At 44.7% G+C, this 57,671-nt stretch carries 51 protein-coding genes; 29 read left to right on the plus strand and 22 right to left on the minus strand.

Translation table 11 applies throughout. The features are described from left to right. Positions 1–177 precede the first annotated feature (177 nt). From R2Q26_RS06195 to R2Q26_RS06210, 4 genes are all read right to left on the minus strand, one after another. A complete protein-coding gene (locus R2Q26_RS06195) occupies positions 178–432 on the minus strand; it encodes a hypothetical protein (RefSeq protein ID WP_317535482.1) in 255 nt (84 codons plus the stop codon). A gap of 171 nt (positions 433–603) precedes the next feature. Beyond that, positions 604–1,026, minus strand: coding sequence for a hypothetical protein (locus R2Q26_RS06200; RefSeq protein ID WP_317535483.1), 423 nt, complete (start codon positions 1,024–1,026; stop codon positions 604–606). Positions 1,027–1,123: 97 nt separating this feature from the next. Beyond that, complete coding sequence (locus R2Q26_RS06205; protein WP_317535484.1) at positions 1,124–1,762, minus strand: phosphoadenosine phosphosulfate reductase family protein; 639 nt, start codon at positions 1,760–1,762, stop codon at positions 1,124–1,126. Positions 1,763–2,117: 355 nt separating this feature from the next. Further along, positions 2,118–2,309 carry a hypothetical protein gene (locus tag R2Q26_RS06210; RefSeq protein WP_317535485.1) on the minus strand — a complete coding sequence of 64 codons (192 nt, stop codon included), beginning with the start codon at positions 2,307–2,309 and terminating at the stop codon, positions 2,118–2,120. Positions 2,310–2,606: 297 nt separating this feature from the next. Between R2Q26_RS06210 and R2Q26_RS06215 the strand changes: the two genes are divergently transcribed. After that, the gene (locus tag R2Q26_RS06215; protein WP_317535486.1) at positions 2,607–3,458 is read left to right on the plus strand and encodes a carotenoid biosynthesis protein; all 852 of its coding nucleotides are present in this window, start codon (positions 2,607–2,609) and stop codon (positions 3,456–3,458) included. A gap of 203 nt (positions 3,459–3,661) precedes the next feature. Here R2Q26_RS06215 and R2Q26_RS06220 read toward each other — a convergent pair whose 3' ends face one another. Next, positions 3,662–3,907 carry a transposase gene (locus R2Q26_RS06220; protein WP_317535487.1) on the minus strand — a complete coding sequence of 82 codons (246 nt, stop codon included), beginning with the start codon at positions 3,905–3,907 and terminating at the stop codon, positions 3,662–3,664. A gap of 213 nt (positions 3,908–4,120) precedes the next feature. On the opposite strand from R2Q26_RS06220, the gene R2Q26_RS06225 reads away from it, so the two are divergent. Then, on the plus strand, positions 4,121–4,795 hold the full coding sequence (locus R2Q26_RS06225) for a hypothetical protein (RefSeq protein WP_317535488.1): 675 nt from the start codon (positions 4,121–4,123) through the stop codon (positions 4,793–4,795). Between the two features lie 218 nt (positions 4,796–5,013). Here the strand turns inward: R2Q26_RS06225 and R2Q26_RS06230 are convergent, their stop codons facing one another. The 3 genes from R2Q26_RS06230 to R2Q26_RS06240 form a co-directional block, all read right to left on the minus strand. Continuing rightward, positions 5,014–6,528, minus strand: a complete 1,515-nt coding sequence (locus tag R2Q26_RS06230; RefSeq protein ID WP_317535489.1) for a hypothetical protein — start codon at positions 6,526–6,528, stop codon at positions 5,014–5,016. A 621-nt stretch (positions 6,529–7,149) separates the two neighbouring features. Then, complete coding sequence (gene trbK, locus R2Q26_RS06235) at positions 7,150–7,341, minus strand: entry exclusion lipoprotein TrbK (protein WP_317535490.1); 192 nt, start codon at positions 7,339–7,341, stop codon at positions 7,150–7,152. 442 nt (positions 7,342–7,783) lie between these two features. Then, entirely contained in the window at positions 7,784–8,083 is a 300-nt protein-coding gene (locus R2Q26_RS06240) for a hypothetical protein (RefSeq protein ID WP_317535491.1), read from the minus strand. 460 nt (positions 8,084–8,543) lie between these two features. Here R2Q26_RS06240 and R2Q26_RS06245 point away from each other — a divergent pair, with 460 nt between their 5' ends. Next, the gene (locus R2Q26_RS06245; RefSeq protein ID WP_317535492.1) at positions 8,544–8,678 is read left to right on the plus strand and encodes a hypothetical protein; all 135 of its coding nucleotides are present in this window, start codon (positions 8,544–8,546) and stop codon (positions 8,676–8,678) included. On the opposite strand, the gene R2Q26_RS06250 is transcribed toward R2Q26_RS06245, so the two are convergent. Continuing rightward, entirely contained in the window at positions 8,656–9,495 is an 840-nt protein-coding gene (locus R2Q26_RS06250) for a thermonuclease family protein (RefSeq protein ID WP_317535493.1), read from the minus strand. The two genes, R2Q26_RS06245 and R2Q26_RS06250, sit on opposite strands and share 23 nt — an antisense overlap. A 431-nt stretch (positions 9,496–9,926) precedes the next feature. Here R2Q26_RS06250 and R2Q26_RS06255 point away from each other — a divergent pair, with 431 nt between their 5' ends. The 8 genes from R2Q26_RS06255 to R2Q26_RS06290 all read left to right on the plus strand — a co-directional run bounded on the left by R2Q26_RS06255 (position 9,927) and on the right by R2Q26_RS06290 (position 15,199). Continuing rightward, positions 9,927–10,739 carry an ABC transporter ATP-binding protein gene (locus R2Q26_RS06255; RefSeq protein WP_317535494.1) on the plus strand — a complete coding sequence of 271 codons (813 nt, stop codon included), beginning with the start codon at positions 9,927–9,929 and terminating at the stop codon, positions 10,737–10,739. Beyond that, positions 10,732–11,529, plus strand: a complete 798-nt coding sequence (mlaE, locus tag R2Q26_RS06260; protein WP_317535495.1) for a lipid asymmetry maintenance ABC transporter permease subunit MlaE — start codon at positions 10,732–10,734, stop codon at positions 11,527–11,529. The genes R2Q26_RS06255 and mlaE overlap by 8 nt, the downstream gene beginning before the upstream one ends. Then, on the plus strand, positions 11,529–11,987 hold the full coding sequence (gene mlaD / locus R2Q26_RS06265) for an outer membrane lipid asymmetry maintenance protein MlaD (RefSeq protein ID WP_317535496.1): 459 nt from the start codon (positions 11,529–11,531) through the stop codon (positions 11,985–11,987). Before mlaE ends, mlaD begins: the two co-directional genes overlap by 1 nt. A gap of 37 nt (positions 11,988–12,024) precedes the next feature. After that, on the plus strand, positions 12,025–12,642 hold the full coding sequence (locus tag R2Q26_RS06270) for an ABC transporter substrate-binding protein (protein ID WP_317535497.1): 618 nt from the start codon (positions 12,025–12,027) through the stop codon (positions 12,640–12,642). Positions 12,643–12,678: 36 nt separating this feature from the next. Then, entirely contained in the window at positions 12,679–12,978 is a 300-nt protein-coding gene (locus R2Q26_RS06275; RefSeq protein WP_317535498.1) for an STAS domain-containing protein, read from the plus strand. Positions 12,979–13,033: 55 nt separating this feature from the next. Further along, complete coding sequence (locus R2Q26_RS06280) at positions 13,034–13,948, plus strand: ABC transporter ATP-binding protein (RefSeq protein ID WP_317535499.1); 915 nt, start codon at positions 13,034–13,036, stop codon at positions 13,946–13,948. Further along, positions 13,945–14,700 (plus strand): ABC transporter permease, encoded by a 756-nt coding sequence (locus tag R2Q26_RS06285; RefSeq protein ID WP_090571139.1) that lies wholly within the window; start codon positions 13,945–13,947, stop codon positions 14,698–14,700. Before R2Q26_RS06280 ends, R2Q26_RS06285 begins: the two co-directional genes overlap by 4 nt. Positions 14,701–14,938: 238 nt before the next feature. Next, positions 14,939–15,199 carry a BolA family protein gene (locus R2Q26_RS06290; RefSeq protein ID WP_090571141.1) on the plus strand — a complete coding sequence of 87 codons (261 nt, stop codon included), beginning with the start codon at positions 14,939–14,941 and terminating at the stop codon, positions 15,197–15,199. A 98-nt stretch (positions 15,200–15,297) separates the two neighbouring features. Here R2Q26_RS06290 and R2Q26_RS06295 read toward each other — a convergent pair whose 3' ends face one another. Both R2Q26_RS06295 and R2Q26_RS06300 read right to left on the minus strand, forming a co-directional pair. After that, the gene (locus R2Q26_RS06295) at positions 15,298–16,812 is read right to left on the minus strand and encodes an EAL domain-containing protein (RefSeq protein WP_317535500.1); all 1,515 of its coding nucleotides are present in this window, start codon (positions 16,810–16,812) and stop codon (positions 15,298–15,300) included. Between the two features lie 66 nt (positions 16,813–16,878). Continuing rightward, positions 16,879–17,916, minus strand: coding sequence for a hypothetical protein (locus tag R2Q26_RS06300; protein ID WP_317535501.1), 1,038 nt, complete (start codon positions 17,914–17,916; stop codon positions 16,879–16,881). Positions 17,917–18,450: 534 nt separating this feature from the next. On the opposite strand from R2Q26_RS06300, the gene R2Q26_RS06305 reads away from it, so the two are divergent. The 4 genes from R2Q26_RS06305 to R2Q26_RS06320 are packed head-to-tail and all read left to right on the plus strand — an operon-like array spanning position 18,451 to position 24,334. After that, on the plus strand, positions 18,451–19,698 hold the full coding sequence (locus tag R2Q26_RS06305; protein ID WP_317535502.1) for a TolC family protein: 1,248 nt from the start codon (positions 18,451–18,453) through the stop codon (positions 19,696–19,698). 8 nt (positions 19,699–19,706) lie between these two features. Further along, positions 19,707–20,870 (plus strand): efflux RND transporter periplasmic adaptor subunit, encoded by a 1,164-nt coding sequence (locus R2Q26_RS06310; RefSeq protein ID WP_317535503.1) that lies wholly within the window; start codon positions 19,707–19,709, stop codon positions 20,868–20,870. 3 nt (positions 20,871–20,873) lie between these two features. Then, a complete protein-coding gene (locus R2Q26_RS06315) occupies positions 20,874–23,999 on the plus strand; it encodes a CusA/CzcA family heavy metal efflux RND transporter (RefSeq protein ID WP_317535504.1) in 3,126 nt (1,041 codons plus the stop codon). An 11-nt stretch (positions 24,000–24,010) separates the two neighbouring features. Beyond that, entirely contained in the window at positions 24,011–24,334 is a 324-nt protein-coding gene (locus R2Q26_RS06320; RefSeq protein WP_317535505.1) for a P-II family nitrogen regulator, read from the plus strand. Positions 24,335–24,531: 197 nt separating this feature from the next. On the opposite strand, the gene R2Q26_RS06325 is transcribed toward R2Q26_RS06320, so the two are convergent. The 3 genes from R2Q26_RS06325 to R2Q26_RS06335 form a co-directional block, all read right to left on the minus strand. After that, positions 24,532–25,791, minus strand: a complete 1,260-nt coding sequence (locus R2Q26_RS06325) for a putative Na+/H+ antiporter (protein ID WP_317535506.1) — start codon at positions 25,789–25,791, stop codon at positions 24,532–24,534. 270 nt (positions 25,792–26,061) lie between these two features. Next, positions 26,062–26,232 (minus strand): deoxyribodipyrimidine photo-lyase, encoded by a 171-nt coding sequence (locus tag R2Q26_RS06330; RefSeq protein WP_317535507.1) that lies wholly within the window; start codon positions 26,230–26,232, stop codon positions 26,062–26,064. Between the two features lie 31 nt (positions 26,233–26,263). Further along, the gene (locus R2Q26_RS06335) at positions 26,264–27,172 is read right to left on the minus strand and encodes a TIGR01777 family oxidoreductase (RefSeq protein WP_317535508.1); all 909 of its coding nucleotides are present in this window, start codon (positions 27,170–27,172) and stop codon (positions 26,264–26,266) included. A 196-nt stretch (positions 27,173–27,368) separates the two neighbouring features. Here R2Q26_RS06335 and R2Q26_RS06340 point away from each other — a divergent pair, with 196 nt between their 5' ends. Beyond that, entirely contained in the window at positions 27,369–28,103 is a 735-nt protein-coding gene (locus R2Q26_RS06340; RefSeq protein WP_317535509.1) for a DUF2459 domain-containing protein, read from the plus strand. A 74-nt stretch (positions 28,104–28,177) separates the two neighbouring features. Here R2Q26_RS06340 and R2Q26_RS06345 read toward each other — a convergent pair whose 3' ends face one another. Then, positions 28,178–31,030, minus strand: coding sequence for an aconitate hydratase (locus tag R2Q26_RS06345; RefSeq protein WP_317535510.1), 2,853 nt, complete (start codon positions 31,028–31,030; stop codon positions 28,178–28,180). A 105-nt stretch (positions 31,031–31,135) separates the two neighbouring features. On the opposite strand from R2Q26_RS06345, the gene R2Q26_RS06350 reads away from it, so the two are divergent. From R2Q26_RS06350 to rnk, 3 genes are all read left to right on the plus strand, one after another. Further along, complete coding sequence (locus R2Q26_RS06350; RefSeq protein ID WP_317535511.1) at positions 31,136–32,041, plus strand: D-hexose-6-phosphate mutarotase; 906 nt, start codon at positions 31,136–31,138, stop codon at positions 32,039–32,041. A 276-nt stretch (positions 32,042–32,317) separates the two neighbouring features. Further along, positions 32,318–32,434, plus strand: a complete 117-nt coding sequence (locus tag R2Q26_RS06355) for a hypothetical protein (protein ID WP_090572238.1) — start codon at positions 32,318–32,320, stop codon at positions 32,432–32,434. A 194-nt stretch (positions 32,435–32,628) separates the two neighbouring features. Beyond that, positions 32,629–33,042, plus strand: coding sequence for a nucleoside diphosphate kinase regulator (gene rnk, locus R2Q26_RS06360; RefSeq protein WP_090572237.1), 414 nt, complete (start codon positions 32,629–32,631; stop codon positions 33,040–33,042). Here the strand turns inward: rnk and ampD are convergent. Next, a complete protein-coding gene (gene ampD / locus R2Q26_RS06365; protein WP_317535512.1) occupies positions 33,002–33,574 on the minus strand; it encodes a 1,6-anhydro-N-acetylmuramyl-L-alanine amidase AmpD in 573 nt (190 codons plus the stop codon). The genes rnk and ampD overlap by 41 nt on opposite strands. 107 nt (positions 33,575–33,681) lie before the next feature. Between ampD and tmk the strand changes: the two genes are divergently transcribed. Both tmk and holB read left to right on the plus strand, forming a co-directional pair. Then, on the plus strand, positions 33,682–34,305 hold the full coding sequence (gene tmk, locus R2Q26_RS06370; protein ID WP_317535513.1) for a dTMP kinase: 624 nt from the start codon (positions 33,682–33,684) through the stop codon (positions 34,303–34,305). A gap of 15 nt (positions 34,306–34,320) precedes the next feature. Continuing rightward, positions 34,321–35,379, plus strand: coding sequence for a DNA polymerase III subunit delta' (holB, locus tag R2Q26_RS06375; protein WP_317535514.1), 1,059 nt, complete (start codon positions 34,321–34,323; stop codon positions 35,377–35,379). 13 nt (positions 35,380–35,392) lie between these two features. Here holB and R2Q26_RS06380 read toward each other — a convergent pair whose 3' ends face one another. The 4 genes from R2Q26_RS06380 to R2Q26_RS06395 form a co-directional block, all read right to left on the minus strand. Further along, positions 35,393–35,620 (minus strand): GDCCVxC domain-containing (seleno)protein, encoded by a 228-nt coding sequence (locus tag R2Q26_RS06380; RefSeq protein ID WP_317535515.1) that lies wholly within the window; start codon positions 35,618–35,620, stop codon positions 35,393–35,395. Between the two features lie 59 nt (positions 35,621–35,679). Further along, on the minus strand, positions 35,680–37,707 hold the full coding sequence (locus tag R2Q26_RS06385) for a CHAT domain-containing protein (RefSeq protein ID WP_317535516.1): 2,028 nt from the start codon (positions 37,705–37,707) through the stop codon (positions 35,680–35,682). Positions 37,708–37,711: 4 nt separating this feature from the next. Further along, positions 37,712–39,208 (minus strand): metallophosphoesterase, encoded by a 1,497-nt coding sequence (locus R2Q26_RS06390; RefSeq protein WP_317535517.1) that lies wholly within the window; start codon positions 39,206–39,208, stop codon positions 37,712–37,714. A gap of 104 nt (positions 39,209–39,312) precedes the next feature. After that, a complete protein-coding gene (locus R2Q26_RS06395) occupies positions 39,313–41,919 on the minus strand; it encodes an Rne/Rng family ribonuclease (protein ID WP_317535518.1) in 2,607 nt (868 codons plus the stop codon). Positions 41,920–42,539: 620 nt separating this feature from the next. On the opposite strand from R2Q26_RS06395, the gene R2Q26_RS06400 reads away from it, so the two are divergent. Next, positions 42,540–43,562, plus strand: a complete 1,023-nt coding sequence (locus R2Q26_RS06400; protein WP_090571840.1) for an RluA family pseudouridine synthase — start codon at positions 42,540–42,542, stop codon at positions 43,560–43,562. Positions 43,563–43,739: 177 nt separating this feature from the next. Here the strand turns inward: R2Q26_RS06400 and R2Q26_RS06405 are convergent, their stop codons facing one another. Further along, positions 43,740–44,414, minus strand: coding sequence for an arylesterase (locus R2Q26_RS06405; protein ID WP_317535519.1), 675 nt, complete (start codon positions 44,412–44,414; stop codon positions 43,740–43,742). On the opposite strand from R2Q26_RS06405, the gene R2Q26_RS06410 reads away from it, so the two are divergent. The 6 genes from R2Q26_RS06410 (at position 44,413) to R2Q26_RS06435 (ending at position 55,269) form a co-directional block, all read left to right on the plus strand. Further along, a complete protein-coding gene (locus R2Q26_RS06410; RefSeq protein WP_317535520.1) occupies positions 44,413–45,108 on the plus strand; it encodes an ABC transporter ATP-binding protein in 696 nt (231 codons plus the stop codon). The genes R2Q26_RS06405 and R2Q26_RS06410 overlap by 2 nt on opposite strands. Positions 45,109–45,170: 62 nt before the next feature. Beyond that, the gene (locus tag R2Q26_RS06415; protein ID WP_317535521.1) at positions 45,171–46,388 is read left to right on the plus strand and encodes an efflux RND transporter periplasmic adaptor subunit; all 1,218 of its coding nucleotides are present in this window, start codon (positions 45,171–45,173) and stop codon (positions 46,386–46,388) included. A gap of 7 nt (positions 46,389–46,395) precedes the next feature. Next, a complete protein-coding gene (locus tag R2Q26_RS06420) occupies positions 46,396–49,491 on the plus strand; it encodes an efflux RND transporter permease subunit (protein ID WP_317535522.1) in 3,096 nt (1,031 codons plus the stop codon). Between the two features lie 60 nt (positions 49,492–49,551). After that, positions 49,552–52,059: an ABC transporter permease gene (locus R2Q26_RS06425; protein ID WP_317535523.1), complete on the plus strand. Its 2,508-nt coding sequence runs from the start codon at positions 49,552–49,554 to the stop codon at positions 52,057–52,059. Between the two features lie 697 nt (positions 52,060–52,756). Next, the gene (locus tag R2Q26_RS06430) at positions 52,757–54,328 is read left to right on the plus strand and encodes a hypothetical protein (protein ID WP_317535524.1); all 1,572 of its coding nucleotides are present in this window, start codon (positions 52,757–52,759) and stop codon (positions 54,326–54,328) included. A gap of 482 nt (positions 54,329–54,810) precedes the next feature. Continuing rightward, a complete protein-coding gene (locus R2Q26_RS06435; protein WP_317535569.1) occupies positions 54,811–55,269 on the plus strand; it encodes a Hint domain-containing protein in 459 nt (152 codons plus the stop codon). A 74-nt stretch (positions 55,270–55,343) separates the two neighbouring features. On the opposite strand, the gene R2Q26_RS06440 is transcribed toward R2Q26_RS06435, so the two are convergent. Beyond that, positions 55,344–55,505 (minus strand): hypothetical protein, encoded by a 162-nt coding sequence (locus R2Q26_RS06440; protein ID WP_317535525.1) that lies wholly within the window; start codon positions 55,503–55,505, stop codon positions 55,344–55,346. Positions 55,506–56,434: 929 nt separating this feature from the next. Between R2Q26_RS06440 and R2Q26_RS06445 the strand changes: the two genes are divergently transcribed. Continuing rightward, entirely contained in the window at positions 56,435–57,430 is a 996-nt protein-coding gene (locus R2Q26_RS06445) for a Hint domain-containing protein (protein ID WP_317535526.1), read from the plus strand. Positions 57,431–57,671: the final 241 nt, after the last annotated feature.

Below are 57,671 nucleotides of genomic sequence, written 5' to 3' on the forward strand. Positions count from 1 at the left end.
GTTTAAATGGCGTAGGCCTGAAGTTAAAGGTAGTCAAATAAAAAATACAATAGCTAATTTACGCAATTAGACACTAGTTTAAAGTTCTAAACGCGAATAGCGATTAGACGCGATTTAACGCGGATCAAATTCTTAAGTAAGGGGCATAGGTAACCAATAATTGAGAAAATCGCTTGCTTAAATCCCCGATTTTTTGATTTGCTCATTTGCGACAGCTTTTAAATCATCTGGCAGGCGATTGATTTTGTCAGCTAGCATCTTTTGCAGATTTGCTAAATGTCCCCCTGGCGGATAGTTGAAACTAGGATCAACACCCTTCGGTATTCGTTTCACCTTCCCGGTGCGCTTGTTGATATAGATGTAAGTTTCTTCCTGCGGAGGTTCGGAAAGTTTCATTCCCAGCTCATCCAGCGTGTTTTCATCCAATTGCATAACGCCGCATTTGCAACCCTATGCCTTGACTGGATAGTGTGCTTGCCAGAAGGGGTCATCGACAGGCAACACCAATCCATCCTAGGCTGAGTGCTCCAGGCGTGGGTGTTCGGAGTTGTTGGCGTCATATTTGAGATAGGGAAATGTGTCCTTGTTGCGCTGGATACATTGCTATTGGCCTTCGCTGTGTGAGGTGCGCAAATTGGTATCGTAAATAATCTTTAGGCGGCGCGTGCTGCCAAGTTGCACATTTTTCACTTCTCCAGTGATCGGGTCGGTCATGTTAGCACGTCCCCACCAGCCTTTTTGCACTAGCAGGGGAGCTAGCTCTTTGCGGAATTGCTCGAAGGAAGTGCCCTCTGCCAGAGCATTATCGACCGCCTCACGAATATCGCGCAGGATGTCAAACAGCATGGCCTTGGCTACGGTAAACGCTGCCCGGTGTTCTTCCTGCCAGACATCCTCCCAGCTAAAGCTATGAGGTAGCTTTTCTGGCGAAAATATTCTATTGCATCCGCTGGCGGTAATAATTTGAATTGAAATGCTGGCATGGTTTATTGGGGGGCGAACCTCGTGTTCATTCCTACGATTCATTTTGTTTCTGGTTACGCCTGCGTCCATAGATAGTCATCCCTGAAGAAGGGTTTTTTCAGGGATGACTATTATCATTAGAACCGAATCCGGCAGCATGTCATTCCTCATTAATGTGTAGGCCGCATTCGCGTTTTTCGTCAGCTTTCGCTGGATCGAAATAATCCCATTCATTTGGTAAATTATGCTGCTTGAGATAGGTTTCCATATCGGCATCCGTCCAGTAGAAAACGGGGCTGACTTTGATGGTGTGATAAGTCTTATCCTCGGAGAGAATATCTAGTCTGGCACGATTCGGATTTTGTACTTTGCGTAATGCAGTCAACCAAACTGTGGGCGCAAGCTCCTTCATGCCACGTTGAAAGGGCTCTAATTTCATCATCGCACTGAATTTCTTCAGCTCGGCTTCATCGTCAATACTTGGAACTGGGCCATAAATTGCATCACGATGGGCAGCGGTTAGCTTGGGAAGATAGGTCTTAAGATTAAGATTGAGGCTATCTCGGAGCTGCTCAGCAAATCTGTAAGTCGCTGGTCGATTGTAACCATGATCTACCCAAAGTACTGGAATATCCGGTTGTACTTGAATGCAAAGATGAAGAATAACCGCTTCATAAGGGCGGAAGTTGGTTGACACAACAGCACGACCGTTTGCCCGTGCAATGGCCCAACGCATAATCTCTAATGCGGGTTTATTTCGTAACGCTGCATTGTACTCTGCAATTTGATTATTCCTCATTTAAGGCTAATTCAGCTTGGCTAAAATAAAAAATAAATCGATTTTAGAATGCAAATTACTAAATAGCTCGTTATGTTGTCAAACTTGGCAGGTAAGCGATCAAAAATGGATTATTTCTGACTCAAGTGTTGGACCTTGGCAATGCCAGCCAGAAGTTAAATCAAATCAGTTCCGTTTAGTTTTCTTAATTAGTGACAAGCTATCATTTAACAAATAACGTGACAGAGCTGACAGTTAACGACGAGCATTAGCGAGCGCTAGCGAGTGTAATATTAATAAAAATAGTTAGTTATAACACCTGTTAATCCGCAGGTCCCAGGTTCGAGCCCTGGTCGAAAAGTTAAAAAAAATCATCCTAAAAATTACAGTTGGACGGGGTAGAGCGTGTGGTGATCCAGGTGCGAGGCAAGGCGCGATGAGGCCGCAGGGCCGTCTCCAGCAACGAAGAGCAACGCCGTATTCGCGCCTGGAGCGTCATACGATGCACCCCGTAGCGGCCTCCCATTCTGGTGAATGGTAAAATCTCGAAAATGCCTCTATATGTCATGGGTTTAGCTCTCCAACCAAGCGATCAACTGTGGTTTTTAGGATCATATAGTTATATTAATAAGTTGTCTCTTAATGGCATCTAAGTTGCCATTATAGGTGTATCGCAATAAGGCATACTATTTCACTGTTAATTTAAATCAAAAAGTCTGCTATAGCTTTCTGTGTGTTCTCAGCGAATACTAGTTGTATTACGTAATGATCCTAGGCAGATTTTTTACTCCCTGCATAATAGATAGCTTCCACATTTGACAATACACCTCATTGTGACACCTTTCTAGTCTCCAAGGAGTTGTTCATGTTTGATATCATTTTCGACACCATTGTTATGCGTCCCTATGTGTTCACCTTTTTCGTGGCATTTCTTCTGGCCTGTGTACCTCATGTGGGTTGGCGCAAGACCCTGACTTTCATCGTCGCAGCATACCTGATAGCTTTCATATCGGAGAAGCTCTCCATTACCACCGGGTTTCCTTACGGCTGGTACTATTACCTGGACACCACAAGTCATAAGGAATTGTGGGTCTCTGGAGTACCTTTCTTCGATTCGCTCTCCTATGTTTTTCTGACCTACTGCAGCTACACCACGGCACTATTTATCCTATCGCCCTTAGCTACACGCGGTCTCGATCTAATTACACTGGAGACTCGTGCTATCCGGCATTCATGGGCTGCTCTAATACTAGGAGCTTTCTTGCAGACCTTTTTAGACATCATAATAGATCCGGTGGCACTGCAGGGCAATCGCTGGTTTCTCGGGCAGATATATGGCTATCACGAGTTAGGATTGCATTTTGGAGTGCCGATCTCAAACTACGTGGGTTGGCTGCTAACCAGTTTCGTGCTGGTAGCTGCCTTCCAGCAGATAGATCGCAGGGTTGAAGAAAAGGCACCATACGGAATATTTGCTATACCGTTTCGCTCGCTGTTGGGGCCGATTCTCTATATGTCAGTGCTTATCTTCAACTGGGTGATATCGCTCTCGATTGGTGAGAATCTGATTGCACTGACCGGTATTTTTATATTTACGCTACCAATTCTTATGGTGACAATTCTGACTGTTTTACGAGTTAACCGTTACCGTGAGGAGGAGTTGCAGGAACATTTGAAAGATTATCCTTGGTCGCTTCTCAACAAGTTTAAAGAATGAGTGACATGTGCTGTCATATATGGAATTCATCAAGTTAAGCAGCAACTAGATTTACTTAACTTTTTTTGAATATAAAACAGAATCATGGCAAACCCGTGCCCAAGTTTATTAGGATTGGTGAGCCATCTATGTGTAGCTAGCTGTTCTATATCAAGATTAACGAGCTGCCTTGGTGAACGTGCTGCCGGCTGATGATCGCCAGATTAACCCAGCATTGTCCTGCATCGTCTTGCTGTCATGCTGGTGATGAATCTGACTGCCTGGTACTTTTTAGACGAACGCAGCATCAGCATATCATCAATAGCCAAATATATGACCTCTTGCCTCATATTTGCTAATATCAACCGTGCAAATTGCCGTGCCAGCGCCAGCCAAGACCATTTGCTCTGTTGCAACCATTTGTAGTAACTCAGTTCGCTAGGGATACCAGCGTATCCTTTTGCGTTCATCGCGGCCTTCAGAAGTGAAATAAAATTTCTTCCCAGAAGCCATCTTTCTAAATATCTTTTAAGAACAAAGATATTTAGAAGAGCGGCAACAATTTTCTTGCTATCCTGTCAATTTTTTTGTCATTTTTTATTGCCTTGATTGATTATTTTGAGGTAATTTCCTCCTATGGAGCTGAAACTCTAAAGTCTAATTTTTAGGTGGGAGTCTAAAAAATGAATACCACTATGAAAATTTATGGTTTAAGTTTGTTGTTGATTTTTAATATAGTAAGTGCCGAAAATATACGCATACCAATTGAATCTGGGCCGAATGGAACTGTAACAGTTGATACCAATATTTCGAATCACGAAACAGAGCATCGAATGAATTCAGTCGGTGGTGGTTTTTCAAGTACAAGCGGATCTCGTGCAAATGCAACAGTTAATATAAAAAGAGGTGATGGAACAATAAATTACACACACAAAAATTCGAATGGAGCTGTAACATTTGATACCAATATTTCGAGTGACGGAATACGGCCTCAGATGAACTCGCTTGGTGGTGGTTTTTCAAGTACAAGTGGACATCGTGCAAATGCAACAGTTAATATAAAAAAAGGTGATGGGACAATAAATTACACAAACAAAATTTCGGATGGAGCTGTAACATTTGATACCAATATTTCGAGTGACGGAACAAGGCCTCAGATAAACTCAGTCAGTGGTGGTTTTTCAGGTTCAAATGGACATGGTGTTAGCGCAACAGTTAATACAGCAGGAAGTGGCGGAACAATAAATTACACCCACACAAATAATAGAACGAAATTCAAATTCAACAGCGGAGTGAGTGTTAACAATGGTAATCATGGTGCAAATATCGGAGTTCAGATTCCCTTTGGTATTAAATAATTAGCCTAACCGGTTAAGGTAATTGACAAAAGACAACCGATATCAATCTATATTGCCGTCGGGCCTCAACCTATGCATCTACTTGACGTCCAATTTTCCCTCTTCAAGTGTATTTTCTTCAAAAGTAATTCCAAGTTTACTTTGCTGTATCGTTGAGAGTGGCATATGTTGCTGTCGCTTGAATTTTCAATTTCAAAAGGCTAGTAGAATTTCATCAACTAATCACTAGAGCTTCTTCGCGTATATCGATGTTTTACACCGATGGGAAAATAGCCTGGATCGCCAAAAGGGAGTAATTTAATTTGCGGTAATTGTTTCGCAGCGGGGACATAGTTTGCAAATTCGCTGTTTAATCTTAACAACTGAGCTCTAATCGAAGAGGCGATGGTCGTTTCTTTGCCGGCTTCGGCGGTAATGCCTGGAAGCAATTCTATCGTTATATGTAGAAATTCTTCACCCTCTTTATCGTTTCTGACTTCCATAACGAATTTGCCTGTGATCCAGCTTGCAAACCCCTCTTGTTCGAGACCAATTGCCACATTTTCTGGATAGATATTCGCACCATAGAAAGATACCGTAAAATCGGCACGACCGAAAACCCATACGAAGGGAAGGGTGCAGATCTCGCTGTCAACGCCATAATCTTCAAACGTGGATAGTCCATGTGCTTTCAAAAAAGCCATTAACTCAGCATGGCTGATCAGCCCACCGCGGTCGGCGATGTGATAGCGGATCAATGGAACTCCGTTGTCGCCAGTAATGGCCAGCGTCACACCATCTATCAATTCGAAGAACCGGCTTATCGGATCATATTGAACGAGCGTAGGTAATCTCGATTCACCGAACAGTTCTCGAGCGACATTGGGATGCTCGGCCAGGAAACGGCGAATCGCGATACTGAGCGGCGTCTCGTTGCCCAATACCCCACCGTCCGCGGTACCATAGAGGGAAGCAGAATCGTAGCAGGGAGCTTGTGAGCCGACCCGTTGTAGCATCAAGCTGCGCCATTCTTCGCTGAATACTTCACCCGCAAAAACAAATTTTATGTTGTGCAAATGCCAATCTATTCCTTGTGCCAACCCGGTATCGATCACGTCTTTTACAAAGGGCGGATAGCCCAGCAGTACGGTCTGCTTAAAATACGGTCCCAACTCGCGCACTACGCGTAAAATTTCCTCAGGTTTATTGCCGGGTGTTGCAACAGTCAAAGGATAGCCTTTTTGCGCCAGATACCAGCAGCATGATGTAGTAAAAATACCTCCTACCCAATTGCCAAGCGGAAAGCAGACGACTGCCAGGGTGGTGTGTTCGTGAGCTTGAAAGCTATGGCGGAATACTTGTTCAAAGCGCAAGGCGATATCCAACTCGTCGATCATTGCACGTGGCCAGAATGTTGATATGCCGGTAGAGCCTGAAGACACTGCCAATCGATCGCAAGCATAAATCTGCCCTCCCTTACAGCGTTCGGGCAGAGGATATCTTTGCATATAGTTGCTTTTATTAAGCAGCGGCAGCGTTTCAAAATCTTTAAAGGATGCGATCTTTTCGGGATCTACTTTCTGGTCTTTAAGAAATTGCCGGTAAGCAGGCACACTAGCGACTGTGGCTTTGAATAATTGCAGGACATGCTGGCAGGGATCGGCTATTAGCCGTTTTTTCAAAATTATATCAAGGGAGGTATGCAGAAAGGTCGAAAGTCTTTCGATCACTTTGATGGGGTAGTCTGTTTTCATTGAACTTGCTTGATATATCAAAAAAGAAAAAAGCTTATTCGAGAATGTAGCGCGGTTTACAAGGTATATCAACCGTTAGAAAAGAAAGCTGTTGATATATTATTCTTGTTTAGCTGTTGTTTTTAGCTATTGATCGTGTGGAATATAAGCTATGACGGACGCCAATTGTGGAGCAGTTTCTCCCGAGGAATTGATGCTCACGCCATTTCTGCATTGAATTCAATGGAATATTGAGTTCATTTCTGATGCGTGATTATTGCTTTTTTATTTAAATTGCCAGAACTTAACAATTTGTTATGTTTTTCAGCAACAGCATTATTCAATAAACTTATCTGAAGAGTATGGAGCTATAAATAAATCAATGAGATACTGACCTGAGGTTCGCGAATGAGTTATTAGCATGACCTTGGAGTACCAGGCTGATTTTCAATTCCAGTGAGCGGCCTTCGAATTCATTGCCAGCAAGATCGACTGTACTCCGAGTCCTCCGCAAATGGGTACTCTGGAATTCCTAATAGTATGTCTTCGAGTTCAATTCCCCGCTTCCTTGAAGCGTTAGGGTCGTCCCGAACGGAGAAAACGGCATAAACCCCGCTGCTTGCAACGGGGATAGTTGTAATCTTATTTGTTCAAAGCATTGCATTTATCAAGAAATGCTTGCCGTTCAGTTTCATTATTTCTAAAAGATGAAAGTGCTTTCTCCATTCCTTTCCCCGAACAATTCACTGCATTGGCTTCGGGAGGCCCTCCGTCGCAACCGATCAGAGCAATACTAAGACCAATAATACAAATAACGCTATATTTAAAATTCATCTAAAATTTTCCTCTATAAAATATTTTCTATGACTTGATGTATATACTAAATTTCTCAATTACTTGGTGTTGGTGTCTGTCACACGAACCAAACCATGTAATTTTACCTGAATCCTCACGGTCTGAGATTTTTGTAAAACTCTTCATCTTTTAAGGAAGCATTGTATTGCTAATGTAAGCGCTAGCAATGGATCATTAGGATCAAGCTGCAATAAAAGATCGATTCTAAACAAACCACAGTTAGTGGGAAGCTCTGCTGGATGTGAGTATTTTTTATTACCAGTTCGATTAGAAATAAGCGTCAAATTTGAATTCCTCACCTTAAATGCCCAGCATCACCTTAATGTACTTAATATCATGATTGATGACACAATATTACTAGCAATATCCATCAGAGAGATATAAGCAATTATGTACCTTACCGACTTACTTGATCTAGGCGTTATAGCGTAATTTTGTGCAAACTTCCCTTGACATGTCGTAAGAAATAAGCTAACGCTTCAGGATCTGTCTTGCATTTATCGATCACCAAGTGATGATCTTCTTCTGGCTCGCCAATATGAAATAACCACGCGCGGATTGTTTTAAGATCGTTCGCTAAATCGTCCTTTGATGGCGTTGATCGAATTAAATCTTGGCTATCTGGTACGATTCCAGCACGAGCAAATTCCTGAGCCGGCCTATCCGCAATAGAGATTTCATTTGACTTGACTTTAAGTATTTGCCGTTTGGGTGTGCCCATGGTTTTATTTAAATATTATGTTGATATTGACGCTAAGTTATTAATAAAAATAGTAAAACCTTAATGCTATGAGCGAAATTTATGAAAGCGTTTCGATTATTTTTAGTCATTTCAAACAGAAATAATAATCTTAATAAATACAATAATATAAAACTTGCACAAATTATTAGCAAGCTTTATGGTACTGATTATATTGATTATTGTCATGCTCCATTCTAGGGTTTAATAGGCATATTATATGTATTTGATTTATCATAATTATTTTAGCGGCATCATATTCGATGCAGTTAGAAATATCTGAATTATTTGAACAATCATTAAGTAAGTGGAATTTTATTTATTTTAAAGAGATTGATTTTCAGGATTATCTTTAACCTAAAAGTTGCTATAAGGACTTCTCTGTAATTGCAAGATGAATTTAATTGTTTTTTGAGTATGCTTATGCTTCACTTATCCCATTATGAGCAAGTTGGGCATCTTTACTGAACTGCTGGCGGGGATGAGCATGAATGTGATCGAGGCAGCCGAGGTGAAGCGATCAAATGAAATCCCTCGATCGTTGACTGTTGCAGTCAGCGCAAAACAAGTGCGCTAGGGTGATGAATCAATATTGAATACTGATCATTTCTCCGGGATACCCATCCACGAATTTCCAGCGGTTTATGAAGGTAAGTTTCCAGTGCTGGAAATAGGGCAAGATTGTTATTATCGATTTGAATATCGATTTTATTATTGAAAATCAGTTGACTATACCGCTTGTTTCTTTTCAATGACGTGGGTGTTCCCAGGAAACGTTGCCAGCCACGTGATTTTTGCGATATCTGCGTAAGCGGCCGCGTACGATAATCAGGTAGCGACCAAATTCCTAATTTTTGTCTCTCAGCTCGCTGCTGTGCACTGATCATTGCATCAGCGTGTCGGAGATTTGGGGGTAATAAATTGACTACAGCCAACCCTTTTTCCACCAGCATAAGGTTAAGGTGTTCCCCATTTGGCAGATAGAGATGAGCAAGCAAACGTTTGTAATGATCCTGTTTTTGTTGATCATATTCTAGGTATACCTTCCGACCTTGAAGTTTTTCCTGTAACCATTCTTTAGCAACTATGCCGCCCGTTTCTCCATCGCGATGACGGCTTTCGATTTCGGGTGCATTGATGCCAAGCAATCTCACGCGCGCTCCTCCTTTTAACACAACGGTATCGCCATCCAATACTTTGGCAACTTGATGCAGGGATCGTTGTGGAACTGTTGATAGGTTGATTGGTTTAGCATCAGGGGAGGGGATATCTGAATAGGTGATACTACCGTGTGCATCTTTCGTACGATAGATTGTGTCAGCAGCACAACCGGGTAGATACAGCCAAATGAAAACAGTCAACAACCAGAACGATATTTTTATGATCGGTTTCATGGATTGCATTATTTTACAATGAGATTGGGACAATGCCTTTTATTTGGGTGACTGTAATTCTACTATTTAGCACCTGGAGCCTTTCTCAAAGTGAAGTATTTACTGTGGTAATTAATAAAACGATTGATGCAGCTTCTAAATTGATATCAAGTACAGCTGCATTGATTATTTTTTTAACAATATAACGATAATAGACTTAGATATGTCATGGAATCTAGTCTGGCTAACTTTATTTTTTATAATCTTTACTAGGACTTTATTAATTCTTCACATTTTGGATATGTCATTGATCTTTCACGTGAAAATAATAAAAAAAATAGCGTCGAGTCACTGATTTTTTATAAATAATCAAAAGATAAAGTCGTATCCATGAGGAATATGGATTAAAATCCAGCATTCTGCTAAATATATCAATCCATAGTTAGTTGTAAGTGATGTCCGAACCACTGATCGAAATCAAAGATCTTGCCTTTTCCTATAGTACTCGTCCCATTCTGAGAAGTGTCAATATGACCATGTCTCGAGGCAAGGTCATCGCTATCATGGGAGGAAGCGGTTCTGGTAAGACTACCTTGTTGCGTTTGATTGGTGGAGAAATCAAACCTACTGCAGGCTATGTCAAAGTCGCTGGTCAGGTAGTACATAAACTCAGCAGAAATGATCTTTTTAAATTACGCAGAAAAATGGGTATGTTGTTCCAGTTTGGCGCTTTGTTTACCGATTTATCTGTGTTCGACAATGTTGCTTTTCAGATACGTGAGCATACCAATCTCCCAGAATCCATGATTCGTGATTTGGTATTGATGAAGCTCCATGCAGTCGGCTTACGCGGGGCCTGCCATCTGATGCCGGCAGAACTATCGGGTGGCATGGCACGCCGTGTTGCCTTAGCTCGCTCGATTGCGCTTGATCCCATGCTGATCATGTATGACGAACCTTTTACCGGGCTGGATCCAATTTCGTTAAGTGTCATTGGTAGTCTCATTCGCCGATTGACAGATGCACTGGGGATGACTTCAATCGTAGTTACACATGATGTGCAAGAATCCTTAAAGATTGTAGATTATGTTTATTTCCTGGCAGACGGGGTCATCGCAGCGCATGGAACTCCGGAAGAAGTAAAGGAATCAGTTGCTCCGTTTGTACATCAGTTTGTTCACGGCGAGGAAGATGGGCCTGTCCCTTTTCATTATCCTGCAGAAGCTTATCAAAAGGACTTGAAGCTGGAGACCCATTTTGCCTAAACGCATTATTACCAGTATCCAGGCTATCGGGCATCGGACTATTGACAGCATTTGGCGTCTAGGTTGCGCGGCGCGCTTTTTTGTCCTGGTGTTCCTAAAATCGACGACGAGTTTCTTACGCTTTGGCCTCGTCATACGTGAAATTTATTTTGTTGGTGTATTATCGCTCATCATTATCCTGGTGTCTGGCTTGTTTGTTGGAATGGTATTAGGGCTGCAAGGATACGAGACACTACAAAAATATGGTTCTGAATCAGCAGTCGGGACGCTCGTGGCGTTGTCACTGGTGCGGGAATTGGGGCCAGTGATGGCAGCGCTGCTGTTTGCAAGTCGCGCGGGTTCTGCAATCACTGCGGAAATCGGTTTGATGAAAGCGACTGAACAGTTATCTGCCATGGCGATGATGGCGGTGGATCCGATTGCACGCGTGGTTGCACCACGCTTCTGGGCAGGGGTTATTTCCATGCCATTACTGGCAGCCCTCTTTTCTGTCTTAGGAGTATTTGGAGGGTATTTGGTGGCAGTCGTTTTCATTGGGGTTGACGAAGGTTCATTTTGGTCGTCCATGCAGAATGCGGTCGATTTTCGCTATGACATTGTAAATGGCGTGATTAAAAGCTGTTTCTTCGGTGTGGCAGTGACAGCGATAGCAGTTTTTGAAGGGTTTGATGCGCCTCCTACAGCTGAGGGGGTATCAGGTGCTACGACCCGAACGGTAGTGACTTCTGCACTGGCAGTTTTGGGATTAGATTTTGTTTTAACCTCTTTTATGTTCAGAGGAGTGGATTGATGCAGCGAACAATAATCGATTTTTGGGTTGGATTGTTCGTGATGGCCGGTATTGGAGCATTACTGATACTCGGATTAAAAGTTGGGAATCTAACGAGTTATAATACTGGTGAAAGCTATACTCTTATAGGAAATTTTGAAAATATTGGTGGCCTTAAAATTAGAGCGCCTGTCAAAAGCGCTGGAGTGGTGGTAGGGCGTGTCACAGATATCCAGTTTAGCCTGGAAACCTACGATGCTATTGTGACAATGGCTATCAATACTCATTATCGATTTCCTAAAGATACTTTTGCGAGCATATTGACATCTGGGTTACTCGGGGAGCAATACATTGGTTTATCACCGGGAGGAGATGAAGAGATGTTAGCGGAAGGAGATAAGATAATGAAAACCAATTCAGCCATGGTTCTGGAGGAGATGATTGGACGTTTTCTGTTCGATAAGGCTGCGGAGGATTAACGATTCTTAATGATTGATAAATTCTGATTAGGTAAACATGAAAACACTTTTTCAAAAAATTATTGTTCTGCTAACTTATTTTTTGTTGATTGTTCCGGTATCAGCCAAAGAGATGCCTCCCGATCAGCTAGTTAGAAATACGGTTGATGAAGTCATCACTATTCTTAAACAGGATGGTACTAAAAAGGGTCAGAAAGATCGTATTCTGGATTTAATTGAAACTAAAATACTTCCTCATTTCAATTTCACCCGTATGACTCAACTGGCAATGGGAAAAAACTGGTCTAAGGTTGAGTCTCAGCAACGGAAAGAGCTGGTGGGTGAATTTCAGACTTTACTCGTAAGAACTTACTCCAATGCACTTACGAATTACCGTGATGAAGTGATTGAAGTTACGCCATTGACAACTCAACCTAATGCCAAAACTACAACTGTCAAAACACGTGTCATTCAAGGCCGTGGCAAAGAACCCGTTCCGATTGATTACAGCATGGAAAAAACTGACCAAGGTTGGAAGGTTTTTGATGTGACTGTTGCTGGAGTCAGTCTGGTAACAAATTATCGAAGCACTTTTAATAGTGAAATTAAAAAAGCAGGTGTAGATGGTTTGATTGCTTCACTTGTGAAGAAGAATAAATCATTAGAAGGTCAATAAACGATTGCATTCTTTTAGATACTTACTTTCAAAGTAATGGCAATTCAGCGTGAAGGTAGAAGAATTTACGTGCGTGGCGCTGTAACTTTCGATAACGTAGTTGAAATTACCCGACAGGGAATGGCTCTTCTTGATGAAGATGATCTAGTAGTTGATCTGGCAGAAGTTATTGAACTTGATTCATCCGCTATCAGCATGTTATTCGAATGGTTGCGTGTAGCTCATGCCAGGAATCAGCAACTCTATTATGTCAATTTGCCAGAGAATCTAAGCAGTCTTATGCAGCTATATGGCGTGACTGACTTTATTCCGTTTGATACAAATATCACGAAATAAATTGCCCTTCTTCTATTTTATCTGATTGTCGTTATTCTTCAAAGCTCGTTCCTCTATGGTTGCAGCAATTGAAATCCATCAGCTTAATAAGCGTTATGGTGCTTTATCTGCTTTGGAAGATATTGATCTTTCAATCAATCCTGGTGAATTCTTTGCTTTGCTAGGTCCTAATGGTGCGGGAAAAACGACACTTATCAGTATCCTTGCGGGATTGACACTGGCAACGAGTGGTCACGCTAAAATTATGGGGCATGACGTTGTGACTGATTACGTTAATTCACGCAAAAATCTTGGTGTTGTGCCTCAAGAACTGGTGTTTGATCCATTTTTTACTGTCAGAGAAGCACTTATCATTCAATCTGGCTATTACGGCATAAGAAAGAATGATGTCTGGATAGATGAGATTTTGCATCGCTTGGATCTTACCGATAAAGCTGATACCAATATGCGTGCACTGTCGGGTGGAATGAAACGGCGTGTATTGGTAGCCCAGGCGTTAGTGCACAAACCTCCTGTGATCATTCTGGATGAACCCACTGCGGGTGTCGATGTAGAACTAAGGCAGGCACTATGGGTTTTTATTAACCAACTAAACCGCGAGGGGCATACAATTGTCTTGACTACTCATTATCTTGAAGAAGCAGAAGCATTATGTAATCGTGTTGCTATGCTCAAGCAGGGTAAAATTGTTGCATTAGATAGTATTCGGAACCTTATTAATAGTATTCAGGGATTCTCAATCCAACTTCGGCTTTCTTCTGAGACATTACCGACCGTTTTGCAAGAATGGCCTAGAAGCAGTCATGAGGGTTTACATATTTTCAAAATAAAAGATTATTTCCAGGTTGAAACGTTGCTTGCAGTACTGCGTTCCGAGCATATACAAGTACTGGAAATGCAATTACAACAGCCTGATCTGGAAGAAGTTTTTGTAAGAATCATGGGTGTTGAATCTTCGGATGTATCATGATTGGTTTTTACACATTATTTTATAAAGAGTTACTGAGATTCTGGAAAGTAAGTTTCCAGACGATACTGGCTCCGATTTTATCTAGTTTGCTTTATCTGCTGATTTTTTCCCATGTCCTGGAAACGCGTGTACAGGTATATCAAGGAATTTCTTATACCTCATTCTTAATTCCAGGTTTAGTGATAATGGCCATTTTGCAAAACGCTTTTGCCAATTCATCTTCTAGTCTGATTCAATCCAGAATATCCGGTAACATTGTATTTATCTTATTGTCGCCTTTATCTTATTTGGAGATTTTCCTGGCATATATTGGAGCTGCGGTAGTGCGTGGCTTATTAGTAGGCTTGGGTGTTTATGGTGCGACGATGATATTATATGAAGTGCCACTACAGCTGCCTTTATGGGTTTTATTGTTTGCGATTACAGGCAGTATGCTCCTGGGTGCATTGGGTATCATTGCTGGTATTTGGTCAGAAAAATTTGATCAACTTGCTGCGTTCCAGAATTTTGTTATTTTGCCGCTGACATTTTTATCAGGTGTATTTTATTCAATTTATTCTCTTCCTTCCGGTTGGCAATATTTATCACACTTGAATCCTTTTTTTTATATCGTTGACGGACTTCGCTACGGTTTCCTGGGAACATCGGATATTTCACCCTATTTTAGTTTAGTAGTTGTGATATCGTGTTTAGCAGTGGTTTCCTGGCTGACAGTATGGATGTTAAAGAGCGGTTATAAAATTCGCCATTAGGCGACCTGTATCTTGTCGGATTTTTTAAGGAAACTCTGAATAAGTCCCTGTACAAGCAATTACTGCGTTTGCTGGTACTCGAAAACTCATTTATCTATTGATATGGCTTGTTTTCTGGACACTACTTGGCTTGCTCTTTAATCTTGCTCAGTAACTTATTAAGAGTTTCTCTGATTTATTGTTAGTAGTTCAGCAACATGAAATCCAATGATGTATTTATTTCTTTAAAGGATCGAAAATGATTACCTCAGGTTATATCAAGGAATGTATTGAAACATCTTTGCCTTGTGAATGGATTCAGGTAGAAGGAGAAGATGGGCGTCATTTTAGTGCCATTATTGTCAGTGACCAATTCAGAGGAAAAAGTATGGTTCAGCAACATCAGCTGGTTTACCGGGTCTTACGGGATAAAATGAAGCAAGAGATCCATGCGTTATCTATGAAAACACTTACCCCTGAACAATGGGAAGAATATAAACAAGCTGGGCAGAAGGCTTAGAGCTGGTTGATGTGATGAAAGCTATTCTCTAGTATGTGATGGGAAAAGGATTGCCGCTATGGTTGCTACCATAGCGGCACTGTTTTTTAATATTGCACTTATTCAAGCTCTTTAAGTGATTGTGGTTGAGCAATACCAAATCCCTGAGCAAAATCAACGCCCATTTCATGTAACTTCTCAGCAATCTCAAGCGATTCAACAGATTCTGCAATGGTTTGGATTTTCATAAGGTGGGCTATACGGTTAATTTCTCTTACTTTGACTAGATCTGTCGGATCATTCAATATATTACAGATCAAACTGCCTTCTATTTTCAGGAAGTCGATTTTGATGGTTTTTAATAAATCAAATGAAGCCCGGTCATGATTAAAGCTTGATAAGGATGCTTTGCAACCTATCTGCCTAATCTTTTGAGCAAAGATTGTGGTAGCCTCGAGGTTTGATTTGGCATCTGACTCTTCAATCTCAAAGCATAAAGTTTGTGGGGGAACATTTGATTCCTGTAGCTGTTTTTCTACAAAATCAGTGAATTGAAGATCACTTAACGTGTCTCTGGCAAGGTTTATGCAAAACATTATGTTTGAATTTATTTTGTTTGTGCATAACCACTTTATTATATTACTGACAACCCAGCGATCCAGCCGTGGCATCAGATTATATTTCTCGACAAAAGATAAAAATGCTCCCGGTGGTATAAGATTATTTTCCTCTTCAACCATCCTGATCAGAATCTCATAGTGTGCACATGGATTTGAATCTGATTTTGTCGAAATAATATTTTGATAATATAAGTGGAATTTATCCTGCTCAATAGCTTGAATAAGCCGCGTAGCGGAATTTATTGACGCAGATGAAGAATACTTGCTTTCACTTTCTTTAGTTGTTCCCTTATCATTGCTGCCATCTTGAGTCAGAATATTTTCTGACTTTGTATATTCTTGTGTTTCTACATCATGAAATTGTTGGTTTTCTCGCAAAATACGAGGTGTATACAGAGTATAAAATCCGATGACTTTCCCTTTTGGATCAAAATGAGGCACGAATTGCTCAATAATGAGGCATGTTGAACCATTAGTTAATTTTTGTATTCGTTTATTTTGTATTATCTCGCCAGCTAAAATATGATTGATGCAATTTTTAATTCCATGATAAAAATGTTCATTTAAAAATTCTCGCATATATCGATTATCGATTTGTTCTGCATTTAATCCAAACCATAAGCGATAAGCTCGATTATGGTAACAACATAACTGTTCAGTATTAAAATATGCGAGCATAACTGGAAAGTTTTCATCAATGATCTGTAATCTAGTTTTATGTTCTGAAGAAGTTTTCTCGGCCCTTAGCCGATACTTGATTTCGTTAGTAAGCCTTTCTTTATGGGTTCTAAATATTATTTGATGTTTTGCTAAAGATTTTTCTGCGCGTGTGATCTGGATGATCATAGCAAATATAGTTATGATCAGAATAATCCATAAAATATTGATGATCTGTGGCTCTAATTCGATTATGAAATAATTGATAGCAGTCAGTGATCCTGTTGTAGCAATGGCAATGCTTGCAACAAGATAGAATTTGACCACATTAAATTTAGAAAACACTTGGGTTTTCATTCTTATTACTATTAATAAAAATTAAAAATTGTGTATGAGAAATTAAACTTGCTCATTTTATCTTGATCAATTTAGTCCATAACTTGATAAGGATTTAGCTCTTGCCCAGAACTTCCATAAACTGTTATGCGACATTATAAAATTTCTTGTGCTATCCTCATTTAAAACAGTAATTGTCAATTGAGAAATTACTCGTTTTTTCATTGCTTCGAGCAAGGGTATAAACCAGCGTTGTTCGAATGAACTTAAACATTCACGCCATTCATATATATTCCTGTATTGAGTTTTTCCCCACAGAGTATCAAGTACTACTAAATGGTTACCTGGCTTGGCTTGTCGCTGCCACATTGTTGCATCATGAGGAAGTGGATTGCTGGCTATGCCACTTGCAACTGCGAGGGCATGGGTGAAAGCATGGTCACACCATATTTGGTTAAAAGTAGAGCATATATTCTGTGGCATCATTCCTCCCCCCCAGAACCAGATACTATTGATCGCCAATTCGCCACGCTCTTCTCTTTCTTGATTAAGTGGATGGGTATGCAGCAGCATTTGTATCTCATTAAAAATGCTGTGCCATGCTGAACTATCTTCTCCAATTGGGAGCAGATTATTGATATTTTTACCAATCATTTCACTGAGTAGTCGGGTTTGCAAGCAAGGTATTTTGGCAATACGGACATACCAGCGATCAGGGTGGAGTGGTAAAAATACGATTCCACTTTTGCTGAAATACTGATTGAGAGTATCGGCAAATTGTATCGATTCCTTTAAGGAAATTGAGAAAACTTGACTGTCAGCTAACAGCATATGATTGTTCTGAATGCGGAGATGAACTGGATCAGCGCGCAGCCAATACTCATTCTGGTCAGGTTTTTCGTCTGTCCCGTCCAGTTGTAACATGATTGGTGCAATTGGCCAGTCTTGCTGCTTCGACACACCGAAAGTCTGACAGAGCCATTCTTCTATTCCTTGAGACTGGCTCTCGGCACAATGGCTTTTGGCTAGAATGACTTCTAAAGCAGATAAAGACAAGCCGCCATAAACTTCAGACCTTCCAGCTTCAGGCCAAAATAAGCCTGGGATGAGGAGATGTAGATTCATAAATCATACGTAATAAGTTAATGAATAATAGATGGGAGATGGGTAAAAGTTTCTGTTCATCAAGTTTTGGGTAAAAGTTAGGAAGTAAATAAATAGATAAAACAAAAATTATAAGATATGTAAAAAAAGTTTGACCCATACTCTTTTCAAGAATTTCTTTAACCAACATATTGTTTAGATCAGTACCTTAGCACCAAAAATCACAATACCAAAATCATTTATATCAATTCAATGGCGAATTCAAGAATTGAGAAAAACAGAAATTTATTAAATAACAAATTTATATTCCGCTTTTTTCAACTTGTTCAGCTTGTATTCATTTTCTGTCATGTATAGTTGACGGCGGTTAATTTAATTAAATTCTGATCAGCAAAAAAACAAGTAAATACTTGTTACATGACAATAATGTCAATATCCTTTAAAGCATGGACAAATATCCACTTAATGACCTATAGTGCACGAGCCCATTTCGAGGTGCGCTAATGTAACTTCATTAAAAATTAAAAATTTATTAAATACTTAGAGTTTGTTCATATGCAGAAAATTTATATCTTGCTCTGCTTATTTTTTTCTTTTAATTCTTTTGCTTTGGCTAAAGAATCAGCCACTAAATACTCAATTAAAGAGATACAGCGTCTGGGATTGGAAGTTAATGGCTTGGTCCTTGCCGCTCGTTCACAAGTTAATATTGCTGAGGCGGGTGTGGTAAGCGCATCAGCTTATCCAAATCCCGAAGTGACTGTTATGGCCGGTCCGGACACACGTCGACTTCCATTTGAACTTACCGGTCCGGCAACAATGCAGCGTACGGTGACTGTCAGCCAACCCATAGAGAATCCTTTTTTTCGACAAGCCCGAATTGGATCAGCAGAGGCAAATGTAGAAGCAAATCGCGCCAGCCTTGATCAGGTACGCGCTGATCTTGCAGCACAATTACGTATCCGCGCTTATGAGCTATTGCTTCGCCGAGAGCAAGCGGCTGTGGAAACGGCTATTTTCGATGTGATGCAAGAGATACAGCGACGTATCAAGCTAAGTGTTGAGGTCGGTGAGTCAGCGCGCTTTGAATTGATCCGGGCTGATACTGAGGTCATGACTGCGGCAAGTAGAAAAGAAGCAGCCTTATTAAGTGCAGAACGAGCAAGAGTGGCGCTCTTCCAGCTTACTGCAGGTGCATTGCCGCCTGATTTTGCGATTCAAAATTCCCTCAATGAACCGGTTGAATTACCCGTTCTTGAAGAGCTGTATCAACAAGTTCTGGCTGCTAATCCCGAAATTCTCCGTTTGGAGGCAGAGCAGAATCGTGCTCAACTGCGGATCGAACAGGAGCGCGCTTCCGTTCTACCTTCAATGAATATTCTATATAGCAATTTTCAGGATAGACAATTTACTTCGAATACGGCTGGGTTAAGTGTCAGAGTTCCTCTGTTTTATCGTCGCCGCGGTGAAATTGATGGTGCCATATTCGATTCTGCTCGAGTGCGTGAGACCTTGGAATACCGTCGTTACGAGATCAATCGCTTACTTGAATCCGCCTGGCAGGCCATGCAGATTGCGAAACGGAGAGTAGAAATGTATGAGGGCGGGATTATCCAGGAAGCTGAGAATGCATTGCGTGTAGCAGAAGCTGCTTTTCGTTTGGGTGAACGTGGTTTTATTGAAGTACTCGATACGCAGCGTATATTGCGCACTGCGCGCTCGGAATTATTGCAAGCCTATTTTGAATTACAATCAGCCGCTGCTGAAATCGATCGTCTACGCGCTCATTATCCCAAGGAGTGACTCTTCGTATGAATGTTCAAGTTTTAATTACTGGAGTTGTATTACTTATCACTTTGTTTTTAACAGCTTGTGGTAAGAACGATTCTTCAGCACCTGAAGGTGAAAAGGTTGCACAAGCAAAGGAAGCTGACCCCAATAGCGTTACCCTCAAGCCAGAAATAATGCAACGGATCAAAATTGGCATACCAAAGGTAATGAATATAGCCGACAGAATAAGAGTGCCTAGTCAAATTGAGATAGATGAACACAAGCTTGTTCGAGTGGGTGCAAACGTTACTGGGCGTATCGTTGAGGTTCTCGCTAAGCTCGGAGATGAAGTGAAAGTGGGTACGATATTAGCTCGAATAGCCGGCCCGGAGCTTACGCAAGCACAGTTAGCATATCTACGTGCAAATTCTGTGATGCAGCTTGCAGACAGGGCAGCGTCTCGTGCACAGCAGCTCTTTGCAGCCGATGTAATAGGCGCAGCTGAATTGCAGCGGCGTGAATCAGAGCTGCAAGTGGCTCGTGCTGATTTTAGCGCAGCAAAAGATCAATTACGTTTATTGGGAGTGGACAATAAAGCATTAACCGATTTACTGAAACGTGGGCAGATACTCCCTTCTGCACCCATTACCGTTTCTATGCCAGGTGTCGTTGTTGAACGAAATGTTGCGATTGGACAGGTTGTGCAGCCTTCAGATAAATTATTCACAGTGGCTGATTTATCAACAGTGTGGGCTACAGGAGATGTACCTGAGCATATTGCACGGCATGTGATGCAAGGTCAACATGTGGAGATTCAAGTGCCGGCATTAGGTGATATTAGCTTCGATGGTGTAATCATTTTTGTTTCTGATACGGTTAATCCATTGACCAGAACAGTGATGGTGCGCACGGAAGTAGTGAATCCGCAGCGTAAACTCAAGCCAGCGATGCTAGCAAAAATGCTTATTACGGAGAATCCCCATCGAAGCCTGGTAGTACCTGAAAGTGCAGTGGTACGTGATTCCAATATCGACTATGTGTTTGTCGATCAAGGCAATAATCGTTTCTTGCGTGTACCAGTCGAACTAGGTCATGAGATTGATAAAATGCGCCCCGTGCTCAAGGGATTAACTGATGAGCAAAATATCATCTTAGAAGGCGCTTTTCATGTTGATAATGTGCGCAAACTCGCTGAACTGGAATAAATCATGCTAGCCTCAATTGTACGTGCAATGCTCAAGCAGCGCCTTGTCGTGGCGGTTATTTCGCTTATTTTGGTTGGCGCTGGCTTTCAAGCATCTCAGAAACTCTCAGTTGATGCTTTTCCTGATGTTACCAATATTCAAGTTCAAGTTGCGACCGAGGCGATCGGCCGGAGTCCAGAAGAAATCGAACGATTAGTTACTGTTCCAATAGAGATTGCCATGACAGGTCTACCTGGTCTGGTGGAGATGCGTTCTTTAAATAAAAGTGGATTGTCTCTCATTACATTGGTATTTACCGACGAAACAGACGTTTATTTTGCCCGTCAGCTTGTTATGGAACGCATGATCGGGGTAGCGAACAGAATGCCTCCTGGAGTGGCGCCGGTACTCGGGCCGGTTTCAACCGGGTTGGGAGAGGTATATCAATATACCCTAGAGCATCCAAGCGATGGGCAACGTCAATTGACTGTAGAAGAGTTGACTGAGCGGCGTACCATACAAGACTGGGTGGTACGACCCATGTTACGCTCAATTCCTGGAGTAGCAGAAATCAACTCGCAGGGTGGCTATGTCAAGCAATATCATGTGCTGGTTAACCCAGACCAGCTGCGTCATTATGATTTAACACTCGCACAAGTTGACGAAGCTATTGCCAAAAATAACGCGAATGCGAGCGGTAACATATTGTCGTTGCAATCTGAGCAATATCTGATACGTGGTGTGGGTTTGATTCGCACTTTGCAGGATATCAGCGATATCGTGCTGAAAGAAACCGGCGGTGTGCCAGTATTTGTCCGAGATGTCGCCGAAGTTAAATTTGGTTCAGAAGTGCGTGCGGGGGCCAATATTAAAGGTGGTTACACTGAAGCAGTCTCAGGTATTGTCATGATGATCAGGGGGGGGAATGCCAAGGAGATCGTCGAACGGGTAAAGTTGAAAGTCGCTGATATCAATGAGCGGGGTTTATTACCTGATCGACTTCAAATAGTTCCCTTTTATGATCGGACTGATTTGGTCGATTCAGCAATGTGGACAGTAGTCAAGGTACTCATTGAAGGTATTCTGTTAGTCGTTATCATCTTGTTCATATTTTTGGGTGATGTTCGTTCCAGTTTGATTGTGGTCGCAACAATCATTATCACGCCATTGGTTACTTTTATGGCAATGAATCAACTGGGTATTTCAGCTAACTTGATGTCATTAGGAGGATTGGCAATTGCCATTGGCCTAATGGTTGATTCGACTGTGGTGGTTGTGGAAAACGTGTTTCATCGTTTGGGTCACGCTAGCGGGACGCGCGAATCACATTTACGCACCATAGTTGATGCAGTTGCTGAAGTGGGCACACCGGTGATTTTTGGGATTTCTATTATTATCCTGGTATTCTTGCCCTTAATGACCCTCCAAGGGATGGAAGGAAAAACATTCAGTCCGCTTGCTTATACTATCGCAATTGCGTTAGCCATATCATTGGTTGTTTCGCTTACGTTATCACCGGTATTATGTTCTTATATCCTCAAGGGAGGAGCTGATCACGATACCAAGATTATCGCTTTACTTAAGTCGGGTTATCGGCGATTACTCAATTCAGCATTAACGAGTGAAAAAACAACGATTATGGTTGCGATAGGCTTATTAGGGCTATCATTTATGCTGTTCCCGTTTCTGGGTAAATCGTTTATTCCTATCATGAAGGAGGGAGCAATCACCCCCGTCATTGTTCGGGTACCTTCGATTTCACTCGATGAATCCATCAAAATAGAAACGGAGGGGATGAAACTGATTGCTGCAATCCCGGGAGTAAAAACTGTAGTGGCGAAGGTCGGGCGCGGTGAATCACCTGCTGATCCAGCAGGACCCAATGAATCCGATCCGATTGTGGTGATCGATCCTGAATCAGGGCGCACCCAAGAAGAAATAGAAGAAGATATCCGAAAGGCCTTGGCGGTTTTGCCTGGTGTTCAGATAGTACTATCCCAACCGATTGCGCAAAGAGTGGACGAAATGGTAACCGGTGTGCGATCACAAGTCGCAGTCAAGATTTTTGGCGATGATTTGAATGAATTGCGCCGATTGTCTGAGCAGGTCGCACGCATTATCACGACTGTCCGGGGAGCTCGAGATCTTCGTATTGAGCGGTTATCTGGGCAACAATCACTTACGATTGATATTGATCGACGCGCAATTGCACGTCACGGCTTGAATGTTTCTGATGTACACGAGCTGATTGAAACAGCGATAGGAGGCAAGGAAGTTACCCATGTGTTCGAGGGAGAGCGGCGTTTTTCTTTAGTATTGCGTTATCCAGAACAGTTTCGTAATAATGTGGATGCTATCCACGATCTATTATTACGTACTCCCAGTACGACAGCAGGTCCAAATGGCATGATGGCAGGGGGAGGGGCGTTAATCCCCCTTCATGCTGTCGCAGAGGTTCAGGTTGTTGATGGACCAGCACAAATATCCCGCGAATTTGCCAAGCGACGGGTAGTGGTTGGTGCTAATGTGCATGAGCGTGATTTGGGAGGATTTGTTGCTGAATTACAGCAACGTGTTGCTAAGGAAATTAAATTACCACCAGGTTATTACTTTGAATGGGGAGGACAGTTTCAAAATATGGAACGTGCCATGGATACACTTTCGGTAATCGTTCCTCTAACCATAACAGCAATCTTTTTCTTGTTATTTTTGCTGTTTAATTCGATCAAGCTGGCAAGTCTGATTATTATGGTTCTACCGTTTGCTTCGATAGGAGGGGTAATTGGGTTATTCATCACCGGTGAATACTTGTCGGTACCCGCTTCGGTGGGCTTTATTGCCTTATGGGGGATTGCCGTATTGAATGGAGTGGTATTGATTTCCTATATCCGCAAGTTGCGTGAAGAGGGTGTCAGTGTAGCTGAAGCCGTTGTTCGCGGCTGTGAGCAACGTTTCCGTCCAGTACTGATGACGGCGACAGTGGCGATGCTTGGCTTAGTACCATTCTTATTTGCGACTGGCCCTGGTTCGGAAGTACAACGACCCCTGGCCATAGTGGTGATCGGCGGTTTGATTACTTCCACTCTATTAACATTAGTGGTACTTCCTACACTGTATCGTTGGTTTGATGAAAAACCTGTGGAGACTTGAGGAGAGTCATCATGAAAGAAATTCGCGCCATCATTCGCCCTTCGCGCCTGAACCAATTACGCAATGCGCTGCATGATATTCATGATTTCTTTAGCTTGGGAGTATGTAGGGGAGAGGGTTTTTCAGCTCCTATCAGTCGGCATCAAACACTCCGTGAAGAACTGACTGATTTTACGGACAAGATCCTGGTAACGGCACTTGTTGCCGACGATATGGTAGATACTATTGTTGATGTGATCGTACGTGAATGCCAAACAGGGATGCCGCATGATGGCGTAGTTTGGGTAGTGTCAGTTGAAGCGGCTTATCGTATCCATGATAAAGGTACGCTTTGAGATAAAGAGCTGCTTATGCCCTTTAACTACATTCAGCCTACCGTCTGTCGGTAAATTTTCAGGCAGTGCTCGTGGGCGAAGGTATAATCAACGATCAGTTTGGGATAAGAGGGGGTATGCCAATCGTTGATCCAGAACTCTAGTGTCGATTCATTATGTGATTTTATCTTCTACCAGGTTTTACGAGGCGCTACTGATTACAGAACACGAAACGCTAGTATAGCTACCAATGTAGGAGGCAGCGCTGCAATGAAGAGTCCCAGCGGGTGGATGGCTTCTTCCTCAAATTTTCCACGTAAAATAGCGAAGCCAGCGGGATTTGGGGCATTAGCGATGACTGTTAAGCCGCCGCCTGTTACTGCACCTGCAACCAATGCTACTTTGAATTCCTGACTTAAACCTTCGACCAATGATCCCAAATACGTGAGTGCGGCATTATCGGTAATTGCGGTCAATGCTGTTGCTCCAAAGTATACGGTTGTCTCGTCCATATCCATCAGAATTGGCTGTAACCACCATTGCTGCTGACCTCCGAGTACTACTAATCCAGCCAGGAAGAATGCTACCAGCAACGCTTCGCGCAAGATAAGCGGGTTCTGGTGTCGTTGATAGGCAGTTGCAAATCCCAGGAAAAAGAGAAAAATTCCTATAAATACAGCAGGGTAATGTGCAAACACAACGACTGCTGTCAGAAACATCAAATGGACTAATATCATGGATATCGGAACTCTGGGGACATTGCTGCTATCTTGTTGAGCCATATGTTTGAGTTCATGCCGAAACAACAGCATGGCTGAGCCTGCATTGATAGCCACTGCCAGCGCTGCCTTCCAGCCAAAAGTGGAGATCATGAACCAAATATCCCAGTTCCATTTTCCAGCCACCATCAACACGGGTGGTGCCGCAAAAGGTGTAAGTGTTCCGCCAATAGAAACATTTACGAATAATACACCGACCGTGACGTATTTTAGCTTAGTGGAGACTTCTTTACTGAATAGTGTATCACGCAGCATCAGCGCCGCCAGCGTCATTGCGGCAGGCTCAGTGATAAATGAACCCATCAGCGGTACGAAAGTTAATATCAGAAAATACATGGCCATACCCTGGTCCAATGGCAAATAGCGTGCAGTCCACCGTACGACAGAAGCAGTGAAATCAAGAATGGGACGCGTACCTGCAATCACCATGATGACGAATACAAACAACGGTTCAGCAAAGTCGCGTGAGTTGAGATAGCTGGTGGTTTCCTGCTTACCGCTTATGGCAAACATAAACAGCATCAGAATCATGGCCCAGAAACCGAATACTACTTCGACCTCTCCTAGCAGATGCCAAATACCCGCATGACGCGGCTGGATGTGGGCTAAATGCTCAAAATATTTTGTAGAAAAGGTATGAATCACTGCCAGGGCAAACAAGACAGTAGCGATTAATTGAATAGAAGTCGGATCACTCATGTGATTTATTATATATATCTAAGATATTGTATTGTGGGGAGATTTAAGAAATTTTGTTTGCTGTAAATTTGCTGTACTTGGAAAATGATCAAAATGATCTGAATTCTATAGGAAAATGTGCTTTGACAGCATTCTTAAATTATATGCAATATGCACAAATTTAAATTGAATTGCTTAAACGGAATCAAAAGCTCTGGTTAATTTCTATTCATTGCCTGCCGATAAATTTTCAGGCAGCGCTCATGGGCGTGTCGTTTGTTTGTAAGGCATCTAGACGGACGCGGCGAGTGCATTGTCACGGAGTAGGCCATCCAAAATGTTTGGATCAAAAATGAAAATGGGCAGAACCGGTCGACCAGCTGCTAAGGCTTGCGAGAGACCCACATTGTCATCCAGACGCAGATCCCACCTAAACCAGAAAACAGATAGCAGTGTTGTCATTTCAAGCGCACCTATTTATCACAGCCCAGCGTCAGCCTTTGCCAAATAAATCCTCTAGCGCTGTCGGTAAATCAGTAAATTTGAATTTAAAATCATATTCTTGCAATAATCTAGTAGGTACGATGTGATAGCTGTTCAGCGCAAGAGCTGCCGCTTCACCTAGTGCCAGTTTTAGGATAAAAGCCGGTGTAGGAAAGAACGCTGGTCGATGCAGCGCCTTACCGAGGGCAGTTGCAAATTCGCGATATCGTACCGGATTGGGCGAAACAGCATTTATCGGTCCATGATAGCGAGTATCCAGTGCAGCAGTCATGTATACCGAAACTAGATCATCAATATGAATCCACGGAAGCCACTGGCGACCATGACCGACAGGCCCACCCAATCCTATCTTGAACACCGGTAGGAGTTTATCCAGCATACCGCCATCGCCCAATACTATACCAGTCCGGATGCTAACCCGACGCACACCCTTGTTTTCGATTTTTGCGGCTTCCGCCTCCCAGTCACGGCAAATGGTCTGCATAAAACCTACTTGGACAGGTACTGCATAGGATTCATTATAAACATCATCTCCTTCGCCTGGGTAGATGCCGATCGCTGAGGCACAGACAAAGCATTCCAGACTGGCAGGGGCTGCAGCTACCAGCTTGCGGGCACTGACTATGCGCGAATCATAAATTTCGCGCTTGCGTTCTTTAGTCCAGCGGCCGCTACCTATATTCTCACCCATCAGATGAATGATAATCTGGATATTTTCTAATGCTTCAGCAGGCGCATCCTCTTTTGCATAGTTCCAGCTAAAGGCTGGTACACCCAGTTTCCGGCTCGCGCGTGCGCCATTCCGGCTGAGTACCTTAATAGTATGATGGTCTTGTTTGAGGCGCTGTACCAGGTGCCGACCTACGAATCCTGTTGCGCCAGTAATGAGTATGTTCATTATATTTGACAATTCCCAAGTTGATTGATGGCCAATTCAAGATACACGTTTTTCGAATCGAACGGCAAAATGCAAATCTTCCCTGTAGAGAGCAAATGCAATGAAATTATTTAGAGTAGGTACAATGATAGCTAATGATAATCTTATTTTTAATCATTTTTTTGCCGTATTGAAATTTGACTAAGTTCATACGACAATGAAAAATTTTACTCGTGCTGCAGCAATGACTCTTTTAGTAAGTTCGCTGCTCACGGCCTGCGCCTTACCTGTTGAAAATTTGTGGCCACCACCTCCCGATTCTGCTGCACGAACTATCTATGTATCGCTTGATACATGGCATGCGATGATTGCTTTTCCGCAAAGTGAGGAAATGGCAGTAAATAGTGCAAATAGTGCATATCAAGAAGGGCATCAGTTTCCTCAGTTGTCTTCTTCCCTAAGCCATTCATTGCCATTCACACACAATCAGCGTTTCGAGGAGTGGGGTTATGCCGAGCGTGCGTGGTATCTAGAAGGCAGAAGAGGGCTGACCGGAGCTATACGAGCGCTTTTTTGGCCAACTGAAGGAGTAGTTGAAGTTGGCTGGTACGATCAGGTGTGGGCTAATCGTACGCCTCAGCCTCCTTCCGATCTCTTCATATTTCGCTTGAGTGAAGAAGGTTACCAGCGACTACGCCGCCACCTTGAGGCTACGATAGCAGACCATAGCGCTGTAACTGCTTCTGGAGCTTCTCTGTTTTATCCTGCAAAACGTTCATACCATGCTTTCCATACCTGTCATCAATATACAGCTCATGCCTTGAGAGAGGCGGGTTTACCTCTCTCACCATTCTGGGCTTTCAGCAGAACTTCCTTTGCCTGGCAGTTGCACCGTGCTGTGCAGATCGCTAAGAAGCATCCGACAGCTTTGCTTTCTGGTGAATTGCAATGAGGTATTGGCAGGAACAACAAACAGCGTCACTTCCAAACGTGCGGAGGATATCCTCCAGCACGCATTAAAGTTTTCTAATTAGCCAGTAATTGCCTGAGTACATAAGGTAAGATGCCGCCATGTCGATAATAATCGACTTCGATTGCGGTATCGATGCGGGAGAGCAGCGGGATGTTGCGCTGGCTGCCATCCTTGTGATGGATAACAAGAGTAACTTCTTGCTGGGGTTGAATGGTGTCGATGCCAAGAATATCGAATTGTTCGTCACCTTTGATACCAAGGGAGGAGGCATTATCATTGTCCATGAATTGTAAAGGTAGGACCCCCATCCCAACCAGATTGCTGCGGTGGATACGCTCATAGCTTTCCGCGATGACGACTTTGACACCGAGCAGTTGCGTGCCTTTGGCTGCCCAATCCCGGCTTGAGCCCGTGCCGTACTCCTTGCCGGCAAATACTACGGTAGGCACATTTTGTGCGATATAGCGCATGGCCGCATCGTAAATCGGCATTTGTTCACCATCAGCAGTATTGCTGCTACGGAACAACGTTATCCCACCTTCACTGCCAGGGATCATCAGGTTTTTAATGCGCACATTGGCAAAAGTGCCGCGCATCATGACGTGATGGTTACCGCGGCGAGAACCATAACTATTGAAATCTGCTTTGGTAACATGATTGGCGAGCAGATATTTACCTGCTGGTGAGGTTTCCTTGATAGAACCAGCAGGGCTGATATGATCAGTTGTGACGGAATCACCAAAGATCGCTAATGCCCGTGCTCCAATGATACCGTCAGGTTTGCTGGTAAGTGCTGGTTGCAGCGAAAAATCCTGGAAGAAAGGTGGTTCGGCAATGTAGGTGGAGTCTGGCCAGTTATATAATTTGCCAGTGACCGAGGTGATGTTATTCCAAAGGGGGTTATTTTTGGTGAAATCACCATAGAGCCGATGGAAAGTGTCTGCCTGGGTAGCAAATTTCATGAGGGATGCAATTTCTGCGCTGCTTGGCCAGATATCGCGCAGCCAGACAGGCTGATTGTTCTTGCCCAAAGCCAGTGGTTCTGTATCGAGATCTTTCAATACCGTGCCCGCGATGGCATAAGCTACTACCAGCGGGGGCGAAGCCAGAAAGTTAGCGCGGATATTGGCGTGTATCCTTGCTTCAAAATTCCGATTACCAGACAGCACGGCTGAGCAGACGAGATCTTCTTTGACGACACATTCTTCGATGAGCTCTGGCAGCGGTCCGGAGTTACCAATGCAGGTAGTGCAGCCATAACCCGCTAGATTGAAACCAAGTTGCTCCAAATAGGGCATTAAGCCAGCGGCAATGAGATATTCAGTTACTACGCGCGAGCCTGGTGCAAGTGATGTTTTGATATGGCTTTTGACACTCAGGCCTTTTTCAACCGCTTTTTTGGCAAGTAACCCGGCACCAATTAATACCGTAGGATTGGAAGTGTTGGTGCAGGAAGTGATCGCAGCAATCAAGACATCGCCATGATGCAACTCCACCGGGTAATTTACTTTACCATTGATTTTGACGGTATCCTGGGTTGGATGATTACTGACCAGTTCAGCCATATTTCTCTCAGAACCAGGCGGGAGAGTGACTTCATTCTGATTAATCGGGCTGATGACGCATACCTCGTCACTCGGGTAAGTTGTATCGCGGGTGGTATAGGCGCGAGTCAGATCTTCCGCTGGCCGGCCATAACCGTTTTCTGCCACAGGTTTACTGAAAAGCTCAGTAAAAGTTGATTTAAGACCGCCAATTGCGATGCGATCCTGCGGGCGCTTTGGTCCGGCCAGCGAAGGCGCGATCGAATTCAAATCCAGTTGCAGTTCCTGACTGTAATCGATGTCTCCCTTTCGTGGCATGCCATATAACCCTTGCGCTTTGAAATAAACTTCGAATGCATTGATTTCTTCATTCGTGCGACCGGTATTTCTGAAGTATTGAAGGGTGGCGTCATCAACTGGGAAAAAGCCCATGGTGGCGCCATATTCTGGCGCCATGTTAGCAATGGTTGCACGATCAGGTAGACTCAGCGATGCAGTACCTTCACCGAAGAATTCCACGAATTTGCCGACCACTTTTGCTTTGCGCAGCATTTCGGTGACAGTCAAGACCAAATCCGTGGCAGTTACTCCTTCACGCAGCCGACCAGTCAGGTTGACACCGACCACATCGGGAGTAAGAAAGTAAACTGGTTGCCCCAGCATGCCTGCTTCTGCTTCGATTCCGCCTACACCCCAGCCTACTACCCCGATGCTATTGATCATGGTAGTATGGGAGTCTGTGCCAACCAGCGTGTCTGGATAAATCAAGCCATTTTTCTGATGCACGCCGCGTGCCAGATACTCTAGATTGACCTGATGTACGATACCAATACCAGGTGGGACAACCTTGAAAGTATCAAATGCCTGCATGCCCCATTTGATGAACTGATAGCGTTCCTTATTGCGGATAAACTCCATTTCCATGTTGCGTGCCAATGCATCTTTATCGCCATAGTAATCGACTTGCACAGAGTGATCGACTACTAGATCAACGGGTACCAGCGGCTCGATACGCTGGGGATCTTTACTTAGCCTTTCTGCTACACTGCGCATGGCCGCCAGATCAACCAGTAGCGGAACGCCAGTGAAATCCTGTAAAACGATGCGTGCAACCACGAACGGAATTTCATGAGTACGTGCGGCATTCGGCTGCCAGCTGGCCAGTTGGCGGACATGCGCTTCAGTGATTTTTTTATCGTCGTAATTACGCAGCACCGACTCCAGCACAATGCGGATGGAAACAGGAAGTCGTGATATCTTACCGAGGCCGACTTCCTCTAGTGCTGATAAAGAATAAAATTGGGCAATTCTACCATCAGGAAATTGTAGCGATTGCAGTGAGTTGAATAAATTGTGGGTCATGGCGTTTCCTTAAAAGTAAGAGCGGTGATCTACTAATAGCAGTTTATGAAGTATTGGTTTGAGTTTATCATTCCAATCTTATCGCGACAAAAATAAGGTAAAAAAATGAGCATTGCACAATTAAATAGCGAGCATGGAATCGTTGGTCAGGTTGAGTTCATTGAGGGACAAGGTGGTTTTCCATTTATTCGCGTCCATAATGCCAAGGCCAATGCACTGATTTCAGTCTACGCAGGTCAGGTGCTTTCTTTTCGGCCTGCTGGTAAAACAGATGATCTGATGTTTCTCAGCCAAAAGGCTTATTATCAAGCAGGAAAAGCAATTAAAGGGGGCGTACCGATTTGCTGGCCGTGGTTTGGTCCTGATCCAGAAGGAAAAGGCCGCCCGGCGCATGGTTTTGTGCGTAACCGCATGTGGGACGTGATTGAAACGAGCGTGACTGCTAATGGCGATACTAAAGTGGTATTAGGATTGACGAATACACCAGAGACGCAGGCAATCTGGCCACATGCCTTTATTCTGCGACTAGAAATTACAGTTGGAGAAACACTTAATCTAGCGCTAGTTACACGTAACACTGGAGATCAGGCATTCTCCATTACGCAGGCCTTCCACACCTATTTCAGCGTGGGCGATATTCATCAAACCCGTGTTTCAGGGCTGGAGGGCAGGGAATACATCGACAAGGTCGATGGGGGGCAGCAAAAAATGCAATCAGGCGCGGTAACCATCAGCTCGGAAGTGGATCGCATTTACCTGGATGTCTTAGATGATGTTGTCATTCACGATCCAGCTCTGAAACGCCGGATTCGCATCACTTCTCAAGGTAGTCAAACAGCTGTGGCATGGAATCCCTGGGCCAAAATCTCGGCAGAGATGGGTGATTTGCAGGATGATGATTATCTGCGAATGTTATGCGTTGAAACAACCAATGCTGCAACGGATATCATCACGATACAACCGGGCAGTGAATTTAGACTGGTTGCTAATTATCGTGTTGAGAGTTTGTAAAAACAAAATTTCGATAAAACTGGGTTTTTGATAAAACACCGTTTTATCAGTAATTCTCTGCTACATGTCTTGATAGGGGCGTAGCGCGTGATTCGCGTTTCCCCTATCTTCTTGTTATTCCATTTCCAAATCAAAGATGACACGAAGGCAAGTCGCAGACAGTATCAATAATACGGCAAGGTGAAGCTGACAAAGTTAGGTTTGATTTAGAAACGGAATTAGATCTTCTTTCATTGTTCGGATAAGCTGTATTAATCAAAATTTAAGAGAGTCAGAATGCAAATCAGACCAAAAATTATCATTTCAACGCTCGATGCGGAGAGATTGGAGAGTCTTGTTGATTCATTATCCAGCAATGCTTTTCCAGGTAAGGATGAATTGAGGCTGAACTGATTATTGTGTTGAGAGTCTGTAAAAACGAGATTTCGATAAAACTAGGCTTTTAATAAAACGCCGTTTTATCAGTAATTCTCTGCTGCATGTTTTGATAGGGGCATAGCGCGTGATTCGCGTTTCCCCTATCTTCTTGTTAGATCTTCTTTCATTGTTCGGATAAGCTGTATTAATCAAAATTTAAGAGAGTAAAAATGCAAATCAGACCAAAAATTATCATTTCAACGCTCGATGCGGAGAGATTGGAGAGTCTTGTTGATTCATTACCCAGCAATGCTTTTCCAGGTAAGGATGAATTAGAGGCTGAACTGATGCGAGCGGAAGTAATTGATCCTATGGATGTTCCACCTAGTGTGGTGACCATGAATTCTACGGTAAGATTTATAGTTGAATCTACGTCTGAAGAATTTGAATTAACATTGGTTTATCCTAAAGACATTGACGCCAGCGGAAGCAAGATTTCAGTTCTTGCACCTGTCGGCAGTGCGCTGCTGGGTCTTTCTCAAGGAGATGAAATCGAATGGCCAAAGCCAGGCGGTGGAGTATTACGCGTTCGCATCGTGGAAGTCACTTACCAACCTGAACGTTCTGGTGAATACCACCGCTAGAGAATCCCTGGCGATAGCGCCCCCAATCAAAATAAGGGCCTGGGTCGGTTTTACGCGTGGGGGCAATATCGGCATGCCCTGCGATATCGGTAATAGGGTAGGCCTTGAGTAAAGCTGCAGTGAGCGCAATGAGCTGGTCGTACTGGATGGGTTCAAAGGGCAGGGTATCGCTTCCTTCCAGTTCAATTCCGATGGAGAAGTCATTACAGCGATCCCTGCCTCGCCAGCACGAAACACCGGCATGCCAGGCGCGTAGTGTGCACGGGACAAGCTGGATGATTTTCCCGTCGCGGCGAATGAAAAAGTGACTGGAAACTCTAAGATCGCGCAGTGATTCAAAATAAGGATGTGCTTTGGGATCAAGCTGGTTAGTAAATAACTCAATCACATTGTTTCCGCCAAATTCATCAGGCGGCAGACTGATGTTGTGTATTACCAGTAAACTGATGGCACATCCAGGGGGACGCTCATCATAGTTGGGTGAAGGAATGAAACGCACCTTCTCAAGATAGCCGGCAGTATTGATCTCCATATATTCTTTTATTCTGAACAGGAAATTTAACTCATTGAATAGATATAATAGTGCAAAGTTGATTCAGGTGGATTTTATTTATGAACATTTAGATAAGCAGGCTACCCATGCAGCGTGGAAAATTCATTACTTTAGAAGGCCTTGATGGTGCAGGTAAAAGCACTCATTTGACCTGGCTGGAAAATTTTTTAGAAGACAAGGGAATCGATGTTGTAACAACACGTGAGCCGGGTGGCACTTTGTTGGGCGAGCAATTGCGTGCCTTGCTGCTCGATCCTTCTCAGTACATGCATATGGAAACGGAAGCATTGCTGATGTTTGCAGCACGGCGAGAACATCTGGATAAAATCATCCTACCGTCGCTCCATAGGGGGGAGTGGGTCGTTTCGGATCGCTTCACTGATGCGAGTTTTGCTTATCAGGGCGGTGGCAGAGGGGTTGCATTCGATAAATTACAAATACTGGAACAATGGGTACAAGGCATATTCCAGCCCGACCTGACATTATATTTCGATGTGCCGATAGAAATGGCTAGACAGCGTGTGCAATCGGTCAAAATAACCGATCGTTTCGAGAGCGAGCACGATCAATTTTTTCACCGAGTGCGCGAAGCTTATCTCCAGCGGGTACAGCAATTTCCAGAAAGAATCCGCTTGATTGATGCCGGCCAGCCGCTGCATGAGGTGACAATCGCTCTGGAAGGTATCGTCCAGGAAACATTGTTTAATTAAATTAACCTATAAGAAATGGCTGAATTTTATCCCTGGCAATATACCGTCTGGCAGCAAGTCAGAGGCACAGTTGTCTTGAAAACACATGCCTTGCTACTGAAAGGTAGAAAGGGAATAGGCAAGTTAGATTTCGCACGAAGCCTTGCCAAATCATTATTGTGTAAACAGATAACGGCGGAACGGGTTGCGTGCGGGATGTGTGCAAGCTGTAAATGGTTCGAGCAGGGAGCACATCCGAATTTTTATTTAATGACACCAGAAGCACTTATCGAATCGTCTGGCGGAGCTGGCTCCGAGAGCAGTGCTACGGATAAGCAGGATGCAGATAATACCAAATCAGGGAAGAAACCCAGTCAACATATCACTATCGAGCAAGTGCGGGCGCTAAACGATTTCGTCTATTTTTCCGGTCACCAGGATGGACTCAAGGTGATTCTGATTCATCCGGCAGAAGCCATGAATGGAGCAGCGGCCAATGCCTTATTGAAGAAACTTGAAGAGCCTCCGTCCAATGTCCTTTTCATCCTGGTGACACATCGCTCGCAAGATCTGCTGCCAACGATTCGTAGTCGTTGCCAGCAAATTACCCTGCCCATACCTGATGCGGCTACTGCGCGCAACTGGCTGGTACAGCAGGGGGTAGAGCATGCCGATACCTGTCTGGCTCTGGCAGGTGCTTCACCTTTGCAGGCCGTAGCGTTCAATCATGATGATTATTTTAGTCAGCATGCTGATTTTATTCGGAAAATCAGCTTGCCAGCCAGCTTTGATCCTATTTCTCTAGCCAACAGACTGCATAAACTGGATTTACCGGAGATCGTCAGCTGGTTGCAAAAGTGGTGTTATGATCTAATGAGTTTTTATACGACAGGAAAAATTCGCTACCATGTGCAACAAGAAACAGCTATAAGAAAATTGGTCGCAACTGCAGATCCCAAGCTACTTGCCAGTTTCTGGCGCAATTTGATCACGAACCAGCAATTATCGCGTCATCCTCTCAACGCTAAATTGTTTCTGGAAGAAATGCTGCTTTCCTACATCAGGGTAATGGTGCCGGAGCGATACGCAGATTAATCTATCACATCTATCATCGGGAGCAGCACGAATGCTTCTCTTCTTGAATCGACGGGCATGGTACAGTGCCGTATGAACAGAACACACAGCAATCACCTGGCTTTGGCTTGAGTAATTCATTACAAGCCTTGCAGTCATAGAACCACTGGCATGCATTCGTTGGCATTGTCTCCATTTCTTTATGGCCACAAAGTGGGCACGTGACCACAGATTCCAAAATGACAGCAGGATTTAGGCGCATTTTTGTCACCCTCATTCGTAAAGCCAATTATTTCTGGTAGAAATCAGAATCTAGAGGGTTTATTGATTTTCTGGAGATTCTTCTGACAGTCTACCGCCCAACGTCTCTAAGGCAACATTGGCCAGATCTTTCCATTCCTTTCTATCCCAATACTTGGTGTAACGCCTAAATTGACGCTGTGTTGAAAGGAGTGGGAATGCATCAGGACCAAGCAGACCCCGTATCTCATTGCAATAACGGGTAATATCCTCTTTCGCTTGTTGATAATCGAAATCTGGCCCACCATAGGCTACACCGAGCAAAGCGAGTTCGGCCAGCGTTCCTAATGTGTATCCCCGATTTTCTCCGTTGGCCTTATTCAATTCCCACTCGACAATTTGGCGAGCTGTGATCCACCATTGACCATAATTTTTCGATAAGGATTTAAAAGCTGCTTTATTGATTAATGCTGGTATCGCTGTAATAGAAAGATATTGAGTCATAACCCAATGATTATGGGGCTCGATCTCCAAGGCTTCGCGATAAAATACTTGAGAAGCTTCATAGGCTTTCTTGCTTTCCTTTATCCACTTCGGAACCTTGCTGGGATCAGCAGCGTGGTTACTCGCAAGTAATGAATAGGCGATCCCGATACGTTTCTCACTGGCTGCACTCATACCAAGACGTTCGGCTTTCACCTCGAAAGAAGTCATGGCTTCAGGCTCTTCACGCCATACTTTGAGTTCGTTACGAATTGACTTGCATAAGGAAGCGATTTCTTCTCCATACTCAGCGGAATTGAACGTTTGCTGGATTTGTTGAAAGTCAGCATTACCACCCACCAATTCATCGATACGATCGAATTTGACCTCTAGTCGTTTTCTGATTTGTTTGTCACGGAAGGTATTTACCTGATCCTCGAAGTTTAATGGTACAGTGGCGTAAGCCACGATACTAGCCCAATCATGAGTACCAGCTGCATCGGTGCGTAAGCGCTGACGTAGTTCATAGATGACCCAGCGTGGATCGTTGCCGTCAAGTAGTCGTTGATAAAGGACTTCGGCAGCAATCGCCGAGGCCCTCATCCATAGCGGGAACTGCGATGCGATAACCCAAGGAATACCCGCAGCATGCAGTTCATGCGCGATACTGCCACCGGGAGTAAGCATTGATTCAATATTGCCTGAATCACAGGTTGCGAGCGTGACTAGTGTTGGGCAGAATTTCGTATTTCCCGAAGAATCACGGGCTGTCAGCGCAATGGCAAGCCTTTCGCCATCAATGATGTCTTTGCTTTGATCAAGATCGTTGCATAACGCTACCCCATAGCGTTTATCACCAGAGCTTTCCAACGGTGCACCATGTGCCAGAATATGTACATGAGTATACTCAGTCTCGGCACATGCTTCGCGGATCTGCTTTAAGGTAGCATTGGGCAGGACAGTCAAAATCTTTTTAACATCCTCAATGCGTTCTTTGGTCATCCCTGGGCTTCTGATTTTTACCCAAGGCTCGATGGCTGAACGGAGTGCTTGTAAATGGGATTGAGCGGGAACATAAAGTCCATCTGGTTCTGCAAAAGCAAAGAGGATGCGCGGTGGCCGATTCCAATTAACAGGGAGAGGGCGCCCGCGACGAATTTCCCGTGTGATTGAGATCGGTGCGCGTGTTTGTAGGAATAACGGGGAGCCAGAGCCTGGAAAGCCGTCCACGCCAACAGCAAGCTCGAATGGAATCAGCCCAAGCTCAAACGCAGATAAGGAAAGGCGCAGATGAACCAGTTTCCCGACTTCCACTGCTGCATTACCCAATTCTGAAAGCAGCGCGGGAATCTGGCCGAGCACTCTCCCAATCGCCTCACCCAAATCACGAACTTCAGCCTGGCGCTGCTCATCTTTTGCAGGATCCTTATCGGATTCATAACGTAGCCTGCGCAAACGCATTAGCAATTGTCGGTGCTCAAATGGCATTTGCACTGTCACTGGCCCTTCTTCGCCGCATAACGCAATATAAGGCGTAAGCGGAGAGAGTAATTGATTGTGCGATGGTCCTGGTCTGAGCAATTCAAGTTTTACTTTTTGGATTACCTTGCTGGACACAGTGCTCATGTCACTACCCCGGAAATTTTCTTATTTCAACAGGTGCACCTGAACCATCACCCACAACATGGGTCAACCTCCCAACTGCTTTGCCACCTTCTTCTTTGATCGATACAGTGCTGGTCTGGTCCATCACGAATGGCTGATTACCAAATTTTGCCTGATCGATAGTTTCCATTTTTCCATTGATGAGTACATCGTATACTGGTTTGAAGGAAGTCGTGTCTTTCAGCATAGCTTCGGTAAACTGCAATAAACGGATCCAGGTACCACTATTGAAATAATAGCGTCCGCCCCCCATGTCGATTGCGCGTTCAAGATGTGTGTGACCCGTAATAATAAAGTCGACGGGTGATCCGATGGCAGCTGTCACTTGCTTATAAGTATCATCCTGATCGGAGATATCGAATGTTTTGTCGTCTGTCAGCCAGTCTTTAAGCGCACGTCGCAGCGCTTCATCTTTGCCGACACCCCTCATCCAGCCGGTTAAACTGTCCAGGATGAGTTGTGGTGTGCCTAAGGTATTGTCGGCGGTTGCTATCTTCGCATCCGTGCGGTTAAAGTTCTCTTCCGCAGCTAGCAACATTTCATCAGCGCTACGGCTGCCAGCTGCTGTAGCGCCTAATATTCCAGCTTTAAGGTTGGGTCCCAATAAACGATCGGTGGTGAATGGTATGGCAACATCCTGGCTAGGCTGTTGAAAGCCTTCAGCGGATAGGCGTTGGTCAACTTGTTTTTGTCCTTGCATCTTTTCGCCAACGATCGATAGCAGTTTGCCAATTTTACTTACTTGTGATGGATCAAGTACCAATAAGGTACCGATGGCTGCTGAAGTTTCGGGCTTAAGCAGATCGATCCAGGCAAACCTGCGCTTTACTTCATTCATGACTTCCTTGACCATGCGCGTACCGGCATTGGGGTACCATTCGTTGGGGTCAAGCGAACGGCCAACATTCAAGCGTCGCCCCACTTTTGCCAGGTCTTCGTAACGATTGTAATTCCAGGCATCGACTTCATTACCGTGAGTACAATAGATGCGTGCATTTCCTACCATGCAGGTGTAGCCTGCGCCAGTTGTGGAAAATTCAATACGTGCACGTGCTGTTAGATCGCTTCCTGCCAGATGCGTAATAATCAAACGTTGTACAACAGGAAAAGATAATTCGATATCGTGATTGCCAATGATGATGACCAGGGTGCGTCCTTCCAGCTTGACAAAATCAGCCAAAGCTTTCCATATGTCGCAAAACGATGGGTCTTTCATGATCCGCTGTACGGTGGCCACTGCTTCATCAACGGCAACATAGCCGTAAATGTCTTCAGCCAGCGTATCGATGACATCACCATTCAATATCAATGCCATACGTCCACCAGGCCGTTGCTGTCCAACCCAGCTGATATAGTTGGCAAGGCGCTTGGTTTCGCGCAAAATTTGAAAATCCACTTTGTTGCCGCCCATGTGGATGTCTGAAATGACATGGATTTCATCGTATTCGGGAAAATCACTCATATCGTTACCTCATTGAATTAAGATAATCACAGACCCACCTTTGACAACCTATCTCAGGTCTCTTTAGAAAGAAATTATTCCTGCTCACCTTTTTATTCAGAAAATTAATCTTTTGTTTCTACCTGGACTAATGGCTCAGATTCAATCGTTTTTAAGGTTGTTGGCTTACGTCGTGGTCTCCTGGGAGGGTTCGTCTCTTCCACTGTTTCAGAAACTTTATCGGGAGCAGTCTCAATCAGGATTAAGCCACTTTGGGACAAATCCGGTAATTTGGAAACAGCACGTGGTTCAGCTGATTGAGGTGGACTGGGTTGGGAGGCAGGCGGTTCATGTTCTACCGGAGCCGAAATGCGCTCGAATGATAAGTCAAACTGCGGAATGGGAACAGGTAATGCTGTGGTTAGCAAATCAGGAGAACGATCTACTGGCTCAGATTTCTCGCTGATTTCGCTAATTTCAGAGCGGGCACTTTCTGCCTTAAAAGTAATAAGTTTCCGTGTTGCTGCTTGCTCATCGAAGTGGCTTTCAGGCTGAGCCTGCTCTAAGGAAGGTGTTTCCTCAGCTTCAGCTACTCTATGAGCACGTGATCGCTCGGAGCGATCACGCTGCCGCCCTCCGCGTCGGCGGCGTGAACGTCCACGCTCTTCAATTTGCTCAGGTAATGTCTCAACGGGTGTCTCAACTGGCGCGATCCCTTCCTCAGTCGGTAATTCTGCCTCAGAAGGTATTTTTTCTGCATGTGGTGGACGAGCTTGTTTTCTTCGCGCAAACTGACTGTCACGACTTTTCTGTACAGCTCCTCCATGGGGCTCAGGAACTATCTGCTCCTCTAGCAGAGCTCCCGCTGACTCTTGGGGTAGTTCCTGCAGAGGTTCATGTAGGTCGTGACGTCTGTGTTGTTCATGAACAAGTATTTCTTTGCTGCGGCCACCGCGACCACGTTCCCGACGTCCCCGACCTCGCTCGTGACGCTGCAATCTTTCCTTATGACTGGGTAGAGTGGATTCTGCAGACGCACCTTCATGGCTGGTTGGTCTGAACCAGCCAAAGAATTTATCCAGAAATGAAGCTTGTTCGCGAGGTTTTTCTTCACGCGCTGGAGCAGGTTGTGCAGGTGTAATTCCTTTTACTGCAGCCTGGGGACGTGTTGGCTTGACTTCCTGGGCTGTCGACGGAAGGATAATTTCTTCCGCAACTTTCTCTACCATCTCATAACTGGCTTGTATTTCAGTTGATTTAATATCTTCCTGGCGCAGTCGAGTAATCTTATAACTTGGCGTTTCCAGATAGATATTCGGAATGAGGATAATATTTACTTTTAAGCGTGCTTCGATACTATGGATATCAGAACGTTTTTCGTTTAACAGGAAAGTAGCAACATCTACAGGAAGTTGCACATGCAGGGCACTCGTATGCTCTTTCATGGCTTCTTCCTGGATGATTCTGAGAATATGCAGAGCAGATGAATCGGTGCCGCGTATATGTCCCGTTCCATGGCAACGGGGACAGGTGATATAGTTGCTTTCTCCAAGAGAGGGGCGTAGGCGCTGGCGCGATAGTTCCAACAATCCAAAACGTGAGATTTTCCCAACCTGGACGCGTGCACGATCATGGCGGAGCGCTTCATGCAGACGTGATTCTACTTCCCGTTGATTGCGGGTGATTTCCATATCAATGAAATCGATGACAACCAATCCACCGAGATCACGTAGACGGAGTTGTCGAGCAACTTCGTCTGCAGCTTCCAGATTGGTATTAAGCGCAGTACTTTCGATGTCAGTACCTCGAATGGCTCGTGCTGAATTGACATCGATGGATACGAGCGCTTCTGTGTGATCAATGACGATAGCTCCGCCCGAAGGCAGAGATACCTGCCGGGAGTAGGCCGTTTCTATTTGGTGTTCAATTTGGAAGCGAGAGAATAAGGGTACATCATCCTGATACAGCTTGAGACGGTCGACATTATCAGGCATGACGTGGGCCATAAATTGGCACGCTTGCTCATAAATCTCAGGGTTATCGATCAGAATTTCACCAATTTCATGATGGAAATAATCGCGAATGGCGCGAATGACGAGGCTACTTTCCTGATAAATCAAAAAGATACCGCTTTGATTCTTAGCTGCTTCTTCAATCGCGTGCCAAAGTTGTGTCAGATAATTTAGATCCCACTGTAATTCTTCTTCATTGCGGCCAATGCCTGCAGTACGTGCAATAATGCTCATCCCGGGTGAGATCTGCAGGTGCGAGATGACATCACGTAGTTCAGTTCGTTCTTCCGCGCCGATGCGACGGGAAATACCTCCACTATGCGGGTTATTGGGCATTAACACGAGATAACGCCCTGCCAGGGAAATGTAGGTAGTTAATGCAGCACCTTTAGTACCGCGCTCATCCTTATCAACTTGAACGATCAGCTCCTGACCTTCTCGGAGTAAGCTTGGAATACGATGACTCGGTAAATCAGGACTCTCACCGAAGCAGGTGGGGGAAATTTCTTTATAGGGCAAGAAACCATGGCGATCTCCACCATAATCAACAAAGGCGGCTTCTAATCCTGGTTCTAAGCGGGTAATAACTCCTTTATAAATATTGCCTTTACGTTGCTCTTTACCAATTGTCTCAATATCGAGATCGATCAGTTTTTGTCCATCTACAATCGCGACACGCAGCTCTTCTGGCTGTGTCGCATTGAATAACATGCGTTTCATTTTATACCTCCCGCGCTCAATTCACGGGCAGATTGCTGCATATCAGGCAGCATAGCTTCCTATCGTTTACGCATAATAGAATTTATTGTTCAGATAATTGGGTCATAGTATTAGGAAAGGACTGTATGAAGTGGTTATAGTGGTACATCGCAGTATCGCGGAGCTTGACCCCTTTAGTGTCTCCGGACGATAAGTAACTTCGCCAAAATTTGCTTGGCTTGTTTTATGGGGGCTCATGCTCTGGGTGCTTCCAACATTGTTTCTCTTATTCAGACCTTCTTTAATTTTCCTATCCTTGAAGATTGGCCAATTTCTAGCGTGTATCTTGGTTCCTGCAAACTGTGGAAACAGGATTGAAATCAAGTTATACAAGGTTTCGACAAAGTCTATCCCGTCGGCGGGTACTACGAAACCGGAAACTAAAATTCATATGTGCTTTGAGCGCGCAAATCAATTACTATCGCTACTTTAGGTGGTGAGCGACATTAACCAAATCAGTGCTGACTTTCTTCAACACTTCAAAAACTATCGAGTGAGTTAATAATTACCCGGTGTAGTCATGCTCATCATGTAATCGGTACATGATATGTGTAGTATATGGGTATATATGTGAATTCAAAATGAAGAGTATAGGTAAAATTAATACGTTAAACAAAAATATTATGCCAGATATGGTCATTGTAGAAAATATCAATGAAGAAGCCGATGGGCAACGTATTGATAATTTTTTCTTCAAGCGTTTTAAAAAGGTGCCCAAGAGTCACATTTATCAACTCCTGCGTAGCGGTCAGGTGCGCGTCAACAGTAAGCGTATCAATGCTGATTACCGCTTGCAGCAGAATGATAAGGTGCGTATTCCGCCAATCAGAACGCCCCAAAGTAGCTCTTTGCAAAATATCAAAAAAATAGTGAAGCCTTCTCTTGCCGCTTTTGAAGTGCTGTTTGAAGATGAATGGTTATTGGCGATCAATAAACCATCAGGTATAGCAGTACATGGTGGAAGTGGAATTAGCCATGGTGTGATTGAGCAATTACGTGCACGTTATCCAGACTGGAAATTTCTGGAACTGGTACATCGCCTGGATCGGGAAACCTCTGGGGTCTTACTGCTTGCCAAGAAACGCAACGCATTGGTCGAGGTACATCGGCAAATTCGAGAAGGAATCGTAGAGAAACGTTATTGGGTTCTTGTTAGGGGTAGATGGCGCAACGCTAAGCAGAGTGTGAAATTAGCGCTTAATAAATTTGTTACCGCTGATGGGGAGCGACGTGTGACGGTTGTTTCAGGAAGAAATGAGGAAAAAAAAGAACTGCCAGCCCATACTGTCTTTACTTTGAAAAAAAATTGGCAAAATTTTAGTTTGTTGGAAGCAGAATTAAAAACCGGCCGTACTCATCAAATCCGGGTCCATTTGGCGCATCTAGGTTTCCCGATTGCAGGGGATGATAAATACGGTGACTTTGAGTTAAATAAACAGCTGATGAAAGGAGAGCAGAGACTTAGCCTAAAACGTATGTTTCTGCATGCGGGTAGTTTGAAGATGACGCATCCAGCAACAGGCGAACACATCTGCCTGGAGGCGCCATTACCCAATGATCTGGAAGTTTTCCTGCAAAGATTGGATGAGGAGAATGCAAGTTGAGAGGTTGTGAAAACGAACGAAGTGAGTTTCGCTAAAACGAGCTTGCGAGTTTCGCTAAAACTCACTCTGTTCATTTTCTTGTAGCTGTATTCCATCCGTCCCACGCTTGGGGCGCTAGCTACAATTCCTTCACTACCCCCGAAAGCTATATAGTCGTTCCGCGCTTTTGTCCTCAAATTAGTTATTAAATGCTGGTTCTAATTGCATTTTTCTCTGTACGGCAGAGTAGTTTGATTCCAGCATCGGATATAATACTTCCCAAACATTTTCAGTAATCAATTTTTGCGCAGCTACGTCAGGATGAATTCCATCCGCCTGAAAAAACTCGCGCTTATCACCAAACCCGGCCAGCAAAAATGGGATTAGCTTTAATTGATAGCGTTCAGCGAGTTGGGGATAAATATTGCGGAACTTTTGGGTGTAGGCTATGCCATAATTGGGCGGTAGTTGCATACCAGCTAGTAGAGGCGTGGCATTATTTCGCTGACAAGCTTGAATGATGGCTTCTAGATTATCATGGATGGATTGAATGGATGCGCCGCGTAGGCCATCATTGCCACCTAATCCGATGATGACGATGTCCGGCTGATGCGTTTTGAGTGCTTGTTCAATACGGTTGCGTCCTCCCAGCGTTGTTTCACCGCTGATACTGACGTTGATTACCTGATAATGAGGAGAGAGCACTTGCATTCGCTGTTTGAGCAGATTCACCCATCCAGCTTCTGCTGGCAAGCCATAACTGGTTGATAAGCTATCTCCAAAAATCATGACAGTTATGCCATTAACTGGGCTGGCTGCTGCGTAAGAAGCAATATTGAATAGAAAGAAGAGAATGATCAAAAAATTTTTCATGATGAATAATCGTGCTAAGCAAGTGGCACATCCCATCGTGCGAGCAAATGCCCTCACTAAACAAGTTGATACCGGCAATAATCAATTAACGATTTTGCAGAATATTTCTCTGGAAGTAAATGCAGGCGAATCGATCGCTATAGTAGGTGCTTCCGGTTCGGGAAAATCTACCTTACTTGGACTGTTGGCAGGATTGGATGTTCCAACCAGCGGCCATGTTTATCTGGATGGCGAGGATATTTTCCTGCTGGATGAGGATGAACGGGCGGCTCTACGGAGTAGGCTGCTTGGTTTTATTTTTCAGTCATTTCAACTACTGCCTGCGTTGACAGCAGTTGAGAATGTAATGCTGCCATTGGAGCTTGCAGGCGTAAATAATATCAGGCATGCAGCACAGGAATTACTCGAGCGTGTCGGGTTGGGGATGCGGCTTAGACATTATCCTAGGCAACTTTCTGGCGGTGAGCAGCAACGTGTTGCGATTGCCCGCGCTTTTGTAACTCAGCCAAAAATGTTATTTGCCGATGAGCCAACCGGTAATCTCGATTCTGCTACAGGTGCTCAAATTATTGAACTCATGTTTGAGTTGAATCGTGAACGTGGGACGACACTGGTGCTCGTGACTCATGATGAAGCATTATCCAGTCGTTGTTCCAGGCGAATCCGAATGGCTAGTGGCAGGATAGTTAGCTAAAAGGTTGCGCCAATCTTCCTTAAGAGCGGAATGACAAATAAAGTAATAAAGTATTGGAAGTAATGATTTCCCAGAAAGTGGCAGTAACCGGCAAATGGCGTTCGAGGATCATCATCCTGAGCTTCTTGTTTGTTGGGTTGGTAGTTGGTTTCTGGTTTTTGCGAACTCCCGATTCTGCTGCAATTCGCATCCAAAAAACTGAAGTCAGTGCGATTTCAGTAGTGACAGCTGCGGTGGCGCAACGTGATGTGCCGGTCAAATTTAAGATCAAAGGCACGGTCTCTCCTATCCAGGCAGTTGAAGTACGACCGCAGGTCGCTGCTACGATCAAAACAGTTCATATCAAGGAAGGTCAATTCGTAAGTAAAGGCGAGCGATTGTTTACCCTGGATACCCGCGCGGAAGAGGCCAATCTGGCTAAAACCATTGCTCAACTTGCCAAGACAAAGGTCGAATTGCAGAATGCAGTGCGTCAGCTCAACCGTCAACGGGAATTGTTTCACAAAAATTTTATTTCTCAGGCAGCACTTGATGTTGCGGAGAACCAGGTTGAGCTGCTGCAGAATCAACTGAGATTTGATGAGGCTGCAGTGCAGGCAGAACGTGTCACTCGTGACTATGGTGAAATAGTTGCGCCGATTGCAGGCCGTACCGGTGCAATTCAGGTTTATCCGGGTAGTCTGGTGCGGCCTGACGCCTCCATGCTGGTGAGCATCACGCAGATTGATCCGATTTATGTGAGCTTTGTGCTGCCTGAGCGCGAACTGGACACTGTGAAACAGGCCCTTGCCAAAGGGAAAGTGACTGTCAGTGCTCAACTTAATCTACCTGACCAACAGGAGCGGAAGGGGCGTGTGGTATTTATTGATAGTGCGGTCGATACCGCCAGCGGTACGATACGGGTCAAGGCTGAATTCGCTAATGCTGACGGGAAATTCTGGCCCGGCATGTTTGCCAATGTCACGCTGATATCCAGTATATTGACTAATGCATTGACTGTTCCCGCCCAGGCCCTGCAAACCGGGCCACACGGCCAATTTCTTTTTGTCGTTGGGGAAAATAATCGAGTGGTTCCACAATCGGTCAATATCAGGTTAATCCAGGAAGGTATCGCTATAGTCGAAGGGGTAGAATTGGGTCAGTGTGTGGTGATTGAAGGAACCCAGCATCTTCGACCTGGTACTTTGGTAAACGCGGACAGTTCTTGTGAGCAAATATTTCATTCCGATCAAGGCAGGTTGAGATCGGATTCTGGCGATAGCAGTAATCAACCCCTTTAGGTAAGTGATGAATCTGGCAGAATTGTGTATTCGTCGTCCTGTAATGACAATATTGCTGTCCTTGACAGCAGTCATTGCAGGCCTCCTGGCTTATAGCGGCATCCCTATTGCAGCATTACCCCGCTTTGATACGCCTACCATTACCGTTACTGCGGTGTTACCGGGTGCAAGCCCGGACACGATGGCTTCGGCAGTAGCTACTCCACTTGAGCGTCAGTTTCTAACGATTGCCGGTTTATCAGTCATCAGCTCAACCAGTACGCAAGGGAATACCGTAGTCACGCTGGAGTTTAATCAGGATCGTGATATGGACAGTGCTGCAGTAGATGTTCAGGCGGCATTATTGCGGGCACAGCAATCACTGCCCGTTGAAATGACGACAATGCCTTCTTATCGGAAGGTCAATCCCGCTGATACTCCGATTACGATTCTTTCGCTGACATCTGACACGATACCCTTTCCGGAGTTGAATAACTTTGCTGACAAGTTGATTGTGCCGACCTTGTCTACACTTCCCGGTACAGGGGAAATACGTATCAATGGCCAGAAAAAGTATGCGATACGAGTGCAGGTCAATCCACTTGCGCTGGCCGCGCGCAACTTAACGGTAGATGATGTTGCAGCTGCATTGGCAAAGGCCAATGACAATTCGCCCGTTGGTACGCTGGATGGACCACGTCAGACGTTGATCATTCAGACTAACCGCCAACTTGATAACGCTGAGGCTTTTGCACAATTGGTTGTTGCTACTACGCCTAACGGTCATCCGGTTAGATTGTCCGATGTGGCTACAGTTGAAAACAGTGTGGAATCAGTCAAAACTGCTAGCTGGACTAACGGCCAGCCCTCCATTATCCTGCTAGTTTATGCGCAACCTGGGGCGAATATTATGGCAATCGTCGATGCGGTCAAGGCAGCTTTACCCGACATCAACGCACAGTTACCGTCTTCGGCTCAATTGGCATTTTACCTGGATCGTGCTCAGTCGATCCGGGAAGCAGTCTTTGACGTGCAAATGACTTTCGGATTAACAGTTGCCCTGGTTATCCTGGTGATGTTTCTGTTTCTTCGTAAACCCACTGTCACGCTTATTCCAGCGTTATCGCTGCCCATTTCATTGCTGGGCACGGTGGCGCTCATGCGCGTTTTTGGCTATACGCTCGATAATATTTCCCTATTGGCCATTACTCTGGCGGTCGGGCTGGTAGTAGACGATGCCATTGTAATGCTGGAAAACATCGTGCGCCATATCGAAAAAGGCATGTCGCCGCTGCAGGCTGCATTGCGTGGGTCGAAGGAGATTACGTTTACCATTCTATCGATCTCGATTTCACTGGTAGCGGTATTCATCCCGGTTTTTTTCATGCCAGGAGTGATTGGCATGATGTTCCATGAATTTGCCGCTGTCGTCAGTATAGCGGTGCTCATGTCGGCGGTTGTTTCACTGACGCTTATTCCCATGATGGCAAGCCGTTATCTGGTACCGTATTCATCAGATGAACGGGGTATGAGATTGACGCAATGGTTTGAGAGCGGATTTAATTATTTGCTGGCAGCCTACACTTATTTGCTGGACTGGGCATTGCGTTATCGTCGAACAGTGCTGGTAATTGCCATGAGTACTTTTGTTGCAACGGCCGTACTCTTTATAGTGCTGCCCAAAGGATTCTTTCCAGAAGAAGACACAGGCCGAATCATGATTTCGATTGAAGCAGCAGAAGACATTTCTTTTCCTGCGCTAACTCGGTTGGTAGAACAAACGAATCAGATCATCCAGGCAAATGCTGTCGTCGATAACAGCATTACTTTCACAGAAGGTGCCAATAGTGCCCGAATGTTTATCGGCCTTAAGCCGCATAGCGAACGACCGCCGATGAGTAAGGTGCTGGAAGTGTTGCGCCATGAGGTCCACCATGTTCCCGGCGTCAAGATATTCATGACACCCTCCCAAAATCTAAGGATTGGCAGCATGCAGAGCAAGAGCCGCTATCAATATGTGATGCGCAGCGTACACGCCGAGGATCTCTACGTGACGGCCGATGCTATGATGTCACGGATGCAACAGCATGCGGTTTTTAGGGATGTGACCAGCAATCTGAAACTCAAAGGGCTGCAGGCGCGACTCGAGATCGATCGCGATAAAGCTAATTTACTCGGTGTAGAAATCGCTACGATTCGGTCGGCACTTTATAGCGCGTTTGGCGAACGACAGGTTTCCACCATTTTTACCTCGAGTGATAGTTATCGGGTCATTCTGCAGGTTGCCGGGGAGTATCGTGACGATGAAAGTGCTTTTGATAGCATTCATTTGCGAGCAAAAAATGGTGCGCTGGTCCCTCTCTCGAGTGTGGCCACAGTAGTGCGCAAAATGGGACCGCTGGCAATCAACCATGTGGGACAACTTGAGTCTCTGACAATCTCGTTTAATCTTGCCCCGGGCGCTGCTTTGGGGGATGCCGCTAAGCTGATCGAACAATTCGAGCAAGAGATAATGCTATCTGACAAAATCGTGACCAGCTTTGCAGGTGATGCGGCAGCCTTTCAATCTTCCCAAACAAGCCAGCTCATACTGATTGTGGCGGCATTGCTGGTTATTTATGTTTTACTTGGGGTGTTATACGAAAGCTATATACATCCCATTACCATTCTTTCCGGTCTGCCTTCCGCAGCCGTGGGTGCATTGGGCCTATTATGGTTATGCGATATCGAACTTTCCATCATTGCGATGATCGGTATTTTAATGCTCATCGGCATTGTCAAAAAAAATGCCATCATGATGATCGATTTTGCGCTGGAGGCCCAACGCGAGCAGCATCTGTCGCCCTATCAAGCGATTCGTACCGCCTGTCTGTTACGTTTCCGGCCGATCATGATGACAACACTCGCTGCCATGATGGGGGCGCTGCCGATTGCCCTGGGGATAGGGGCGGGTGCCGAGTTGCGTCAACCGCTAGGGCTGGCAGTGATAGGTGGGCTATTATTTTCCCAGGTGATTACCTTGTTTATCACTCCGGTGATTTATCTTTATTTGGATCGATTTTCAGGAAGTGGCCCAATCCAGGTTACCGAGCAACCTCAGCATACTGAACCGCTGAGAGGTTAGTAATGCATTCAAGAAAAATAACCAGGATATGACGCTGAGAATTTTTGAGGGAATATCTTTATGAATCTTTTTCGACTCTCCTTTCGTATGTTGCGTCGTGATAAGCGAGCAGGTGAATTGCGCATACTTGTGTTGGCGCTGATAATTGCGGTAAGCAGCGTAACCACGGTTGGATTTTTTTCTGATCGGGTGCAGCTCGCCCTTTCCAGGGAGAGTAATCAATTACTGGGAGCTGATCTGCTGATCATCGGCGATCGACCTTTACCAGCACATTATGCAGATAAAGCCGAGCAACTTGGTTTAAAGATTGCTACATTGACTCGGTTTTCCAGTATGGCCAGCAAGGGAGAAAATAGTCTTCTGGCTGAAATCAGGGCGGTCTCGGCTGGTTATCCTCTGCGGGGTGAATTGCGGCTTGCAGACAGCGCCAGTGAAATTATCACGGAACAAAAGACGTATGTTGCGCAAGGTATTCCTTCTCCAGGTACGGTCTGGATCGATGAAAAATTAATGACTGGTCTCGATATTTTTCCAGGTGAGACACTGGAAGTGGGCGCTACCCAGATGACCGTAGCTGCATTGATTGCCCGCGAACCGGATTATTCTGTCGGCTTTATCAATATGGGAGCAAAATTATTGATGAATGCAGATGATCTGACTGCCACCCATCTGATTCAGCCGGGTAGTCGAGTGACCTATCAATTACTGGTTGCAGGTGAAGAAGAGCAGGTTACCAAGTTTCGCAGCTGGGCGCAGATGCAACTTGTTCCTGGGCAGCGCATCGAAGGCATACGTGATGCGCGCCCAGAAATTCGTGCAGCATTGGAGCGTGCAGAAAAATTTTTGAGTTTAACTGCACTGGCAAGTGTGGTAGTAGCCGCCGCAGCAATTGCGCTTGCTGTACGTCGCTTTATCCAGCGTCACCTCGATGGGTGTGCGATCATGCGTTGTCTGGGAGCCAGTCAGGCAACGATATTGCGTCTGTATTTGTATCATTTTGCCATATTGGGATTGGTGGCTAGTGGGCTAGGTTGCTTGCTGGGTTTTATAGCGCAAGAGTTCCTATCGCACTGGATGGCTGGATTGGTTGAAACGTCATTACCCTTCCCAAGTGGATTACCCGCTGTACATGGCTTATTAAGTGGTATGGTCCTGTTGCTTGGATTTTCCTTGCCCCCTCTACTTAATTTACGGCGTGTACCTGCGTTACGGGTATTGCGCCGTGATTTTGGCATGACCAATTTACATGGGCTGGCAGGTTACGCATTTGGCCTGTTGGCACTGTCTATCCTATTTATATGGGAAGCAGGTGAGCTGCGTTTGGGAATTTTGGTGATGCTGGGATTCTTGGCAGCTATTGCAATTTTTGCATTACTGGGTTGGGTATTGATTAAGTTATTAATGCTGGTACGGCAGCAAGCTGCAAGTGCATGGCGTTATGGGCTGGCCAATATCCGACGTAGAACGATTGCCAGCCTGGTTCAGTCGATTGCATTGGGGTTGGGTTTAATGGCCATGTTAGTACTTACCTTGATTCAGAGTGATTTACTAAAGGATTGGCGAACCAGCTTGCCGCCTAATACCCCTAACCGGTTTCTGATTAATATCCAGCCTAATCAATTACAGCCTTTGGCAGAATTTTTTACTCAACGTGAGATGCGGCAGCCTGAGCTATATCCGATGGTGCGGGGTCGTTTAGTGACTATTAACGATCAGCCAGTGCGTATCGATGATTATACTGAGGCACGGAAGAAACAATTGCTAAACCGTGAATTCAATTTATCCTGGGCGGATGAATTACAGTCAGATAATGAGATCGTGGCGGGTCACTGGTGGCAGGGAGAGGGTTCACTTGATAGCGAATTATCCATGGAGGAGGAAGTAGCCGAAACAATTGGGGTTAAATTAGGTGATCAGTTAACGTTTGATATCGCAGGCAACCAGTTTTCAGCAAAGATTACTAGCTTGCGGAAAGTTGATTGGGATACCTTTCGAGTCAATTTTTTTGTAATGGTGCGTCCTGGTCAACTTGATACGTATCCGATTAATTATGTGACCAGTTTTTATCTGCCACCTTCACAAGTGGGCGTTATGCACGAACTGGTCAAGAATTTCCCAAATTTACTGGTGATTGATGTGGCGACCGTGATCGAGCAGGTTCAGAAAATGATTACGCAAGTATCCCGTGCGATAGAATTTGTGTTTCTGTTTACTTTACTGGCTGGTTTTATCGTGCTTTATGCCGCTATTTCAGCAACCCAGGATGAGCGGATTTATGAGGCGGCTATTTTCCGCACGTTGGGTGCCAAACGTAGGCAACTGGTTCGTGCCTGGGCAGCTGAATTTTCCATACTGGGTGGTCTGGTAGGGATCTTTGCATCAGCAGGTGCCAGCGTGCTGGCTTATGTGATCGCTAAATATGCTTTACATATTTCTTATACCTTTAACCCCATGATTTGGGTAATGGGTATTTTGGTTGGGATGATAGGCGTGACCATTGCAGGATTGCTGGGAACGCGCTCAACCCTGACACACCCTCCATTGTGGACGCTGCGCAAAATTGGATAAAGGGAGAGCGATATGAAGGATTGGATAAGGTAGGAAGCAATTGCTTTACTTCATCAATTCCTACGGAATTGTTCCTTATAAGAAACTCTCCATAAAACGAGCACAGTGAAATTTGCTGAGGTTTCGTTTCGGCAAAATCGTATATCAGATAATAGACGAATGTTCGAATTTCTTAACGCCTTGATTTGCTTGTGCAAGCGCTTATTCGGTCTTCCCTGATTTTTAAACCTAAAAACCGCAATTGATTACTTGATTGGAGAAATAAGATCATGACATATAAAGGCATTTTCGAAATTTTCTCATTCACGAGAATAATGATGCTGCTACGAGGTGCATCGTCTGTCGCTCCAGCGCGAATGCGGCGTTACTCTTCGGATTGCAGGGGGCGGTCCTATGGCCTCATCGCGCCTTGCCTCACACTTGGATCACAACACGCTCCACCTTGTCCAACTGCGGTTTTTTAGGTTAAATCGAAAATAGTAAAATAACGTAGGAATATTTCCTGCTATGTGTAGGAAATATTCCTATTTTTGTGTAGGAAAATAAACTACATAAATTATATGTTATTTCCATTTATAACATTATAATATTCTCACATAATACTTATAATTATTAACTGCTTGCATGTTGTGTCGGGTCTGTTCTAATGTTCGAAAGTGGCGGCTGGGTGCATTTTATCTCCTAATGGTTCATAAGCATGGAAAAACTAGTTTTAGATCTCTGTCTGATTTCACCCGCTCAACCGTTGCTTTGTGATGCTTATCGCCGGATTCTGCGCTTACTGGAGCGAAACCGGAAGTCGGTGGATGTTGTAATTACCAGGAGGGGATTGAACTCGCTACCAGAGGAAGCGGATTGGACAACTGTCCAATCTCTGGCAGATCTTAATATGAACGAGAGAGAACCGGATATGTATCTTTGCTGGGATTTACCGGCAATCAATGAGGTACTGGGCAGCACCCGCCGTCAGCCTGTGGTTTATGGCGTGACGATCGATAATATATTGCAAGGTGTCCTTCCGGTGCATCCACGCATCGTGGGCTATCTCTCCGATGCACCATTCCTGCGAGGGATGTTGGTGGGTTGCGGTGTTCCGCTGGATCGACAATTCAGCTTGGCTGCAGAGATAAATACGGAGGATTATCCCTCGCCGGAATCAGCGGTTTCTAAACTGAATAGTGTGCTCTTGATATCTGATGATACCGCCTTTAGTTCGACGGTGGCAGCTGCCTGCGAAGTCTTAGGAGTGGGGCTCGAGCGCTTGCAACATGCCGCGAGTGTGCAGGAGATGCCACCGAAGTTTTATGCTCGTTACAGATGTGTCATCGCAGCGGGTCGAGCAGCGCTTCAGGCTGCGGCGGCCGGGGCGACTGTAATTGTAGCAGATGAACGCGGCAGTGCCGGGCTGCTGACACAAGAAAATCTATCGCGGGTTCTCGATGCGCATGCAGGGCCAGCTTGCTTTGAGAACTCCGGCGGGATAGAAACAGTTTTGTTAGCCTTGAGAGATAGCCTGGCCGTGGACACGTCTGGCTTGGCCCAGCAGCTTTGTATAAGTCACAGCGAAACAGCGCGTGCGCGTCATTTCACCGTCTGGCTGCGGCAGATGCGCAAGAACGCTGAAGTAGTGGCTTCTAGCCGGGATAGTAATGTAGGATGGCCTCAATTGCTGAATATCGCGGCGATGACTGCTGCAGCAACCCAGTGGGCAAGCACAGGGTTGAGCGCTGGCGTAAAAAAGAATTTCAATTTCTCCTCTTTGCTGCCTTCCACAGAAATGCTAGTTGAGTGCGCTATGCCCGTCGCTGTCGAATTAGCGTCACCGCCACGTTTGCCGTTCAACCAGCATATCGCCGCTAATGAAGAGAAAACCTTGACGTTATTTTTCGGCGAGGGCTGGTCCGGCGGCGAACCGTGGGGGCGCTGGACGGACAGCTCCAAAGCAACTATCCAGTTCGAAACTGAGGTAATAGACGGCAGCAGCGAACTGTTACTCTATCTTCACACTTTTTTGCCGTTAGGCTGCTTATTTCAGCGAGTGGTTGTAAGTATCAACGGCCATCCTCTGTTGTGCTGGAAATTGGACCACACCACGCACAAAGTGCCTTTCCGGTTGCCATTGAATCCAGAGTATCTGAATGGAAAAAATGTATATCGGATAAAGTTTAATCTGCCGGATGCCAGTTCGCCTCAATCTTGGGGGAAGAAAGATGTCCGCATGCTTGGCATAGGATTGACAGGCTTTGAACTGCGAAGGGTTCTGGAGTAAGCAACTATCCATCAGGTATTAGAAGATACCTGGAAAATTATGACAGACATCATAGAGGATCTTCATTCATTTTATAAGCTAGAAAGGAACTAAAAGGGAGGTAGCAGTATGGTTTTAATAGCTTATTCAAACATTGAAATGACCAGTGTTGCTGATAATAAAACTGTAAATGCAACTGAAGCCTGAAGTTCAGATAGCTTTATTATTGAGGACTCAGGTAATTCAACATTAAGCACCTTATTAGCTGGGAGCACTATTTCGGTTACGGTAACGTGGTCCGACGAAATCAATACTTTCACTCAAAACCTTATCCCTGGTCTGTAAATTCGGATACTTTTAACTTTACTTACGCCTATTTCCTGCGCGGCACGCGGGTTCTGACGTGGTATGGCTATTGCCCGGTCGAGGAACTGGCAATAGGTGACGAACTGCAAACGCTGAACGGCTGCTGGCGGTCACTGCGGTAGATTGGCCATCAACGTATCACTACACTTTTCGGATTAACTAAGAATGCGCCAGTGCGTATCATCGCAGGGGCTTTCGGACCGGCGTTGCTGGAGCGAGATGTCTTTGTCTCGCAGGATCATGCAATTTTTTTCCGGAATCAACTTATCCCTGCGAAAAGTTTGATCAACGGCGTTACCGTGTTTCGTGATACCACTGTTAAGGATATCGAATACTTCCATTTGCTGCTTGACCGGCATGATGTGATCTTCTCGGAAGGGCTTGCCACTGAGAGTTATGTGCCTTGTGAAAATATTGACTGGTTCGATAATACATCGGAATACCCCGAAGCATTGCTTAACGCCATCCGCGCTGGTACCGCGGAGTGCCTGAACGAAAGTTACCCGCGCCGTGTCACCGGCCCAATTGTGGAAACGGCTCGCGCTCGGCTGGCTCGTCTTGCGTCGGTAAAGATCAAAGATCGCGCGGTAAATTAACTAGATCCTTGAGAAAACCTGTTTTCTTTCAATTACTAAAGTGGAAATGTATTTTATTATTAACCAATGACTGATTAAAACTGGTCCCAGAACGGATATACAAAAGCCCCAACTGGCGCAGAATTTTGTGCAGATATATAACCTGCACCGTACAGCAAGGCACTCATGGCATCACCTGTCACACCTGTGAGAAAACTTCTCTTCAGGTATCCATTGTTTTTCATATGTTTATTCATTAGTTCCACCATTCTGCGTCGCGTGAGCTTCTTTTTGCTCGTTACCGGTACTCCACGCTTGGTTCCCGTTATTCATATTCTGACGGTATCCGTCAGTCAGTATCTCAGGATGCTTTCTCCGCATAAGCATTGCCAATAGAAGTTCTCTACTCAGTGTTCTACCACTGTTTCATTCGAATTGTTGAAAGTGTGCTTCCGGTGGTGCAGACCTACTATCAAGCGAATTGGAATACCAGGGCAGTCCTTCTCAGAATACAACCGTTCAGACCGTTCTTCTACGACAGACCAGTCAATCTTCCTTGTCAGTCGGTACAGCTCGTAACATTGGCCCAACATCTATACCAGTCTCATGCGAACAAGATTGTCACAGCGACTGCGTTATTGCTTTTCTGGTTTCACTAAACTCACCAGAAATGAGGGGTTAACTACCTTAATTCTTGCGAATTCCATATCTATTGAATACCTCTCAACATCAATATTCATCCGAATTTAAGAGTCTCTCAGGAGCAATTAACCATTCTCTGGGTATGGATAAATAATGAGAGATATCCTATAATGCATGTAGGAATAATTCCTACATAAAAGTAAGAATAATGCCTATGTAATATAGGAATTATTCCTAGGTGTAAATAGGAAAACTTCTTACAATGTTTACTATTTTCGAATAAAAAATAAAGAAGATTTGGATAAATGCTTGTACAAACGAAGTTTGATGTTATGGGATACTCGAAAACTCGTTTATTTAATTGATTACACAGTTTGCCCAAAATGAAGTTTAAGCAAAACTCTCTGTGTTCGTTTTATATCGAATTATTTCAAGACTTATGATCCATGAAATTTGACGGCTAATGCATTTTTTTCTTTATTACTGTGACATACGCTACACACGTCAAATTACCACTATTTCATGAACCAGGGAGAACAACAGCGTGGCTAATACAACTTTTTCAAACATTATTATTGGTAATGTTGCCGGAAATGATGGCAAAATAGATCAAAATGAAGCTTCTAGTACTTTTGCCATAGAAGGCTCGGGCATTTATTCCTCTACAGCTCCTTCCGTTGGCCAAACAATTCAGGTTAAGATTACATGGTTTGACGCAGCCCATCCGGGAGGTATCGAACAAACCATTAACGCTATAGTTAAGACTGTTCTTGGCGGAAGTAGCAAAACATTCACTTGGAGTATTGACGAAAACAATTTTGCTGGAACTACTGTCGGTCAACAGCTCGCTTTGGGTGCAGACAGTGTGAAGGTAACCTTTCCTCAGTCTATAGATAATAATGGTACACCTAGTGGATCTGCAGATTCGAATACTTTTAACTTTACCTACGCCTGCTTTCTCCGCGGCACACGAGTCCTCACCCGGTATGGCTATTGCCCGGTCGAGGAGCTGGCTATAGGCGACGAAGTGCGGACGCTGAACGGCGGCTGGCAGTCGCTGCGGTGGGTTGGCCATCAACGTATCGCCACACTTTTCGGGTTAGCAAAGGGTGCCCCGGTGCGTATCACCGCAGGGGCTTTCGGACCAGGGTTGCCAGAGAGGGATGTTTTTGTCTCTCAGGAGCACGCAATTTTTTTCCGGAATTACCTTATCCCTGCGAAAAGTTTGATCAATGGCGTGACTGTGTTTCGTGATACCACTGTCGAGGATATTGAATATTTCCATTTGCTGCTTGACCGACACGATGTGATCTTCTCAGAAGGACTTGCCACTGAGAGTTATGTGCCTTGTGAAAATATTGACTGGTTCGATAATACATCGGAATGCCCGGAAGCATTGCTTAACGCCATTCGAGCTGGTACCGCGGAGTGCTTGAGCGAATGCTATCCACGCCAGGCCAACGGTCCCGTCGTAGAAGCGGCTCGTGCTCTGCTGGCCCGTTTTGCACCGGCGAATGTCAAGGACCGTGCGGTAGGTTAGCTTGCACGTTCCCAACCCAGACTGATGGCAAGTTTTTCGTCATCGATTGGGCTGGGAGATACAGAATATACTGATTCTCAGCGATTTTCCCGGAGGAGGCGTTGATACAACAGCGCCTCCAACCGTCCATTTAGATTTCCTCCATATTTTCTTCTCTACGCTATAAGAACGGGTTGCTTGAAACTCAGGTGTGTGAGGCGACAGCTCTTGAATGCTTATTAATTTTGTAAGCTAACTGCCA

It is taken from the genome of Nitrosomonas sp. Is37 (assembly GCF_033063275.1).
Taxonomy (GTDB): domain Bacteria; phylum Pseudomonadota; class Gammaproteobacteria; order Burkholderiales; family Nitrosomonadaceae; genus Nitrosomonas.

What these genes read in the sequence shown, in the direction of transcription:
- R2Q26_RS06195 (WP_317535482.1), bottom strand. Translation starts at nt 432, where the DNA reads ATGCAATTGGATGAAAACACGCTGGATGAGCTGGGAATGAAACTTTCC.
- R2Q26_RS06200 (WP_317535483.1), bottom strand. Translation starts at nt 1,026, where the DNA reads ATGAATCGTAGGAATGAACACGAGGTTCGCCCCCCAATAAACCATGCC.
- R2Q26_RS06205 (WP_317535484.1), bottom strand. Translation starts at nt 1,762, where the DNA reads ATGAGGAATAATCAAATTGCAGAGTACAATGCAGCGTTACGAAATAAA.
- R2Q26_RS06210 (WP_317535485.1), bottom strand. Translation starts at nt 2,309, where the DNA reads ATGACATATAGAGGCATTTTCGAGATTTTACCATTCACCAGAATGGGA.
- R2Q26_RS06215 (WP_317535486.1), top strand. Translation starts at nt 2,607, where the DNA reads ATGTTTGATATCATTTTCGACACCATTGTTATGCGTCCCTATGTGTTC.
- R2Q26_RS06220 (WP_317535487.1), bottom strand. Translation starts at nt 3,907, where the DNA reads ATGAACGCAAAAGGATACGCTGGTATCCCTAGCGAACTGAGTTACTAC.
- R2Q26_RS06225 (WP_317535488.1), top strand. Translation starts at nt 4,121, where the DNA reads ATGAATACCACTATGAAAATTTATGGTTTAAGTTTGTTGTTGATTTTT.
- R2Q26_RS06230 (WP_317535489.1), bottom strand. Translation starts at nt 6,528, where the DNA reads ATGAAAACAGACTACCCCATCAAAGTGATCGAAAGACTTTCGACCTTT.
- trbK (WP_317535490.1), bottom strand. Translation starts at nt 7,341, where the DNA reads ATGAATTTTAAATATAGCGTTATTTGTATTATTGGTCTTAGTATTGCT.
- R2Q26_RS06240 (WP_317535491.1), bottom strand. Translation starts at nt 8,083, where the DNA reads ATGGGCACACCCAAACGGCAAATACTTAAAGTCAAGTCAAATGAAATC.
- R2Q26_RS06245 (WP_317535492.1), top strand. Translation starts at nt 8,544, where the DNA reads ATGAGCAAGTTGGGCATCTTTACTGAACTGCTGGCGGGGATGAGCATG.
- R2Q26_RS06250 (WP_317535493.1), bottom strand. Translation starts at nt 9,495, where the DNA reads ATGAAACCGATCATAAAAATATCGTTCTGGTTGTTGACTGTTTTCATT.
- mlaD (WP_317535496.1), top strand. Translation starts at nt 11,529, where the DNA reads ATGCAGCGAACAATAATCGATTTTTGGGTTGGATTGTTCGTGATGGCC.
- R2Q26_RS06270 (WP_317535497.1), top strand. Translation starts at nt 12,025, where the DNA reads ATGAAAACACTTTTTCAAAAAATTATTGTTCTGCTAACTTATTTTTTG.
- R2Q26_RS06275 (WP_317535498.1), top strand. Translation starts at nt 12,679, where the DNA reads ATGGCAATTCAGCGTGAAGGTAGAAGAATTTACGTGCGTGGCGCTGTA.
- R2Q26_RS06280 (WP_317535499.1), top strand. Translation starts at nt 13,034, where the DNA reads ATGGTTGCAGCAATTGAAATCCATCAGCTTAATAAGCGTTATGGTGCT.
- R2Q26_RS06285 (WP_090571139.1), top strand. Translation starts at nt 13,945, where the DNA reads ATGATTGGTTTTTACACATTATTTTATAAAGAGTTACTGAGATTCTGG.
- R2Q26_RS06290 (WP_090571141.1), top strand. Translation starts at nt 14,939, where the DNA reads ATGATTACCTCAGGTTATATCAAGGAATGTATTGAAACATCTTTGCCT.
- R2Q26_RS06295 (WP_317535500.1), bottom strand. Translation starts at nt 16,812, where the DNA reads ATGAAAACCCAAGTGTTTTCTAAATTTAATGTGGTCAAATTCTATCTT.
- R2Q26_RS06300 (WP_317535501.1), bottom strand. Translation starts at nt 17,916, where the DNA reads ATGAATCTACATCTCCTCATCCCAGGCTTATTTTGGCCTGAAGCTGGA.
- R2Q26_RS06305 (WP_317535502.1), top strand. Translation starts at nt 18,451, where the DNA reads ATGCAGAAAATTTATATCTTGCTCTGCTTATTTTTTTCTTTTAATTCT.
- R2Q26_RS06310 (WP_317535503.1), top strand. Translation starts at nt 19,707, where the DNA reads ATGAATGTTCAAGTTTTAATTACTGGAGTTGTATTACTTATCACTTTG.
- R2Q26_RS06315 (WP_317535504.1), top strand. Translation starts at nt 20,874, where the DNA reads ATGCTAGCCTCAATTGTACGTGCAATGCTCAAGCAGCGCCTTGTCGTG.
- R2Q26_RS06320 (WP_317535505.1), top strand. Translation starts at nt 24,011, where the DNA reads ATGAAAGAAATTCGCGCCATCATTCGCCCTTCGCGCCTGAACCAATTA.
- R2Q26_RS06325 (WP_317535506.1), bottom strand. Translation starts at nt 25,791, where the DNA reads ATGAGTGATCCGACTTCTATTCAATTAATCGCTACTGTCTTGTTTGCC.
- R2Q26_RS06330 (WP_317535507.1), bottom strand. Translation starts at nt 26,232, where the DNA reads ATGACAACACTGCTATCTGTTTTCTGGTTTAGGTGGGATCTGCGTCTG.
- R2Q26_RS06335 (WP_317535508.1), bottom strand. Translation starts at nt 27,172, where the DNA reads ATGAACATACTCATTACTGGCGCAACAGGATTCGTAGGTCGGCACCTG.
- R2Q26_RS06340 (WP_317535509.1), top strand. Translation starts at nt 27,369, where the DNA reads ATGAAAAATTTTACTCGTGCTGCAGCAATGACTCTTTTAGTAAGTTCG.
- R2Q26_RS06345 (WP_317535510.1), bottom strand. Translation starts at nt 31,030, where the DNA reads ATGACCCACAATTTATTCAACTCACTGCAATCGCTACAATTTCCTGAT.
- R2Q26_RS06350 (WP_317535511.1), top strand. Translation starts at nt 31,136, where the DNA reads ATGAGCATTGCACAATTAAATAGCGAGCATGGAATCGTTGGTCAGGTT.
- R2Q26_RS06355 (WP_090572238.1), top strand. Translation starts at nt 32,318, where the DNA reads ATGCAAATCAGACCAAAAATTATCATTTCAACGCTCGATGCGGAGAGA.
- rnk (WP_090572237.1), top strand. Translation starts at nt 32,629, where the DNA reads ATGCAAATCAGACCAAAAATTATCATTTCAACGCTCGATGCGGAGAGA.
- ampD (WP_317535512.1), bottom strand. Translation starts at nt 33,574, where the DNA reads ATGGAGATCAATACTGCCGGCTATCTTGAGAAGGTGCGTTTCATTCCT.
- tmk (WP_317535513.1), top strand. Translation starts at nt 33,682, where the DNA reads ATGCAGCGTGGAAAATTCATTACTTTAGAAGGCCTTGATGGTGCAGGT.
- holB (WP_317535514.1), top strand. Translation starts at nt 34,321, where the DNA reads ATGGCTGAATTTTATCCCTGGCAATATACCGTCTGGCAGCAAGTCAGA.
- R2Q26_RS06380 (WP_317535515.1), bottom strand. Translation starts at nt 35,620, where the DNA reads ATGCGCCTAAATCCTGCTGTCATTTTGGAATCTGTGGTCACGTGCCCA.
- R2Q26_RS06385 (WP_317535516.1), bottom strand. Translation starts at nt 37,707, where the DNA reads ATGAGCACTGTGTCCAGCAAGGTAATCCAAAAAGTAAAACTTGAATTG.
- R2Q26_RS06390 (WP_317535517.1), bottom strand. Translation starts at nt 39,208, where the DNA reads ATGAGTGATTTTCCCGAATACGATGAAATCCATGTCATTTCAGACATC.
- R2Q26_RS06395 (WP_317535518.1), bottom strand. Translation starts at nt 41,919, where the DNA reads ATGAAACGCATGTTATTCAATGCGACACAGCCAGAAGAGCTGCGTGTC.
- R2Q26_RS06400 (WP_090571840.1), top strand. Translation starts at nt 42,540, where the DNA reads ATGAAGAGTATAGGTAAAATTAATACGTTAAACAAAAATATTATGCCA.
- R2Q26_RS06410 (WP_317535520.1), top strand. Translation starts at nt 44,413, where the DNA reads ATGATGAATAATCGTGCTAAGCAAGTGGCACATCCCATCGTGCGAGCA.
- R2Q26_RS06405 (WP_317535519.1), bottom strand. Translation starts at nt 44,414, where the DNA reads ATGAAAAATTTTTTGATCATTCTCTTCTTTCTATTCAATATTGCTTCT.
- R2Q26_RS06415 (WP_317535521.1), top strand. Translation starts at nt 45,171, where the DNA reads ATGATTTCCCAGAAAGTGGCAGTAACCGGCAAATGGCGTTCGAGGATC.
- R2Q26_RS06420 (WP_317535522.1), top strand. Translation starts at nt 46,396, where the DNA reads ATGAATCTGGCAGAATTGTGTATTCGTCGTCCTGTAATGACAATATTG.
- R2Q26_RS06425 (WP_317535523.1), top strand. Translation starts at nt 49,552, where the DNA reads ATGAATCTTTTTCGACTCTCCTTTCGTATGTTGCGTCGTGATAAGCGA.
- R2Q26_RS06430 (WP_317535524.1), top strand. Translation starts at nt 52,757, where the DNA reads ATGGAAAAACTAGTTTTAGATCTCTGTCTGATTTCACCCGCTCAACCG.
- R2Q26_RS06440 (WP_317535525.1), bottom strand. Translation starts at nt 55,505, where the DNA reads ATGAATAAACATATGAAAAACAATGGATACCTGAAGAGAAGTTTTCTC.